Source organism: Cellulosimicrobium sp. I38E, assembly GCF_001647255.1.
In the GTDB taxonomy this organism is placed as follows: Bacteria; Actinomycetota; Actinomycetes; order Actinomycetales; family Cellulomonadaceae; genus Cellulosimicrobium; species Cellulosimicrobium cellulans_E.
In genome coordinates, this window is sequence record NZ_LUAZ01000030.1 from 1 (window position 1) to 57,671 (window position 57,671).

Sequence of the window (57,671 nt, forward strand, 5' to 3'; positions counted from 1 at the left end):
CGGCCCTCGGCCCGGTCCACGACCCCTGCCCACACGACCTGTCCGGCGGTGTCGAGCAGCGCCGCGCCGACGACGCACACCGCGAGGAGCTGGAGCGTCGCCGTCGTCGCGCTCCTCGCGCTCACGCTCGGTGCGGTCGGTGCCGCGCTCGGGACCGTCATCGCGGGGTGGCTCGCCGACGACCCGACGACGGCGACGCTCCAGCTCCTCGCGGTGTGCGTCGTCGGCGCGGCGCTGCTCGACACCGCCGGACAGGTCGTGTGGGCAGGGGTCGTGGACCGGGCCGAGGGCCGACTGCGCGGCGACCTGCTCACGGCGGCCCTGCACCAGCCGCTCGCCACGCTCACGGAGCAGGCCGTCGGCGAGGTGCTCGACCGCGTCGACGACGACACGCACGCGGTCGGCACGCTGGTGCGCCGCCAGCTCTGGGGCGCGGGCCGCACGGTCGTCGGCGTCCTGCCGATGTGGGTCGTCGCGGGCCTGACCTGGTGGCCGGCCTGGATCCTCTTCCCGGTGCTCGGAGCCGTCGCCGCGGTGATCGTCCGTCCCATGCTGGGCGAGATCGCGCGCCGCAAGGTGATCGAGGAGGCCGCGTGGACGGACCACGCCGCCGCGTTCGAGGAGTCGGTCGCGGCACGGGACGACCTGCGGACGAGCCTGGGGCAGTCGTTCGCGGTGCGGCGCCTCGCCGAGCGCTCGGCCCAGGTGCACCACAAGTTCCAGGCGGTGCTCGTCATCGAGTCACGCATGCTCCGCCGCGCGGGCCTCGTGCTGGCGTCGCTGCTCGCCGGCGTGGCCGTCGCGGGCGCCGCGCTCGCCGCGGACGGCGACCTGGGCGTCGACCGCCTGGTCACCCTGTTCCTCGTGACGGCGATGTTCGTCGGGCAGGTGGACAACCTGGTCCACCACCTGCCGGACATCCAGGAGGGCATCGGGGCGCTCACGCGCATCCGGCAGATGCTCGCCGTCGAGCCCGAGCCCACGGGCGGGAGGGCGCTGCCCGACGGGCCCGTGGGGATCGAGCTGCGCGACCTCCACTTCTCGTACGCCGAGGGCACGTTCGCGCTCGCCGGCGTGAGCCTGCGGGTGCCCGCGGGCGAGACGGTCGCGCTCGTGGGGCGGACGGGGTCGGGCAAGTCGACCCTCGCGTCGCTGCTGTCGCGCGCGGTCGAGCCGCCGCGCGGCGCGGTGCTCGTCGGCGGCGTGGACGTGCGCGACCTCGACCTTCAGGCGCTGCGCTCCGCGGTGGGGGTCGTGACGCAGCGGACCGAGATCCTCGCGGGCACGCTCGCCGAGAACGTCGCGCTCTTCGCGGACGTGCCGCGCGCCGACGTCGAGGCCGCCGTGCGCGAGCTCCGGCTCGACGACTGGGTCGCGGGACTCCCCGACGGCCTCGACACCCTGCTGGGCCCGGGCGGGACGTCGCTCTCGGCGGGGGAGGAGCAGCTCGTCGCGTTCGCGCGGCTGCTCGTCCGCGACGTGCAGGTCGTCGTGCTCGACGAGGCGACCGCGCGCATGGACCCGCTCACGGAGGCGCGCGTCGTCGCGGCCTCGGAGCGGCTGCTCGCCGGGCGCACGGGCGTGCTCGTCGCGCACCGCCTGACGACGATCGAGCGCGCCGGGCTGCTCGCCGTCCTCGACCACGGGCGGGTCGTGCAGCAGGGCGAGCGGGCGGCGCTCGCCCGCGTCGCGGGCCCGTACCGGGACCTCCTCGCGGCGAGCGTCGCCGAGGAGGCCGCGACGGGCGCCGCCGGCGCGCACGTCGGTGCGGGCGGGGCACTGCTCGACGGCTCCGGTGAAGGCGACGGCGACGGCACGCGCGACGCGTCCCCCGGGCCGGGTGCGCCGGACGGACCCGGCGACGGCGCGGACGCCGACCGCGCGGGGGAGTCCGTCGGAGGACGCCGACGGCGGGGCGCGCCGCCGGTCCTCGCGGACCCGGGCGACGGGCCCAGCCTCGCGCGCGGGGTGCTGCACGCGCTGTTCGTCCGCCCCGCGTGGGGCGTCGTGGGCGCCGTGCTGTTCCTGGCGACGAGCCTCGTGTCGGCGCAGGGTGCCGTCACGGGCTTCCTCTGGGGCCGCGCGGTGCAGGACCTGGACGAGGGCTTCCCGGCGCAGCTGCTCGTGCCGCTCGCGGTGCTCCTCGTCCTCGCGCCGCTGTGCCTCGCCTGGGCGCTGTACGTCTACCCGCGCTGGTGGATCGAGGTGCTGCTGCGCGTGCGCATGGCCGTCATGGCCGGCCAGACGCGCCAGCACCGGCTCACGGCGACGCCCCCGGGCGAGGTGGTCGCGCGCGCCATGGACGCCGACCGCTTCGTCCGGTACGCGGACCGCTGGGTCGACTTCGTCAACGGCCTCGTGATCGCCGGGGTCACGGCGCTGCTCAGCGGGTCGTGGCTCGCCGGCGCGGTGCTGCTCGCCGTGATGGTCGTGTCCGCGGCGGCGTCCGCGCTCGGGCGCCCGATCGCCGGTCGGTCGGCCACGCGGTCGTCGGCGGCGCGCGCCCGGTTCGGGCGGGCGCTCGTCTCGGCGCTCGACTCGGCACGCACGGTCAAGCTCGCCGCCCGGACGCCGCAGGTGCACGCGCACCTGCGCGACGTCGACGGGGGACGCGTGCGAGCCGCGATCTTCGAGCACCGGGTGCAGGCCGCGCTCGACGGCGTCCCGCTCGTCATGATCCAGCTCGGTGTCGTGGCGGCGTGGGCCGGGCTGCTCGTCGGCACGTGGGACCTCGCGACGGCGCTCCTGGTCGCCAACGCGGTGACCGGCTTCGGCTGGTTCGGCGTGGTCGCGGGGGCGGTCGTGACGGAGGCGCCCGGCACGCGCTCGTGGCAGCGCGCCACGAGCCGGTTCGCCGGGGGCACGGACCTCATGGACCTGCCGGCCGGCGTCGACCTCCTCACCGGCGAGGCACCCGTGCCCGACCCGGGTCCCCGCCAGCCGCTCGAGCGGCTCGAGCTGGCCGACGTCACCGCGCTGCACGACGACGGCACGATCGGCGTCCAGGGCGTCGACCTCGCGGTGCGCCGCGGCGAGCTCGTCCTCCTGCTCGGGCAGGTCGGGGCGGGCAAGTCGAGCCTGCTCTCGGCGCTGTCGGGCCTCATGGAGCACACGGGGCACATCCGGTGGAACGGGACCGACGTCGTCGACGCCCAGACGTTCCTGCGTCCGGGGCAGGTCGCCCACGTGGCGCAGGTCCCGCGCGTGCTCTCGGGGTCGTTCGCCGACAACGTGCGCCTCGGGCACGAGCGCGACGTGCACGGCCCGGTCGCGGCCGCGCGCCTGGAGCGCGACGTCGTCGAGGCCGGGGGCCACGAGGCCCTGGTGGGGCACCGCGGCGTCCGGCTCTCGGGCGGCCAGGTCCAGCGGCTCGCCCTCGCGCGGGCGCTCGCGACCGACGCCGAGCTCCTCCTGGCCGACGACGTCTCGAGCGCGCTCGACGCGGCGACCGAGATCGAGCTGTGGACCTCGCTGCGGGAGCGGGGCACCACGGTGATCGGCGCGACGTCGAAGCGTGCGGCGCTCGCGCGGGCGGACCGCGTCGTCGTGCTCGACGAGGGCCGCGTCGCCGAGGTCGGGCCGTGGCGCGACCTGGCACCGCGCTGGGGTCACCTGGCGGGCTGACCTCTCTGGCCCTCCCCGAACCCGGGGTCGCTCCTCACCGGACGTGTTCCGTGAGGAGCGACCCCGGGTTCGGCGTCTCCAGGGGCCGTACGGCGGAGGTGCGCGAGCCCTGGTTGCCGAACCTTGCTGCAACTTTCTGCAAGCAGTACAGTTCGGCTCAGCCGTACGCTGAGGAAGCCGCGGTCGACGTCGCCCGCTGTCGGTCCCCGTCGTCCGCGTTCACCGGTTCGTGCCAGCTCATGCCTGCGGCCCCGCACCAGCCACCGGACGAGGGAGTCCTCATGACCTCCACGCCGCGACGTCGCCGCGTTCCGCGCACACCGTCGCCCCACCCATCCGACCCGTCGGCCCGTCGCTCGCGCGGGTCCCGCACGACGGCGTCCGTCACCGCCGTCGCGCTCGCCACCTCCAGCCTGGCGGGCGTCACGCTCGCCGCGCTCGCGGCCCCCGCCGCGGGGGCCGACGAGCGCACGCTCGCCCTCGTGGGCGACCTCCAGTCCGAGCTCGGCTGCGCGGCCGACTGGGACCCCGCGTGCGACGCGACCGAGCTCGCACCCACCGACGCCGCGGGCGTGTGGTCCGCCGACTTCGACCTGCCCGCCGGCACGTACCAGTACAAGGTCGCGTACGACGACGCCTGGGACGAGGCGTACGGGCGCGACGGCGGCCAGGACAACGCGCCGCTCGTGCTCGGCGGCGACGCGACGGTCCGCGTCACGTTCGACGAGTCGACGCACCGCATCGCCCTCACGCCGCTCGGGCTCGCGGGGGACTACGACGAGGCGCAGGACGCCGACCTCGTGGTGCCCCCCGTGCGCCAGCCCGGGTCGGACGAGCGCTTCTACTTCGTCATGACCGACCGGTTCGCCAACGGCGACCCGTCGAACGACACCGCCGGGCTCGGCGACGACCCGCTCGTCTCCGGGTACGACCCGACGAACAAGGGCTTCTACCAGGGCGGCGACATCGCGGGCCTGCGGCAGAACCTCGACTACGTCGAGGGCCTCGGCACGACGGCGATCTGGCTCACGCCGTCGTTCAAGAACCAGCCGGTCCAGGGCACCGGCGCCGACGCCTCCGCGGGCTACCACGGCTACTGGATCACCGACTTCACGCAGATCGACCCGCACCTCGGCACCAACGCCGAGCTCGAGGCGCTCATCGACGAGGCGCACGACCGCGGGATCAAGGTCTACTTCGACATCATCACGAACCACACGGCCGACGTGGTCGACTACGAGGAGAAGCAGTACTCGTACGTCGACCAGGCCACGTCGCCGTACCGCGACGCCGAGGGCACCGTGTTCGACCCGGCGGACCACGCGGGGACGGGCGACTTCCCGGCGCTGGACGCCGCGACGTCGTTCCCGTACACGCCGGTGGTACCCGCGGGCAAGGAGGACCTCAAGGTCCCGGCCTGGCTCAACGACCCGACGCTGTACCACAACCGCGGCAACTCGACGTGGACCGGGGAGTCCGTGACCTACGGGGACTTCGACGGCCTCGACGACCTCATGACGGAGCACCCGACGGTCGTCGACGGGTTCGTCGACGTCTACCAGGACTGGATCGACCTCGGCATCGACGGCTTCCGCATCGACACCGTCAAGCACGTGAACTTCGAGTTCTGGGAGACGTGGACCACCGAGGTCCTCGACTACGCCCACGCGCAGGGCAAGGACGACTTCTTCATGTTCGGCGAGGTGTACGACGCCGACGCCGCGAAGCTCTCGCCCTACGTGCGCAAGACCGACATGAGCTCGACGCTCGACTTCACGTTCCAGTCCGCCGCGACGAGCTTCGCGAGCGGCAACAGCGCCAAGGGCCTCGCGTCGCTCTTCGCGAGCGACGACATGTACACGACGCCGACGACCAACGCGCAGGCGCTGCCGACGTTCCTCGGCAACCACGACATGGGGCGCGTCGGGTACATGCTCGCGAGCACCGACGACCCGCTCGCGCGCGACGAGCTCGCGCACGACCTCATGTACCTGACCCGCGGGCAGCCGGTCGTGTACTACGGCGACGAGCAGGGCTTCGCCGGGAAGGGCGGCGACAAGGACGCGCGCCAGACCCTGTTCGCGACCCAGGTCGACGAGTACGCCGACCAGCCGCTCGTCACGGGGGAGCAGGCGGGCAGCGTCGACCGCTTCGGCACCGACGCGCCGCTCTACGCGCACATCGCCGAGCTCGCCGCGCTGCGCGAGGCGCACCCGGCGCTCGCGGACGGCGCGCAGGTCGAGCGCTACGTCGAGAACGGCGCGGGTGTGTACGCCTTCAGCCGGGTGGACCGCACGGAGAAGGTCGAGCACCTCGTCGCGCTGAACAACGCGGCGGAGGACCGGACGGCGACGTTCACGACCCTCACGCCCGGCGCCTCGTACGAGGTGCTCTACGGCGAGCAGGCCGCCCCCGTCATCGCCGACGCGGACGGCGTCGTCACGCTGACCGTCCCGGCGACGGGCACGGTCGTGCTGCGGGCCGACCGCGAGGTCGGCGCGGACTCGTCGGGCGACATCGCCCTCACCGTGCCGCGCGCCGGGGGAGCGGTCACGGGCGTCGCGCCCGTGACGGCCACGGTCGACGCGGACGCGTGGGCCGAGACGTCGTTCGCGTGGCGCGAGGTCGGGAGCGCCGAGTGGCACCCGCTCGGCACCGCGGAGGACACGGCGCCGCGCGTCTTCCACGACGTCGCGGGCCTCGCGGACGGCACGCTCGTCGAGTACCGCGCGGTGACGACCGACGCCGACGGCGACCGCGCCGCCGCGTCCACGTTCGCGAGCGTCGGGGTCGACGTGAGCGGGGTCGTGGGCGAGGAGCCCGAGCCCGAGATCGACCTCGTGACCGTGCCCGGCAGCCACAACGCGGCCATGGGCTGCGCGGGAGACTGGGCCCCGGGCTGCGAGGCCGCGAAGCTCACGAAGCGCGCGGACGGTGTCTACGCGGGCACGTTCGACATCCCCGCCGGGACGTACGAGTACAAGGTCGCGATCAACGGGTCGTGGACGGTCAACTACGGCGTCGGCGGCGTACAGGACGGCGGCAACGCGACGTACACGACGACTGGTGGACCGGTGACGTTCTACTGGGACCCGGTGAGCAAGGACTTCTCGAGCACCGCGCAGGGCCCGATCGTCACCCTGCCGGGCTCCTTCCAGGACCAGGTCGGCTGCCCCGCCTCCTGGGCGCCCGACTGCCTCGCGTCCTGGCTCAAGGACCCCGACGGCGACGGTACCTACACGTGGTCGACCGACCGCCTCGCGGCCGGCGCGTACGAGGGCAAGGTCGCGCACGGCCTGAGCTGGGCCGAGAACTACGGGGTGGGCGGTGCGCCCGACGGGGCGAACTACCAGTTCTCCGTGGGCGACGGCGAGAACGTCACGTTCTCCTACGACCTGGCGACCCACGTCCTGACCATCGAGGTGGCGAACCCGCCGCTCCCCGGCACCGGCCAGCAGGCCGCGCACTGGGTCCGCGAGAACCTGGTCGCCTGGCCGGGCGACCTCGGCACGGGCGACGGGTGGACCCTGTGGGCTGCGCCGGACGGCGGGATCTCCGTCGCCCCGGGCAGCGCGGAGGGTGAGGTGCAGGCACCGGAGGGCACGGCGTCGTACACGCTCGAGGTGGACCCGGCGGGCCTGCCCGACGACGTCGCCGCCGAGTTCCCGGCGCTCGCCGGGCACACTGCGCTGCGCGTGCTCGACGACGGCGAGCCGCTCGACCGCGCCGCGGCCGAGGCCGCGCTCACCGGCCAGCTCCTCGTGACCCGGGCCGACGACGGCGTCCTCACGGCCGCGACCGGCGTCCAGGTGCCGGGCGTCGTCGACGACCTGTTCGCGCAGGACGCGGTCGAGCGCGAGCTCGGCGTCTCGTGGCACGCCAACGGCAAGTGGGCGTCGTTCGCGCTGTGGGCGCCGACGGCGAAGGCCGTCTCGGTGCTCGCCTGGCCCGCGGGGGCGTCGCTCGACGACGACCCGCGCCGGTTCGAGGCCGCGCGCCAGCCCGACGGCACGTGGACCCTCGACGGCAAGTCGGCCGACAAGAAGCTCGGCGGCGCGGCCGTCGGGTGGAAGGGCGCGCGCTACCTCTATGAGGTGCGCGTCTACGTCCCGAGCACCGGAAAGGTCGAGACGAACGTCGTCACCGACCCCTATTCGGTGGGACTCACGCTCGACTCCACGCACTCGGTGGCCGTCGACCTGGAGGACCCCGCGTTCCGCCCGAGCGTCTGGGAGGGCACACCGGCGCCGGTCGTGGAGCGGGCGGTGGACCAGACGATCTACGAGCTCCACGTGCGCGACTTCTCGATCTCCGACGAGACCGTCCCGGCGGAGCGGCGCGGCACCTACCTCGCGTTCGCCGAGCAGGACTCGGCCGGGATGACGCACCTGCGCGAGCTCGCGGACGCGGGCCTCACCACGGTGCACCTCCTCCCGACGTTCGACATCGCGTCGATCCCCGAGGACCGTGCCGCCCAGAAGACGACGGGCGACCTCACCGGGTTCGCGCCCGACTCGCCCGAGCAGCAGGCCGCCGTCGCGGCGGTGCAGGCGCAGGACGGCTTCAACTGGGGCTACGACCCGTGGCACTTCAGCACGCCCGAGGGGTCGTACGCGGTCGACGCGGACGGCGGCGCGCGCGTGGCCGAGTTCCGCACCATGGTCGGGTCGCTCCACGGCGCCGGGCTCCAGGTCGTGCTCGACCAGGTGTTCAACCACACCGCGGCGAGCGGGCAGGACGCGAAGTCGGTCCTCGACAAGGTCGTGCCGGGCTACTACCACCGGCAGAACCCGACCACCGGCTCCGTCGAGACGAGCACGTGCTGCCAGAACGTCGCGACCGAGCACGCGATGGCGGGCAAGCTCATGGTCGACTCGGTCGTCACGTGGGCGAAGGACTACCGCGTCGACGGGTTCCGCTTCGACCTCATGGGCCACCACTCGAAGCAGAACATGCTCGACGTCCGGGCCGCGCTCGACGAGCTCACGCTCGCCGAGGACGGCGTCGACGGGAAGTCCGTCTACCTGTACGGCGAGGGCTGGGACTTCGGCGAGGTCGCGGGCAACGCGCTGTTCGAGCAGGCCACGCAGGGCCAGCTCGGCGGCACGGGCATCGGGACGTTCTCCGACCGGCTGCGCGACGCCGTGCACGGCGGCTCGCCCGTCGACGGCGCCTCGACGTTCACGCAGGGCTTCGGCACGGGCCTCGCGACCGACCCGAACGGGCAGCCCGCCCGGGCGGGGGAGCCGGGGACCGTGAACGACGGGTCCGCGGACGAGCTCGCCGACCTCGGTCACCAGACCGACCTCGTGCGCCTCGGCCTCGCGGGCAACCTGCGCGACTACACGCTCGTCACGTCGACGGGCGAGGAGAAGCGCGGCGACGAGATCGACTACCGCGGGGCGCCTGCCGGCTACGCCGACTCGCCCGAGGAGGTCGTGACGTACGTCGACGCGCACGACAACGAGACGCTGTTCGACCTGCTCACGCTCAAGCTCCCGGCGGACACGCCCATGGACGAGCGCGTGCGGATGAACACGGTCTCGCTCGCGACCGCGGCGCTCTCCCAGACGCCGTCGTTCTGGCACGCGGGCACGGACCTGCTGCGGTCGAAGTCGCTCGACCGCAACAGCTACGACTCGGGCGACTGGTTCAACGCGATCGACTGGACCGGTCAGGACAACGGCTTCGGCAAGGGCCTGCCCATGGCGGCGGACAACGAGGACAAGTGGCCGCTCATGGCCCCGCTCCTCGCGGACCCGGCGCTCAAGCCGTCACCCGACGACATCGCGGCCGCCTCGGCGCAGTCGCAGGACCTCCTGCGGCTGCGGCACTCGACCGAGCTCTTCCGGCTCGGCGACGCGGACCTCATCCGGGAGAAGGTCACCTTCCCGGGCGCCGGGACGGACCAGGTCCCGGGGGCCGTCGCGATGTCGGTGGACGACACGGTGGGCACGGACGTCGACCCGGCCCTCGACGGCCTGCTCACGGTGTTCAACGCCTCGCCGGACGAGGTCACCGTCCCGCTGTCCGCGCTCGCGGGCCGCGAGTACGTGCTCTCGCCGGTCCAGGCCGAGGGGAGCGACGCCGTCGTGCAGGGCACCACGTGGGACGCGGCCTCCGGGACCGTCACGGTCCCGGCGCGCACCGTCGCGGTGCTCGTCGAGCCGCAGGCGGGCGGCGAGCTGCCCGTCTCCGTCGAGGTGCAGCCCCGCTGCCTCGCGGGCAAGGCCTACGTCGCCGTCCGCGCGACGAACGACGGCGCCGTCCCGGTCGACCTGACGCTCTCCACGCCGTTCGGCGAGAAGGGGTTCTCGAAGGTCGCGGCCGGGAAGAACGCCTACCAGTCGTTCGCGACGCGCCAGAAGGCGGTCGCGGCCGGCGAGGCCACGGTGACCGCGACCGCGGTGGTCGACGGCGAGGAGGTCACCTCGACCTTCACCGTCGCCCACGAGGAGCTCACCTGTTCCTGACCCGACCGCCGGGGGAGAACCCTGGTCCGCCGAGGTAGAGACCTGGTCTTCACCAGGGCTCTACCTCGGCAGACCCCGGCTCTACCTCGGCAGGACCTGGTTCTGCCTCGGCAGGCGAGGTGCTACGGTCGCTGGCCGTGACCACCTCGTCCTCGCCCGCCGTCGGCCCGACGGCGGGCCTCGCGTTCCGCACGGCGGTCGCCGCGGACCTGCCGCGGGTCGTCGCGCTCATCGCGGACGACGCCATCGCCCGGTCCCGGACGGGGGAGGTCGGGCCCCCGCACGAGGCGGCGTTCGCCGCGATCGACGCCGACCCGCACAACGAGTTGGTCGTGGTCGAGCTCGACGGCGAGGTCGTCGGGACGATGCAGCTCACCGTGATCCCGGGGATCTCCCGGAACGGCGCGTCGCGGCTCCTCGTCGAGGCGGTGCGCGTGGACCGCCGCCTCCGCGGGCAGGGCGTCGGCCGCGCCATGATGGCGTGGGCGCACGCCTGGGGCGTCGCGCGAGGCTGCACGCTCGCCCAGCTCACGTCCGACAAGCAGCGGGCCGACGCCCACCGGTTCTACCGGTCGCTCGGCTACGAGCAGTCGCACGAGGGCTTCAAGCGCCCGCTCCCACCCCGCTAATCCCGGGTCGGCGTCTCCGCGTCCGGTACCCCGGACTCCGGTCATCGCATGCTCTGCGGGGCGCACGCGGGCCGCTCCTTGGAGCGCTCTCACGCCTTCAGATCCTGATCGATTGGGAGCGTTCTCGCGTGTTGGCGCTCACATTGCGGGGCATATGTCTGCGCTGTCATGGGACCAAGGTCGCTGTTTGGTCACGGTTCTGTCGATCCTTGCGTTCAGGAGTTGACGCCAAGAACGCGACCGGCATAACGTCAGGCCCGCTCGGACGGCGCTGAGGGTGTCCGGGTCCGCGGCGCGTCGGTGCGCTGCGAGCTGTCCTCGGCAGGAGGAGGTCCGATGGCGGACGAGCGCGTGATCCTCGAGATGCGAGGTATCACCAAGGAGTTCCCGGGCGTGCGCGCCCTCGACGACGTGAACCTGCGGGTGCGCGCGGGAGAGATCCACGCGATCTGCGGCGAGAACGGCGCCGGCAAGTCGACGCTCATGAAGGTGCTCTCGGGCGTGTACCCGCACGGGACGTACGCCGGTGACATCTACTACGACGGCGCCGAGGTCCAGTTCAAGGACATCCGCTCGAGCGAGCACGCGGGGATCGTCATCATCCACCAGGAGCTCGCCCTCATCCCCGAGCTCTCGATCACCGAGAACATCTTCCTCGGGAACGAGGTCAAGGGTGCGTTCGGCATCGACTGGGGCGCGGCCCGCCGTCGGGCCGAGGAGCTCATGGCGCGCGTCGGTCTCCAGGAGTCGCCCGACGCGCAGATCAAAAGCATCGGCGTCGGCAAGCAGCAGCTCGTCGAGATCGCCCGCGCGCTCGCCAAGGACGTGCGCCTGCTCATCCTCGACGAGCCGACGTCCGCGCTCAACGAGGAGGACTCCGAGCACCTGCTCGACCTGCTGCGCGGCCTGCGGTCCAAGGGGCTGACGAGCATCATGATCTCCCACAAGCTCAACGAGATCGAGGAGATCGCCGACTCGATCACGATCATCCGCGACGGCCGCTCGATCGAGACGCTCGACGTGAAGAACGACGCCGTCGACGAGGACCGCATCATCCGCGGCATGGTCGGCCGCTCGCTCGAGTCGCGCTTCCCGGAGCACACGCCGTCCATCGGCGAGACCTTCTTCGAGGTCGAGGGCTGGACCGTCGAGCACCCCGAGGTGCCCGGCCGATACGTGTGCAAGGGCTCGACGTTCCACGTCCGCCGTGGCGAGATCGTCGGCTTCGCCGGGATCATGGGCGCCGGGCGCACCGAGCTCGCGCGGTCGCTCTTCGGGCGGTCGTACGGACGCTACAAGTCCGGCGTCGTGCGCATCGACGGCCGCGAGGTGTCGATGCCCACGGTGCTCTCGGCGATCGAGAACCGGATCGCCTACGTCCCCGAGGACCGCAAGGCGCTGGGGCTGAACCTGCTCGACACGATCCTCGGCACGATCCAGGCGGCGAACCTGCCCCGCATCGCCAAGGCCGGCGTCATCGACCAGGACGCGGCGTTCGTCGCGGCCGAGTCCTACCGCAAGGCGTTCTCGATCAAGGCGCCGAGCGTGCACGAGGGCGTCGCGAAGCTCTCGGGCGGCAACCAGCAGAAGGTCCTGCTCGCCAAGTGGATGTACACCGAGCCGGAGCTCCTCATCCTCGACGAGCCGACGCGCGGCATCGACGTCGGAGCCAAGTACGAGATCTACGGCCTCGTCCAGAAGCTCGCCGACGCCGGGCGCGGCGTGGTGGTCATCTCGTCCGAGCTGCCCGAGCTCCTCGGCCTGTGCGACCGCATCTACACCGTCTTCGAGGGGCGGATCACGGGCGAGGTCCCCGGGTCGGGGGCGACCCAGGAGGGGCTCATGCGCCTCATGACCGGGACACCCGGCGACGCACCCTCCGACGCCGCCGCCTGAGCGCGTCCTCCACCCCAGCCACCGCATCGCAACCGAGAAGGAACCACCGACGATGTCGTCCATCAAGCAGCTGCTGAGCGGGGGAGCACGCCAGTTCGGCATGCTCTTCGCGCTCCTCGCCCTGGTCATCTTCTTCCAGATCGCCACGGGCGGACGGGTCCTCACGCCGAGCAACGCGCAGAACCTGCTCAACGGCAACTCCTACATCCTCATCCTCGCCATCGGCATGGTCCTCGTGATCATCGCGGGCCACATCGACCTGTCGGTCGGGTCGGTAGCCGCGGTGACCGGCATCATCGTGGCGATCGCCATCCGGGACTGGGGCATCCCGTGGTGGCTGGGCATCCTGCTCGGGCTGTGCGTCGGCGCGGTCATCGGCGCCTGGCAGGGCTGGTGGGTCGCCTACGTCGGCATCCCGGGGTTCATCACCACGCTCGCCGGCATGATGCTGTTCCGCGGTCTCAACCAGTTCATCGGCAAGTCGAACACCGTGCCGGTGCCGCAGGAGCTCCAGACCCTCGGTGGTGGCTACCTGCCCGAGTGGGGGCCGAACACCGGCCTCAACAACTCGACGCTCCTGCTCGGTGTCCTGGCGATCGCGGCCGTCGTGTGGTCGGAGCTCCGCCGCCGCGCGAGCGCGCGCAAGCTCGGCGCCGAGCCGGTCCCGACCTCGGTCGCCGTGACGCGCGTCGTCCTCTTCAGCGCCGTGATCGCCTACCTCACGTACCTCTACGGGTCAGGCCGTGTCGGCACGTCGTTCCCGGTGCCTGCGCTCGTCCTGGTGCTCCTCGTCGTCGTCTACCAGTTCGTCGCGTCGCGGACCATCACCGGTCGCCACGTGTACGCGGTGGGCGGCAACCGGGCCGCGGCGGCGCTGTCCGGCGTGAACATCAAGCGCACGAACTTCTTCGTGATGATGAACATGTCGATCCTCGCGTCCCTCGCCGGGATGATCTTCATCGGCCGCTCGACCGCGTCCGGCCCCTTCGACGGCAACATGTGGGAGCTCGACGCGATCGCGGCCGTCTTCATCGGCGGGGCCGCCGTCTCCGGCGGTGTCGGCACGGTCGTCGGGTCCGTCATCGGTGGCCTGGTCATGGCCGTCCTCAACAACGGCCTCCAGCTCATGGGTGTCGGTTCCGACCTGACCCAGATCATCAAGGGCCTCGTGCTGCTCGCCGCCGTGGCGTTCGACGTCTACAACAAGGTGCAGGGCCGCCCGTCGATCATCGCCCTGATCTTCCCGTCGCGGCGCGACAAGGGCACGGGCGCCGTCACGGGCGCCGACGACGCGCGGCCCGAGGTCCCCGTCGAGGCCGGGGCCACCGCCGCCAAGGGCTGACCCGACCTACCCCTCACGTCCCACCCACCGCACGACCCCTGACCGCATCCGACGACGGATGCCCGACAAGAAAGTGGTACCCATGAAGAAGCTCACCACGACGCTCCTGGCGCTCACCGCCGCGAGTGCGCTCGTGCTCAGCGGCTGCTCCTCCGACCGCGGGGGCGACGCCGGTGGCGACTCCACCGGTGGCGGCGAGTCCGCCGCGGCCGGGTTCGAGGAGGGCGCAACGATCGGCGTGGCGCTCCCGCAGAAGACGTCGGAGAACTGGGTGCTCGCCGAGCAGCTGTTCAACGACGGCCTGACCGAGGCCGGCTTCAAGCCGATCGTGCAGTTCGCCAACGGCGGCGTCTCGGAGCAGCAGAGCCAGATCGACGCCATGGTCGAGCAGGGCGCGAAGGTCATCATCGTCGGCGCCGTCGACGGGTCGCAGCTCGGCAGCCAGCTCAAGAACGCCAAGGACAGCGGCGCGACCGTCATCGCCTACGACCGCCTCGTGAAGAACACGGACGCCGTCGACGAGTACATCGCGTTCGACAACTTCCAGGTCGGCGTCCTCCAGGGCGAGGCGCTGCTGCAGGGCCTCGCCGAGCGCAAGGGCGAGGGCCCGTACAACATCGAGCTCATCGCCGGCTCGCCCGACGACGCGAACTCGACGCCGTTCTTCGAGGGTGCGATGAGCGTGCTCGACCCGAAGATCGAGGACGGCACGCTCGTCGTCCCGTCCGGCCAGACGTCGTTCGAGCAGGTCGCGACCCAGGGCTGGAAGGCCGAGAACGCGCAGAAGCGCATGGACACCGTCCTCTCGGGCAGCTACTCCGACAAGGAGCTCGACGGCGTCCTGTCGCCGAACGACACCCTCGCCCGCGCGGCGCTCACGTCGGCCAAGCAGGCCGGCAAGGAGACCCCGGTCATCACCGGCCAGGACTCCGAGGTCGAGTCGGTCAAGTCGATCGTCGCGGGCGAGCAGTACTCGACGATCTACAAGGACACGCGCAAGCTCGTCGAGGAGTCGATCAACGCGGTGAAGGCGCTCCAGGCGGGCGAGGAGCCGGAGATCAACGACACCGAGTCCTACGACAACGGCGTCAAGGTCGTCCCGGCCTTCCTGCTCGAGCCGATCATCGTCACGCAGGAGAACGCGGCCGAGGTCTACGCGGGTGACCCCACCCTCGAGGAGCTCACCAAGTGACCCGTTCGCTCTGAGCGACCGGGAGGCGGCGGCGTACCGGCACGCCGCCGCACGACGGCCCCCGTCACGTCCTCGGACGTGGCGGGGGCCGTGGTCGTGAGGGGGCGTCGCCGGCGCCGGGAGCCCGGCGGGAGCCTGCGGCTCAGCGGAAGACGACGGTGCGGTGCCCGTCCAGGAGCACGCGGTGCTCCGCGTGCCAGCGCACGGCGCGCGCGAGCGTCTGGCGCTCGACGTCCTCGCCGATCGCGACGAGGTCCTCGACGCGGCGCGAGTGGTCGACGCGCTCGACGTCCTGCTCGATGATCGGGCCCTCGTCGAGGTCGCCCGTCACGTAGTGCGACGTGGCCCCGATGAGCTTGACGCCGCGGTCGTGCGCCTGGGCGTACGGGCGCGCGCCCTTGAAGCTCGGCAGGAACGAGTGGTGGATGTTGATGATGCGCCCCGGCATCTCGCGGCACAGCTCGTCCGAGAGGATCTGCATGTAGCGCGCGAGGACGACGAGCTCGACGTCGAGCTCGTCGACGAGCCCGCGCAGGCGCGCCTCGGCGTCGGCCTTGGTGTCCCGCGTGACGGGCACGTGGTGGAACGGCTTGCCGTAGAACGTCGCGATGTCCTCGAGGTCCCGGTGGTTGCCCACGACGCCGACGACCTCGATCGGCATGCCCTGCGAGCGCTCGCGGTACAGCAGGTCGACGAGGCAGTGCGGCGCCTTGGAGACCATGAGCAGCGTGCGGACCCGGCGCCCGACGACGTCGAGCTGCCACGTCATGGCGAACCGGGCCGCGACCTCCTCGACCGCCCGCTCCAGCTCGGCGCGTTCCGCGGCCGCGGTGACCTGCACGCGCATGAAGAACAGTCCCGAGAGCGGGTCGCCGAACTGCTGCGACTCCGTGATGTTGCCGCCGAGCCGCGCGAGGGCCCCGGCGACGGCGTGCACGATCCCCGGCCCGTCCGGGCACGAGAGCGTGAGGACCCAGTGCGTGGGGTCGCCGGTCGGGGGCTGCGCGGTGCGGAGCGCCGAGGTGTCGGGGACGTCGGCGCCACGGGGATCTGTCGTGGACACCCCTCAGAGGGTAGCCGCGTCCCGGCGGTGCCGAGGCCGCCGTCCGGCAGGCTGACATCACCCGGACACGCGCGGTCGCGCCGCGCGATGTCTGACACGATGTCTTCATGAACGACGCGCAGATCACGACCCGCCTCGTCGACGACGCCGAGGCCGGTGAGCTCCTGACCCTGCGGCGGGCGGCGTTCGTCACCGAGGCGCAGCTCTACCAGGACCCCAACATCCCCCCGCTGACCCAGACCCTCCACGAGCTGCGCGAGGACCTCGCGCGCGAGGACGTCGTGACGATCGGCGCGTGGCTCGGGCCGCGTCTCGTCGGCTCGGTGCGGGTCGAGATCGAGGAGAGCAAGGCGACGCTCGGCCGCCTCGCCGTGGCGCCGGACATGCAGGGCCGCGGCATCGGGACGCAGATGCTCTTCGAGGTGCTGCCGTACCTCCCGGAGCAGACCACGGAGATCTGGGTCTTCACGGGCAAGGACTCCAAGCAGAACCTCGCGATGTACACCAAGCACGGCTACGAGGAGCAGTACGACAAGGCCGCCGGCGACCTCACCTACACCTACCTGCGCCGCATCCTCGGCGAGGCCGAGGCACGCAACGAGACCGACGCCGTCGGGCAGGAGTAGCCGGGTGACCGGCCCCGGGCGACGGCCCGGGGCCCGCCGACGGGCCGTGCGCTAGGATCGACGCGTCGCGACTGGCGCCGCCCGGTGGATCTCCGCCCGGGCAGGGTGGATCACCACCGGGGAGCGACACGCTGTGCAGACGACGGGTCGTTCGCCTGGGCCCCGGGTCACCCCCTGGTGGGGCGTACCCGGCGAGCCGGGAACGTGACCACCGACGACACACTGCCAAGCACCCGCGGAGGAGACGCCATGAGCGCCCAGCCAGCCGACAACGTCCTCGACACCCCGCTCGCCGAGCTCGACCCCGAGATCGCGGCCGTCCTCGACGGGGAGCTCGCGCGCCAGCGCGACACCCTCGAGATGATCGCGTCCGAGAACTTCGTCCCGCGCGCCGTCCTGCAGGCGCAGGGCTCCGTGCTCACCAACAAGTACGCCGAGGGCTACCCGGGCCGCCGCTACTACGGCGGCTGCGAGCAGGTCGACGTCGCGGAGAACCTCGCGATCGCGCGCGCCAAGGACCTGTTCGGCGCCGAGCACGCCAACGTCCAGCCGCACTCGGGCGCCACGGCCAACGCCGCCGTGCTGCACGCGCTCATCAACAAGGGCGACAAGATCCTCGGCCTCGAGCTGGCGCACGGCGGCCACCTCACGCACGGCATGAAGATCAACTTCTCCGGCAAGCTCTACGACGTCGCCGCGTACGGCGTGGACCCGCAGTCGTACCGCATCGAGATGGACGAGGTGCGCAAGCAGGCCCTCGAGACGCGCCCCGACGTCATCATCGGCGGCTGGTCCGCCTACCCGCGCCACCTCGACTTCGCGGCGTTCCGCGAGATCGCGGACGAGGTCGGCGCGAAGCTCTGGGTGGACATGGCGCACTTCGCGGGCCTCGTGGCCGCGGGCCTGCACCCCTCCCCGGTGCCGTACGCGGACGTCGTGTCCTCCACGGTCCACAAGACGATCGGCGGCCCCCGCTCCGGCTTCATCCTGAGCAAGGAGGAGTACGCCAAGAAGATCGACTCCGCCGTGTTCCCGGGCCAGCAGGGCGGCCCGCTCATGCACGTCGTCGCCGCCAAGGCCGTGTCGTTCAAGATCGCGGGCTCCGACGACTTCCGCGACCGCCAGGAGCGCACGCTGCGCGGCGCGAGCATCATCGCCGACCGCCTCGCCCAGGCCGACGTGGCCGCGGCCGGCGTCTCCGTCCTCACGGGCGGCACCGACGTCCACCTCGTGCTCGTCGACCTGCGCCACTCGGCGCTCGACGGCCAGCAGGCCGAGGACCTCCTGCACGAGGTCGGCATCACCGTGAACCGCAACGCCGTGCCGTTCGACCCGCGCCCCCCGCGCGTCACGTCCGGCCTGCGCATCGGCACGCCCGCGCTCGCGACGCGGGGCTTCGGCGACGCCGAGTTCACCGAGGTGGCGGAGATCATCGCGACCGCGCTGCGCGAGGGCGCCGCGACCGACGCGGACGCCCTGCGCGCCCGCGTGCAGAAGCTCACGGCCGACTTCCCCTTGTACCCGGGCCTGCAGCAGTGAGCCCCCGGATGAGTGCGCAGCTCCTCGACGGCAAGGCGACCGCCGCCACCATCAAGGCCGAGCTCAAGGACCGCCTCGCGGTCCTCGCCGGGAAGGGCGTCGTGCCCGGCCTGGGCACGCTGCTGGTGGGCGACGACCCGGGCTCGCAGTGGTACGTCGCGGGCAAGCACCGCGACTGCGCCGAGGTCGGGCTGTCCTCGATCCGCGAGGACCTGCCCGGCGACGCGACGCAGGAGGAGATCGAGGCCGCGGTCCGCCGCCTCAACGAGGACCCGGCCTGCACGGGGTACATCGTGCAGCTCCCGCTCCCCAAGGGCATCGACACCAACCGCGTGCTCGAGCTCATCGACCCGGCCAAGGACGCGGACGGCCTGCACCCGACGAACCTCGGGCGCCTCGTCCTGCGCGTCAACGAGGAGGTCACCTCGCCGCTCCCGTGCACGCCGCGCGGGATCATCGAGCTCATCGAGCGGCACGGCATCTCCCTCGCGGGCAAGGAGGTCGTGGTCGTGGGCCGCGGCGTGACCGTCGGCCGCTCGATCGGCCTGCTGCTCACGCGCCGCGCGGTCAACGCGACGGTGACGCTCACGCACACCGGGACGACGGACCTCGCGGAGCTCGTGCGCCGCGCCGACGTCATCGTCGCGGCGGCGGGCGTCCAGGGCATCATCACGCGCGACATGGTCAAGCCGGGCGCCGTCGTCATCGACGTCGGTGTCTCGCGCGAGGTCGACCCCGAGACCGGCAAGAGCCGCGTCGTGGGGGACGCCGCGCCCGACGTCGCCGAGGTCGCGGGCTGGATCTCGCCGAACCCCGGCGGGGTCGGGCCCATGACGCGCGCGATGCTCCTCGCGAACGTCGTCGACGCGGCGGAGCGCGCCTCCGCCTGACGCCCTGCGGCGTTCCCGGGGCGACGCGCAGGCGCTAGTCTGCGCGGGTGACGAGGGCGCGCATCGCGACGACGGCGGCGTACGCCGTGCAGGGCTTCGGGTTCGCCGTGGTGCTCACGAGCATCCCCGGGTACAAGGAACGGCTCGGCATGGGCGACGACGTCGTCACGCTCGTCGTGCTGGGCGTGTGCGTCTTCGCCGGGCTGGGCAGCGCACTGTCCGGCGTCGTGGCGGCGCTCCGCGGCGCGCGCGCCGTGGTCGTGGCCGGCCTGCTGCTCGCGGCGCTCGCGGTCGCGGGCGTCGGGCTCGCGCCGTCGTGGCCGGTCTTCTTCGTGGCGATCGGGCTGTACGGGCTCGCGCTCGGCGCGGTCGACGCGGCGATGAACATGCTCGGGATCGACGTCGAGCGCGCGCACGGCCGCAGCCTGCTCGCGTCGTTCTACGCGGCCAACGCCGCCGGCGGCGTGCTCGGCGCGCTCGCCGTCTCGGGCAGCGCGCTCGTCGGGCTCGACCAGCCGGTCGCGCTCCCGCTCGTGGCGCTGCTCGTGGCCGCGGGCGCCGTCTGGCTCGCGCTGCGTCTGCCCGACGGCGGAGCGACGGCCCACGGTGCCGTGACCCCTGTCGGGGTGGCGGACGACGTCCGCGACGTCGCGCCGACCGGGAGCGTGGCGTGGGTCGCGGCGGGCACGATCGCGCTGCTCGGCGCGGGGATGCTCGCGTTCCCCGTCGCGGACTCCGCCGTGTCGAGCTGGAGCGCGACGTTCCTGCGCGACGTCCTCGCGGCGAGCGCAGCCGCCGCCCCGCTGGGGTACGCGGCGTACCAGGCGGCGCTCATCGTGTCGCGGCTGGTGGGAGACGGTCTCGTCGAGCGTCTCGGCCGCGTGCGGGTCGTGCGGCTGGGCGGCACGCTCGGCGCCCTCGGGTTCGTCGCGGTGGCCGCGGCCCCCGCCTGGCCCGTCGCGGTGCTCGGGCTGGCGGCGACCGGGCTCGGGCTCGGCGTCGTCGCCCCGCTCGCGTTCTCCGCGATCGGGGACCGCGCCCGCGAGGCGGTGGCGGCGGGCACGGGGTCGGCAGAGCCGCCGGCCGGGTTCGTCGCGACGGTCACGGACCGCGCGGTCGCGCGCCTCAACGTCTTCACCTATGCGGGCGCGGTGCTCGGCGGCGTGCTCACCGGCATCTTCGCGACGGCCCATCACCTCCGGGTCGGGTTCGTCGTCCTCGCGGTGCTCGCCGCGGTGTCGGCGATGCTCGCCGGCGCGTTCCGGCCCGCCCGCGTCGCCCTCGTGGGCGTGAGCGAGGCCACGCCGCCCGCGTGACGCCGGGTACCCGGCCTGTCGGTGGCGTGTGATGGGATGGCCGGCGTGCCGCGACCGTCCTGGCGGCCGCGCGCGACCGTCATCGAGGGAGGACGAGCCCACTTGCTCACCATCGCCACCGCCAACGTCAACGGCATCCGTGCCGCCTACCGCCGGGGGATGGACGCCTGGATCGCGTCCCGCACGCCCGACGTCCTGCTGCTCCAGGAGGTCCGCGCCCCCGACTCGGTCGTGAACGACCTCCTCGACGGATGGCACGTCGCGCACCAGGCGTGCGACATCAAGGGGCGGGCCGGCGTCGCCGTCGCGTCCCGGCTGCGCGTGTCCGCCGTGCGCGTCGGGCTGGGTGCCGGCGAGCCGGAGCCGCCCGTCGACACCGGCCGCTGGGTGGAGGCGGACCTCGAGCTGCCCGACGGCGGTCGCCTCACCGTGGTCTCCGCGTACATCCACTCCGGCACCGTGAGCCAGCCCGAGACGATGGTCGCGAAGTACGCCTACCTCGAGAAGGTCACCGCGCGGCTGCGCGAGCTCGCGGCCACGGGGGAGAAGGTCGTGCTCGCGGGCGACCTCAACATCGCGCACCACAACGTCGACATCAAGAACTGGAGGGGCAACCTCAAGAGCGCCGGCTTCCTGCCCGAGGAGCGCGCGTACGTCGACACCTGGCTCGACCAGGTCGGCCTCGTCGACCTCGGCCGCGTCCACGGCGGCGAGGGTCCCGGCCCGTTCACGTGGTGGTCGTGGCGCGGGCGCGCGTTCGACAACGACTCGGGCTGGCGCATCGACTACCAGCTCGCGACGCCGTCGCTCGCCGAGCGTGTCGTCAAGGTCGAGGTCGACCGCGCACCGACGCACGACGAGCGCTGGAGCGACCACGCCCCCCTCGTCGCCACGTACGACGTCTGAGACGTTCCGCCCTCGCCGAACACGACATGAGGGTCGTCATGTGCCGCACAGCGACCCTCATGTCGTGTTCGGCGGCGTGTGAGGTCGTGCTCGGGTCAGGCGACGCGGTCGGCCGGTGCGGACGGGGTCGCGAGGAGGAAGCCCGGGGCGCCGAGGCCCTCGCGCTCGAACGCCGCGCGGACGGCGTCGGCCACGGCCTCCACCTGGTCGGCGCGGACGAGCGCGATCGCGGAGCCGCCGAACCCGCCCCCGGTCATGCGCGCACCGAGGGCGCCGGCGACGCGGGCAGCGTCCACGGCGACGTCGAGCTCGACGCTCGAGACCTCGTAGTCGTCGCGCAGCGACGCGTGCGACGCGTTCATGAGCGGCCCGACCGCGTCGGGACGCCCGTCGCGCAGGAGAGCGACAAGGTCGCGCACTCGCCCGATCTCCGTCACGACGTGACGCACGCGGCGGCGTGCGACGTCGTCGGGCAGCTTCTCCAGGGCGACGGCGAGGGCCCCGGCGGGGTCGTCGGTCGCGGCGACGTCGTCCGCGAGCTCGCGCAGGGAACCCAGCCCGAGCGTGCGGGCGGCGTCCTCGCACGTCACGCGTCGCGCCGCGTACTGGCCGTCGACGAGCCGGTGCTCGGCGCGCGTGTCGACGACGAGCAGGGCCAGCCCTGCGGCGTCCAGGTCGAACGGCACCTGCTCGGCGGACTCGACGGGGTCGAGGCCGGGCCGGCAGTCGAGGAGGAGCGCGTACCCGGCGGTCGCGCGCAGGGAAGCGGACTGGTCCATGCCGCCCGTCGGTGCGCCCGCGATCTCGTTCTCGGCGCGGACGCTCGCGGTCGCGAGGGCCGCCCGCCCGGCGTCGGTCGCCCTGAGGCCCAGTCCGGCGACGTCGTCGAGCGCGACCGCGACCGCGCACTCGAGAGCGGCCGACGAGGAGAGCCCGGCCCCGAACGGGACGCTCGAGTCGACCGCCGCGTCGAAGCCCGTGATGGCGCCCGGGTCGGCGCCCTGCGCGACGAGGTGCTCGCGCAGGGCCCAGGCGACGCCGGCGACGTACGACCCCCAGCCCGCGACCGCGCCCGGCGCGACGTCCTCGAGCGTCGTCGTCCACGTCTCGCCCGGCGCCTGGGCCGACGCGAGCCGGACGACCGAGTCCGGGCGCGGGCGCAGCGCGACGTACGTGCGGTGGGGGAGAGCGATGGGGAGGCACAGCCCGGCGTTGTAGTCGGTGTGCTCGCCGATGAGGTTGACGCGGCCGGGGGCGGCCCAGACCGGTACCTGCTCCTGGCCGGCTCGGGCCTCATGGGCGTCGGCGGGACCGTCAGCAGCCTCGTCGAACGACGCGGCGAAGACGGCGCGGGCGCGGGCCGCGCCGTCGTCGTCGGACCACGAGCGGACCCACCCGCGTGCGGCGCTCGACGGGGCGAGCTCCTGGAGGCGCGACGCGATCCGCTCGGGCGTCGTGTCGCTGATCCACGCGCCCATGCCCGACTCCGAGCCGGCGAGGTACTTGAGCTTGCCCGGTGCGCGCAGCACGGAGAAGACCTGGAGGTGGAGCCGGGCGAGGGTCACGTCGTCGGTGCCGCCGTCCGCGACGGAGCGGCCCTCGTGCGCCGGGGCCTGGTGCCACGCGGCGATGTACGGGAGCGGGATGGGGTCGCCGTCGGCCGTCTCGAAGAAGCGGTCGAGGCGGCGCAGGAGCTCGAGGTAGGCGGTGGCGAGGTCGTCGCGCTCGGCGTCGGTGAGCGCGGGGAGGTCGGGCACGTCGCGCCGCGGGGCGAGGTGGACCTCGACGGGCCAGCGCGCCGCGAACGGCACGTACGCGACCCAGTGCTCGGTCTCGAGCACGACGCGGCGCCCGTCCGCGAGCTCGGAGTCGAGGACGTCGCGCAGCAGGTTGCGGCCCGTGCGGCGGTGGTGCTCGCGCGCCTCGTCGAGCAGCGCGCGGGTGCGCGGCGTGACGTACGGGTAGCCGTAGATCTGCCCGTGCGGATGGTGCAGCGTGACGCCGATCTCCTGCCCGCGGTTCTCGAAGCAGAAGACCTGCTCGACGCCGGGCTCTGCCCCGAGCGCGGCGGTGCGGTCGGCCCACGCGTCGATGATCGTGCGGACGCGCTGCGGCGAGAGCGCGCCGAACGACGTGCGGTGGTCGCTCGAGAAGCACACGACCTCGCACCGGCCCGCGGCCGGTGCGTGGAGCTGGAGCGGCGCGTCCTCGACGACGGCGTCGGCCACGCCGGGCACGCGCTGGAGCGACGGGAAGCGGTTCTCGAAGACGACGACGTCGTAGTCGGTGTCGGGGACCTCGCCGTCCGAGTAGGCGGCGCCGGGACGCGCGGGGCACAGCGGGCACGAGTCCGCGGCGGGGAGGAACGTGCGGTTCATCCGGTGCGCGGCGAGGGGGACCCAGTCGCCCGTGAGCGGGTCGCGGCGCATCTCCGGCCCGACGTACGGGTGCGGCGCCCCGTCGGGGCCGGGCACCGGGGCGAACCGGTCGGGCAGCGGACGCGGGTCGTCGAGCCGACGTGAGCGCTCACCCGAGACGTACGCGGGCGAGTCGTCGAAGTAGACGAGCTCGCGGCCGTCGGCGAGGCGGGTCGAGGTGCGGCGCAGGTGCGGGTTCATGCGTGCGGTGTTCCGATCGCGGTGCGGTGGGAGAGGCGGCGGCTGCGGTCCGCCGTCAGGCGACGACGAGCTGCTCGACGAGGTCCTGGACCCGGGCGCGCGCGTCCTCCGCGAGCCCGGCGTCGGTGACGAGGACGTCCACGTCCGCGAACGTCGCGAAGACGCGCAGCCCGGTCGTGTGCCACTTGGTGTGGTCGGCGAGGACGACGGTGCGGCCGGCCGACTCGATGAGCGCGCGGTTCGTCGCGGCCTCGTCCAGGTTCGGGGTCGTGAGCCCGATCTCCGGGTCCACGCCGTGCGCGCCGACGAACGCGAGGTCGACGCGCAGGCCCGCGAGCGCGGCCTCCGCGAGCGGGCCCACGAGCGCGTCGGACGGGGTGCGGCTGCCGCCCGTGAGGATCGTCTCCAGGCGCGGGTCGTTCGCCCGGTGCAGGATCTCGGCGACCGGGAGGGAGTTCGTGACGACCGTCAGGGGGCGCAGCGCGGGGTCCGCGGCGATGCGGGCGGCGAGCAGGTGGGTCGTCGTGCCGGCGCTCAGCGCGACCGAGGCGTTCGCGGTGATGAGGCGGGCGGCGGCCGTCGCGATGGCCTCCTTCTCCGCGGCCTCGCGCGAGCTCTTGGCCGCGAAGCCCGGCTCGTGCGCGGTGGTGTGCGGGGCGACGGCGCCCCCGTGGACCTTGCGGACCAGGCCCTGGTCGGCGAGCTCGACGAGGTCGCGCCGGATCGTCATGTCCGACACCCCGAGCTCCCGGGTCAGGTCGCCGATGCGGACCGCGCCGTGGTCCCGGATCTCCGCGAGGATGCGCTCCTGGCGCTGTGAGGCGAGCATGCGAACAGTATTGTCCACATCGCCGAGAAATCCAACACGATCGAACATGACCGAACATCGCGGCCCGGTGACCGGCCCGACAGGGTGCCGGACCGGCCGTCCGGGTCAGTAGCGGATCGCGTCGATCACCTTCACCCGGACGGCGACGAGCGCCGGGAGGAGACCCGCCAGCGCTCCGATCCCGACGGCGGCCAGCATGCCCGTCACCGCGGCGGAGAACGGGAAGCCCGGGGCGTCCTGGACGGCCGAGCCCATGAGCGCGTCGAGCGGGACGTTGTGGAGGGCGACGACCGCGACGGTCACGCCCAGCACGCCCGCGACGGTCGTCGCGACGACGCTCTCCATCATCACGGAGAAGAAGACGCGCCCCGAGCTCGCGCCGAAGCTCCTGCGGATCCCGATCTCGCGGATGCGGTACCGCACGGTGACGAGCGCGATGTTGACGAGCCCGAGCCCGCCGAGCAGGAGCGCGATCACGCTGACGCCGAGCACGACCCAGCGGATCGCGCCGTCGACGACGGCGTAGCCCGCCGAGTCCGACCGGAAGACGTCGGCCTGCGTGCCGCTGAGCGCTCCGGCGACGTCGCGCTGGATCGCTTCGACGAGCCCGTCGGCGAGGTCGTCGGGAACCCACAGCTCGAGTCGTGGAGGGCCCGTCATCTCCAGCGACTCGGGCGTGACCCAGGCCGACTGGGCGTCCACGAGGACGTAGGCCTGCGGCTCGGCCTGCGGCCAGTCGTCCGGGAACGCCCCCACGACGGTCGCGACCACCGGGTTGTCGCCCCCGATCGTCACGGTCGGGTGATCGGCCACGGTCACGCCGCCGAGCGCGTCGAGGAACGCCTGGTTGACGACGAGAGCGGGGGCGAGGCGGTCGGCGTCGGCGTCCGTGAACCACCGGCCCGACGACACCTCGAAGCGGTGCATCGTGGCCCAGTCGGCCTCGACGCCGGTCGTGTAGACCTCGCGCGTCCCGTCGGGGAAGCGGACGGGCGCGGGCGCGTCGCGCAGCATCGACGAGTAGCCGATCGCGTAGCGCTCGACGACCTCGTCGAACACGCGCTCGTACTCCTCGGGCGCGGGCATGACGCTCCCGCCCTCGCCCGTCGGCCAGGCCGACACCTGGAGCGTCGCGGCGCGCCCGTTCCACCGGTCGTTCTGCTCGGCGGAGACCTGGCGCAGCATCTCGCCGGCCGCGGAGATCGCGGTGATCGCGCAGACCGCGACCGCGACACCGACGAGCGCGAGCAGGACGCGCACCTTGTGGACACGGAGCTCGTCCCACGCCTCGAGGACGGCGCCGACGATCCCGGTCACGCGGCGTCCCCCGTCCGCGGGGACGCGCCGTGCGAGGCAACCAGCGGGCGGGCGACGTGCTCCGCCTGGTCGTCGCCGGCCTCGAGCGCGTGCGGCGCGCTGTCGTCGTGCGCGGCCGGACCGTAGGGCCCGACGTCACCGGTGCTCGGGCTCGCGCCGTCCCCGCCGGCCGTCTCGAGCGCGGCGAGCGACCCCGCGCTGCGCGCCGTGATGGCGATCGGGGCGAGCACGCCGTCGGCCAGACGGAACTGCCGGGCCGCGCGCGAGGCGACGGCGAGGTCGTGCGTGATGGCGATGAGCGCCGACCCGTTCTCGCGCGCGATGGTGTCGAGCAGGTCCATGACCTCGCTGCCGGTGTCGACGTCGAGCGCGCCCGTCGGCTCGTCCGCGAGGATCACGCGCGGCACGCGCACGAGCGCGCGGGCGATGGCGACGCGCTGCTGCTCCCCGCCCGAGAGCTTCTCCGGGCGCGTGTCGAGGCGGTCGCCGAGGCCGACCCGTTCGAGCATCTCCGCGGCGAGCGTCCGGCGCTGCCAGAACTGCCGTCCGCGCGCGTACAGCAGCGGCGCGACGACGTTCTCGAGCGCCGTGCGGCCCTGGAGCAGGTTGAACTGCTGGAACACGAACCCGAAGTCCGTGCCGCGGCGCCGCGCCCGGGCGCGGCCGGGGAGCCGGCCGATGGGGACGCCGTCGAGCAGGTACTCCCCGCCCGTCGGGGTGTCGAGGAGCCCGAGGATGTTGAGGAGGGTGGACTTGCCGGTGCCCGACCGCCCGACGATCGAGACGTGCTCTCCGGCGGCGACCGTGAGGTCGATGCCGCGCAGGATCTCGAGCTCCCGATCGTCCGGGAGGAGCACCGAGCGAGCGACCCCGTTGAGCTCCAGGAGGCTCATCAGTAGCCGGCCTCTCCGCTGTCGTCGGTGCCCACCATGCCGTCCAGGACAGGCACGACGTCCTGGCCCGGCACGAACTCGAGGACCTCGTCGCCCTCGGCGAGGCCCTCGGTGACCTGGACGACGCTGCCGTCGGTGAGGCCGAGCGTGACGGCGCGCTCCTCGGGCTCGCCGTCCGCGCCGACGACCCACACCTTGCCCTGCTCGACCCGGCCCAGGACGGCGGTCACGGGGACGACGAGGGCTCCCTCGACCGAGCCGGCGGTGATCTCGAGCTCGGCCGCGAGGCCGGCGAAGACGGTGACGTCGCCCGGCACCGCGCACGTCACGCTCGCCGAGGTCGCGCCCGCGGCGGGGTCGGTCGCACCCTCCTCGGGCGCCCCGGCGGGCGCTGCAGCCGTGCCCATGCGCAGGTTCGTGCAGGTGAACGGCGCGGGCCCCCCGGTGACGGTGACGGTCGCCTCGGTCGGGATCTGGAGCAGGCGGAACTGCTGCTCGGCGACCATGCTGCCCGTGACCGAGAGCGTCCCGGGGGAGATCGACGCGAAGTCCTCCCCGACCGCGACCTCCTGGTCCTTCAAGGCCGTGAACGTGGCGACCGTGCCGGCGGTGGTGGCCTCCACCGTCTCCCTCGTCACCTTCGGCCGGCGCTCGGTGACGGTGACCTCGCCCGTCTCCGGGTCGGTCTCGGTCAGGGGCTCGCGGGGTTCCTCGAGGGTGACCTCGAGAAGGGGCGCGCCAGCCTTGACGACGTCGCCCGGCTTGGCGTGCACCGCCGTGACGACGCCACGCTGCGTGACCTTCTGCGACGCCGCCGGGTCGGCGACGACCTGCCCGGTCAGGGTCACGGTGTTCGTGACGTCGCCCGTGGTCACGGCCACGCGGGGCTCGACGAGCTCGGCGGAGGGGACCGCCGGGTCGGCGGGCGGCTCGGGAGCGGAGCGGAAGGCGATCACGGCGAGCGCGGTGGCGATGACCCCCCAGACGACGATGCGGAGGGCGGGGAAGACGATCCGGCGGGTGATACCCACGTGCGGGCTCCTGGGACGACGGTGGCGGACGGCGAGCGGGCGCTGCTCGGCGGGCAGTGGACGCCCGGCCCGAGGCTAGGGGGAGGGGCGTGCAGGCGTCGTCATCCCTGGGGAGGAGTTCTGTCGTGATCTCTCCACCGTGGGGTCACCGTCTGGTAACGAGCGGAGAGGCCCCGGCGTGAGGGCCGGGCGCGCACGAGGTGCACGAAGGCAGGGCGGAGCAGCGACGACGCCACGGCTGGATCCCCCTCACCGGCCCGACGGCCGTCCCCCTGACGAGATGCGGGCGAGACTATACCGTGGCACGAGGAAAAGACAGGGGCGCCCTCATAGGCCACGGGAGCCCGACGTGCCGCGGGCGGCGACGGCCCGCAGACCCGGTCCGACCGGCCTCGGTCAGACCACCGTGACGCCGAGCGAGCGCCCCGCGAGACCGCGTGGCCGGCGCGCGAGGCCGAGCGCGACGTCGTGCAGCGCGACCGCCGCGGGCGAGCCGGGGTCGGCGAGGACCACCGGGGTGCCGCCGTCGCCGGCCTCGCGCAGCGACACGTCGAGCGGGACCTGGCCGAGGAGCGGGACGGTGGTGCCCGTGGCGCGCGACAGGTTCGCGGCGACGCGCTCGCCGCCGCCGGACCCGAACACCTCCAGCCGCGACCCGTCCGGCTGCTCGAGCCACGACATGTTCTCGACGACGCCGACCACGCCCTGCTGCGTCTGCGTGGCGACCGAGCCCGCGCGCTCCGCGACCTCGGCGGCCGCGACCTGCGGTGTCGTGACCACGACGATCTCGCTGCCCGGCAGGAGCTGCGCCACGGAGATCGCGATGTCGCCCGTCCCCGGCGGGAGGTCGAGGAGCAGCACGTCGAGGTCGCCCCAGAAGACGTCCGCGAGGAACTGCTGGAGGGCGCGGTGCAGCATCGGTCCGCGCCACACGACCGGCTGGCCGGGCGGGACGAACATGCCGATCGAGACGACCTTCACGCCGTGCGCGATCGGCGGCAGCAGCATGTTGTCGACGCGCGTGGGCTGGCGGTCGACGCCGAGCATGCGGGGGATCGAGAAGCCGTAGATGTCCGCGTCGACGACGCCGACCTCGAGACCCTCCGCGGCGAGCGCGACCGCGAGGTTCGCCGTGACGGACGATTTGCCCACCCCGCCCTTGCCCGACGCGATCGCGTAGACCTTCGTCAGCGACTCCGGCTTCGCGAACGGGATCTCGGGCTCGCCCACGCCGCCGCGCAGCATCGTGCGCAGCTCCGCGCGCTGCTCCGCGCTCATGACGCCCAGCTCGACGCGCACGTCCGCCACGCCGTCGACCGCGCGGACGGCGGCGTCGACGTCCCGCGACAGGGTGTCGCGCATGGGGCACGTCGCGACCGTGAGGTCGACGCCCACCGTCACGACCGCACCCGGCGCACCGGTCGCGACCGCGACCGACCGGATCATGCCGAGGTCCGTGACGGGGCGGCGGATCTCCGGGTCGAGGACCGCGGTGAGGGCCTGCCGGACGGCGTGCTCGAGCTGGTCTGCGGCGGGGTCGGGCATGGACCCATCGTAGGCGTGCACGCGGCACCGTCCGCCGGGCCCTAGGTCCCGGGACGGACGTGAGCCGCATCGCACGCCGTGGTGCGCCGAACGGGTCTACCGTGCACGGATGGACGCCCTGGCCTCCCTCGCACGGGACAGCGAGCTGTTCGGCGACGCCGTGCGGAGCGCGCCCCCGGACGCACGGGTGCCGTCGTGCCCCGACTGGACGGGCGCGGACCTGCTGTACCACCTCGCGGAGGTGCAGGACTTCTGGGCGCGCGTCGTCGGGCCGGCGCCCGGGCGAGGCCTCGACGGCGACGACGTCGAACCGCTCGCCCGCCCGTCGTCGGACGCCGAGCTGCCAGCGCTGCTGCAGCGCTCCACGAGCCGCCTCGTCGCCGCGCTCACGGGCCGGGACGCCGCGGAGCCCTGCTGGTCGTGGCACGACGACGGCCGGCACGTCGGCTGGGTCCTGCGCCGCCAGGCGCACGAGGCGCTGATCCACCGCGCGGACGCCGAGCTCACGGCGGGACGGGAGATCACGCCCGCCGACCCGCACGTCGCGGCGGACGGCGTCGACGAGGTGCTGTCGGTCATGGTCGACGGCGTGCCCGGCTGGGGCGTGTTCACCCCCGACGGCGCGACGGTGTCGGTCGTCGTGGACGGGTTCGGGGAGAGGCCGCGGAGCTGGGAGCTCGCGTTCGGGCGGTTCACCGGGACGGGCCCGGAGTCGGGCACCGCGTACGACCTCGACGTCGCACAGCTCGTCGACCTGCCGGGCTCGACCACGACGCAGGTCGCCGGCCCCGCGTGGGCGCTCGACCTGTGGCTGTGGGGCCGTGGGACGGCCGACGGCCTGACCGTCGAGGGCGACCCGGCGCTCGCCGAGCGTCTGCGCCGCGTGGCGGCGGAGGGCACGCAGTAGCGGGTCGAGCCCGGCGTCAGCGGTCGGCGGCCTCGTCCTCGGCAGGGCGGGCCGACTTCTCCTCCAGCTCCTCCAGCAGGTTGCGGATCTCCGAGCGGACGAAGTCGCGCGTGGCCACCTCGCTCAGCGCGATGCGCAGGGCGGCCATCTCGCGCGCGAGGTACTCGGTGTCGGCGAGGTTGCGCTCCGCGCGCTGCCGGTCCTGCTCGGCGGTGACGCGGTCGCGGTCGTCCTGGCGGTTCTGGGCGAGCAGGATGAGGGGTGCCGCGTACGACGCCTGGAGCGAGAGCATGAGCGTGAGCGCGGTGAACCCGAACTCCGCGGAGTCGAACCGCAGGCCCTCCGGCCCCCACGAGTTCCAGATGATCCACACCGCGCAGAACACCGTGAGGTAGACGAGGAACCGCGGCGTGCCGAGGAACCGGGCGATGCCCTCGGTCGCGCGGCCGACCGCGTCCTGGTCGACCTTGACCCGTGGGATGAGCGAGCGTCGCGCGCTCTTCGGCGTGTCGAGGCGGTCAGCCACGGGTCACCCCCGTCGCGCCGCCGCGGGCCGCGGGACGAGGCAGCGACCCGGGAGCCAGCGCGGCGCGCGCCTGCTCGGTGTCCACGTCGTCGTCCGTCTCGCGCCAGTCGTCCGGGAGCATGTGGTCGAGCACGTCGTCGACGCTGATCGCGCCGAGGAGGCGCTTCTCGGCGTCGAGCACGGGGACGCACAGGAGGTCGTAGGTCGCGAGGATGCGCGTGACGCGGCCCAGCGGGGCGTCGGGCGCGACGCCCTCGACGTCGGAGTCGAGCACCGAGCCGACGGCGGCGTGCGGGGGCTCGCGCAGCAGCCGCTGGAAGTGCGCGACGCCGAGGAACCGGCCCGTCGGCGTCTCGAGCGGGGGGCGCGCGACGAACACCATCGACGCGAGCGCGGGGGCGAGGTCCTTGCGTCGGATCTGCGCGAGCGCCGTGGCGATCGTCGTCTCGGGGCCGAGCACGACCGGCTCGGAGGTCATGAGACCGCCCGCCGTGTCCTCGGCGTAGGCGAGCAGGCGGCGCACGTCGCGCGCCTCCTCCGGCTCCATGAGCTCGAGGAGCTGGGCCGCCTGCGCCTCCGGGAGCTCGTGCAGCAGGTCCGCCGCGTCGTCGGGCTGCATCGCCTCGAGGACGTCCGCGGCGCGGTCGGTGTCGAGGCCGGAGAGGATCGCGACCTGGTCGTCCTCCGGCAGCTCCTCGAGGACGTCGGCGAGGCGCTCGTTGTCGAGCGCGCCCGCGACCTCGAGCCGGCGCGTGTCGCCCAGGTCGTGGATGACGTCGGCGAGGTCGGCGGGCTTGAGGTCGTCGTAGGCGGCGAGCAGCATCGCGGCGCCCTGCGCCTCGGTGCCGCCCGCGAGGCCGGTGACCGCACCGACGTCCACGACGATCGCGTCACCGCGCCGGCGCAGCCCGAGCGTGCCCTTGTGCTGCGCCCGGCGCCGCACGTACAGCTTGGTGACGAGCCAGTCCCCGGTGCGCTGGCGCTCGATCGCGAGGTCCTCGATCGTCGCCGAGCCCGACCCGTCGACGAGCTCGACCGTGCGCTCCAGCAGCTCGCTCACCGCGAGCGTCTCCATCGCGCGCTGCTCGAACCGCCGCATGTTCACCAGGCCCGTGGAGATGACCTGCCCGGCGTCGATGCTCGTGACGCGCGTCAGGGGGAGGAAGACCCGCCGTCGCCCCGGCACCTCGACGACGAGCCCCACGGCGCGGGGCGCGCCCTTGGGCCGGATGAGCACGACGACGTCCCGCACCCGTCCGACCTGGTCGCCGATGGGGTCGAACACGCTGGTCCCGGCCAGACGCGCGACGAAGACGGTGGTGGCTGCGCTCACGCGGCCAGCCTACGCACGCGCCCCGGTCGCCGCGCGTTCCTCCGGTGGGTGGCGCCGCGGGGCGGCCCGGAGCCACGGACGCGCGGGGGCGCGGGCCTCGCGCCGGCAGCACGAGTAGGACAGACTGGGCGAATGAGCATGTCGCGCCCGGGTGCCGTCCCCCGTGTCCCCACCCCGCCCCGCGGTGAGGAGATCGCGTCGTACGCGACCTACCTCGAGGCGCAGAAGGCGGTCGACTTCCTCTCCGACAACAAGTTCGCGGTCGAGCTCGTGACGATCGTCGGTACCGACCTCAAGATGGTCGAGCGCGTGACGGGCCGGCTCACCTACGGGCGCGTCGCGATCGCGGGCGCGGCGTCCGGCGCGTGGTTCGGCCTCTTCGTCGGTCTGCTGCTGTTCCTCTTCTCCGGTGACGGCGCGTTCGTGCTCACAGCCATCGGGATCGGCGCCGGGTTCGGGCTGCTCTTCTCAGTGCTGTCGTACGCGCTCACGCAGGGCAAGCGCGACTTCACGTCGCAGAGCCAGATCGTCGCGTCGTCGTACGGGATCCTCTGCGCGCCCGAGCGCGCGGGCGACGCGCGCCAGCTCCTGGCGCGGATGCCGGAGGGCGCGGGCGGGGTCCGCGCGCCGGCCGCCCCCGCGAACCCGACGTGGGGCACGCCCGGGGCGACCCCGCCTCCCGCGCCGACCGCGCCGGCGCCCGAGCCGCCGGCGGGCGCCGCTCCCACGCCCACGCCCCCGGTCGCGCCGCCGGCCCGGACCCCCGACCCCCGCTGGACCACGCCGACGGGGGAGCCGCGCTACGGCGCCATGCGCCCGACGTCGGACCAGCCCGCCGACGCGCAGCCCGACGCCCAGCCCGACCCCCTGCCCGGGCCCGGGGCGCAGCAGCCCGACCAGCCCGAGCGGCCCGCCTGACCGACGCGGCTCAGCCGCGCAGGCGCGCCATCCAGGCCTCGACGTCCTCGGGGCGACGGGGGAGCGAGGCCGAGAGGTTCTCGTTGCCCTCGGCCGTCACGAGCACGTCGTCCTCGATGCGGACGCCGATGCCCCGGTACTCCTCCGGGACGGCGAGGTCGTCCGCCTTGAAGTACAGGCCCGGCTCGATCGTGAAGACCATGCCGGGCTCCAGGACCCCGTCGAGGTAGAGCTCGCGGCGCGCCTGGGCGCAGTCGTGCACGTCGAGGCCGAGGTGGTGGCTCGTGCCGTGCACCATCCAGCGGCGGTGCTGCTGCCCCTCGGGCGAGAGCGACTCGGCGGCGCTCACCGGGAGCAGGCCCCACTCCTCGAGGCGCGCGGCGATGACCTCCATCGCGGCGGCGTGCACGTCGCGGAAGCGCGCGCCCGGCACGGCGACGGCGAACGCGGCGTCCGCGGCGTCGAGCACTGCTTGGTACACGCGCCGCTGGACCTCGGTGTACTCGCCGTCCACGGGCAGCGTGCGCGTGACGTCCGCGGTGTAGAGCGAGTCGACCTCGACGCCCGCGTCGAGCAGCACGAGCTCGCCCGTGCGCACGACGCCGTCGTTGCGGATCCAGTGCAGCGTCGTGGCGTGCTCGCCCGCCGCGGCGATCGTCTCGTAGCCGACCGTGTTGCCCTCGAGGCGCGCGTGCGCGTCGAACGTCGTCTCGATGACGCGCTCGCCGCGCCGGTGCTCGACGGCGCGCGGGAGGTTCCGCACGACCTCCTCGAAGCCCGCGATCGTCGCGGCGACGGCCTCGCGCATCTGCTCGACCTCGTGCGCGTCCTTGACGAGCCGCAGCTCGGAGACGGCCTCGACGAGCGCGGCGTCCGTGCGCCGGTAGGCGGCCTCCGCGCGCGCGAGCCACTCGGCCTCGGTGAGCTGCTCGTCCTGGGCGGCCTCGACGTCGTCCAGCCCAGCCTCGGCGCGGATCGCCTCGACGAGCGCCTCGACGGCCTCGTCGGCGCCCGCGACGACGAGCAGCGTCACCCCGCCCGGGCCGACGTCCTTCGCGAGCGCGTCGCGCAGCTCGTCCACGTGGCGGGCCTCGACACCGGTGGCGGTCGTGACGTCGTCGAGCGACGGTCGCGCGCCCACCCAGAACTCGCCGTAGCGCGAGTCGGCGTAGAACTCCTCCGTGTCGCGCGCGGCGAGCGGGCGCACGTAGAGCACGGCGTGGTGGTCGGAGCCGCCGTCGCCGGTCCCGGGCTCCACGGGGTGCAGCACGAGCACCGCGTCGGGCTCCTGGTCCGTGCCGTAGCCCGTGAGGTGCGCGAACGCCGAGTGCGGGCGGAACCGGTAGTCGGTGTCGTTGGAGCGCGTCTTCAGCGGGCCGGCAGGCACCACGAGGCGTGCGCCCGGGAACCGGGCGGACAGCGCGGCGCGGCGGGCGACGGTGTACGGGGCGGCCGGGAGGGGCTCGACGTCGAGCTCCGCGCGCGGCGCCCAGCCGCTCGTGATGAAGGCCTTGAACGCGTCGGAGTCGGGGCGCTGCGAGCGGTTGCTCCCGCGCGCGGCCAGGTCCTGGCCGTCGCCGGCGTGCTCGGGGGCCCGGTCGGGCGTCTCGGACGTGGGCTCGGGCGTGACGGGGGTGGCGTCGGTCATGCCCCCAGTCTCGCACCGCGCACGCGGCCGAAGTCCGCGAGCGCGCGCCCGAGCACGCGGTTGAAGGCCTCGGGGGCCTCGCTGTTGACGTCGTGACCGGCGCGCGGCACGACGACGAGCGCCGCGTCCGCGGCCGCGGCGAGGTAGCGCTGCTCGTCGAGCCGCATGTGGTCGCGCGCGCCGTTGACGAGCCACACGGGGACGTCGACGTCGCGCACGTGGGCGAGCCACGAGCGGCCCGCGAGCTGGGTGAGGGCGTCGGTGACGACGTGCCAGCCGGGCGCCGCCGGGGTCGGCGAGCCCGCGTCGGCCGGGCCGGCGAGCGCGTAGGACGACGCCGCGCCGCCCGGGAGCGAGCGCCCGCCCCGGGCGATCGTGCCCCACGCGGCCGCGCTCGTGCGTGCCGCCCAGCGGGCGCCACGTCCGACGGCGCCGCCGCCCGCGACGACGAGGCGCGCGACGTCGCGGTAGAGCGCGACGGGCTTGCCCTTGGGGTCGGACGTGCAGGCCGCCGCGACGACGCCGGCGAGGTGGGTCGGGCGGCGGGCCGCCCAGGCGAGCGACGTGTAGCCGCCGAGCGAGAGCCCGACCAGGACGACCCGGCGGTCCGGGCCGAACGAGGCGGCGGCCTCGTCGATCACCTCGAAGGACCGGTCGAGCGTGAAGCGCTCGTGCGCGCGCGCGCCGTGCGCGGGCAGGTCCACGGCGACGGCGTCGTGCCCGAGCGCGCGCACGTGCTCCACCTGGCGGTCCCAGATCGCGCCGGACGTGCGCATGCCGTGCACGAAGACGACGGCGGGCGGGCGCTCTGTGCCGTCGGCGGACGCGTCGGTGCGGTGGCCGGGCGGGGTGCGGAGGGCGGTGGGGGCGGGGGCGTGCGTCGTGAGGGTCATCGTTCCCGACTGTGGCACCCCAGCCTGGGACGGCCGTGGGGAGGGGCCGCGCCCCGTGTGCACATCGTGTGGGGGTCCCGTGCCGCCGACCCGGTCTCCCGTCACTATCCTGGGTCCCGTGCGCATCGACCTCCACACCCACTCGACCGCGTCGGACGGCACGGACGCGCCGGGGGAGGTCGTCGGGGCCGCGGCCGCGGCCGGGCTCGACGTCGTCGCGCTCACGGACCACGACACGACGGCCGGCTGGGCGCAGGCGACGGACGCCGCGCTGCGGCACGGCGTCGCCCTCGTGCGCGGCGCGGAGATCTCGGCCCGCTCGGGCGGCATCAGCGTGCACCTGCTCTCCTACCTGCACGACCCGGCGCACGCGGCGCTCCTCGCGGAGCTCGACCGCACGCGCGACGCGCGGACGAGCCGGGCGCGCCGGATGGTCGACCTCATCGCCGAGGATTACCCGATCACGTGGGATGATGTGCTCGCGCAGACCGTCGAGGGCACGACGATCGGGCGGCCGCACATCGCGGACGCGCTCGTCGCGGCAGGGCTCTCGCCCGACCGCTCGGCGGCGTTCGCGACGATCCTCGCCACCGACACCCCGTACTACGTGCCCCACTACGCGCCCGACGCCGTCGCGGCGGTGCGGGGGATCCGTGCCGCGGGGGGCGTCCCCGTCTTCGCCCACCCGGGCGCGGACGGTCGAGGGCGCGTCGTGTCCGACGCGGTGATCGAGGAGATGACCGTGGCGGGCCTCGCCGGGCTCGAGGTGTTCCACCGCGACCACGACGAGCGTCAGCGCGCACGGCTCGAGGACCTGGCCCGCACCCTGGGCCTGTTCGTCACCGGGTCGAGCGACTACCACGGGGCCGGCAAACCGAACCGGCTCGGGGAGAACACGACAGCACGGACCGTGCTGGAGCAGATCGAGGAGCTGGGACAGTTGGACGTGATCCGATGATCGGACGATGAACGAGCTCTTCGACGTCCGGCTCTTCACGGAGGTCTTCGTCACCCTGTTCGTCATCATGGACCCGCCCGGCACCGTGCCGGTGTTCCTGGGCCTGACGAGCGCGATGGGTGCCAAGCAGCGCAACCAGGCGGCGCGCACCGCCATCCTCGTCGCCTTCGGCGTGATCGTGGCGTTCGCGGCGTTCGGCCAGCAGATCCTCAGCTACATGCACATCTCGCTGCCCGCGCTCCAGACCGCGGGCGGCCTGCTGCTGCTCCTCGTCGCGATGGAGCTCCTCACGGGCAAGATGGAGGAGCCGCAGCCGTCGGGCAACAAGGGCGTCAACGTCGCGCTCGTGCCGCTCGGGACCCCCCTGCTCGCGGGCCCGGGCGCCATCGTCGCGACCATGGTCTTCGTCCAGCGCGCGGGGGAGCGCGGGGGCGGCGTCGCGGAGTGGGTCGCCATCGTGGCCGGCGTCGTCGCGGTGCACGTGTGCCTCTGGCTCTCCATGCGCTTCGCGAACGTCATCAACCGCGTGCTCGGCGACTCCGGGACCATCCTCGTCACGCGCATCGCCGGACTCCTGCTCGCGGCCATCGCGGTCCAGCTCGTGGCCGACGCCGTCACGCAGTTCGTCCAGGCGGCCTGACGCCCGCTGCGCCGCGGTCGTGCCGGGGGTGCGGCTCCTGACACGGCGCCGCGGGGCGCTGCGCAAGGCCTCGCGGAGGCCGGCGGGGGAGCGCTAGGGTCGGCAGCGGTGCGGACGACGGCCGTCCGCGCGACGAGTTCGGCAGGGGTCCTCATGAACGCTGGCACGCCCTCGACGCGCCGCACGCTCGGCGTGCTCACCGTGATCGGGGTGAGCGGGGTCGTGACCCTCTCCGGCTGCACGTCCGTTCCCGGAGGGGCGCCGACCGCGCAGGAGCTCGGGCTCGTCCCCCTCCCGGCGTCGGTCGAGGTCTCGGACGCCGCGCCCTTCGTGCTCGACGACGCGACCCGGGTCGTCGTCGACGCGGCGGCGGGCAGTTCGGTCGGGCAGGAGGGCGCGGTCCGCGTGGGCGAGCTGCTGGCCGAGGAGCTGCGGACGCCCACGGCGCTCGACCTCCCGGTCGAGCCGGTCGTCCGAGCCACCGGACACGAGCCTGCCGACGAGGCGTCGTCCGTGGTGCTCCGGCTCGAGCCGGGCGGCGAGTCCTGGGACCCGCACGGCCCGCTCGACGACCCCGCGGCCGAGGCGTACACCCTGGAGACCGGGGAGGACGGCGTCGTGCTCGCCAGCACGACGCCCGCAGGCCTGTACCGCGGCACGCGCACGCTGCTCCAGCTCCTGCCCCCCGAGGTCGAGGCGTCCGCCCCCGTCGACGGCGTCGCCTGGGAGGTGCCGGCGGTCGAGATCGCGGACGAGCCGCGCTACGCGTACCGCGGCGCGATGCTCGACGTCGCGCGGCGCTTCGCCCCGGTCGAGGACGTCCAGCGGTTCGTCGACCACCTCGCGGACTACCGCCTCAACGTGCTGCACCTGCACCTGTCCGACGACCAGGGCTGGCGGCTCACGGTCGACGGCCTGCCGGAGCTCACCGAGGTGGGTGGGCGGACGCAGGAGGGCTGGCCGCCGGGGACCGGCGGTCCGTGGTTCTACACGCCCGAGGAGTACGCGGAGATCGTCGCGTACGCGGCCGACCGCTTCGTCACCGTCGTCCCCGAGATCGACGGGCCGGGGCACACGCTCGCCGCGCAGTCCGTCCTGGGGTCGCTGCGCTGCGACGGGACGACCGGCGAGCCGTACTGGGGGCCGGAGGTGAACAACCCCATGATCTGCTCGAGCGACGAGAACATGCCGGCGGTCCAGGGGTACCTCGACACCGTCCTCGCCGCCGTGGTCGCGCAGAACCCCGGTCCGTACGTGCACCTGGGCGGGGACGAGGCCCCCAGCCCCGCGGAGGGCTGGTACGAGAACTACACCGCGGCGGCGAACGAGATCGTCGCGGGGCACGGGCGCACGGTCGTGGGCTGGCACCAGTGGGCACAGGGCACGACCCTGCCGGAGGGCAGCCTGATCCAGTACTGGGGCGTGGGCGAGCGCAACCGGGGCCTCATCGGGACCGCGCGGGAGACCGCGGACGTCCGGGAGGTGCGCGCGGCGCTCGCCGCGGGCGCCGACCTGGTCATGTCGCCCGCGGACCGCACGTACCTCGACATGAAGTACGACGACATCACCCCGTACGGGCTCGAGTGGGCCGCGCGGATCGATCTCGAGCGCGCGTACTCGTGGGACCCCGAGACGGAGCTGACGTCGACCCTCGACCCGGAGCGGAAGGTCGACGTCGCGGGACGCGTCGCCGGGGTCGAGGCCCCGCTGTGGTCGGACCGCTCCTACCCGGACAGCCTCACGCACCTGCCGACGAGCACCGACGAGTTCGTCGACGTCGACGTCTACGTGGACTACATGACCTTCCCCCGCCTGCCCGCACTCGCCGAGGTGGCGTGGACCGCCCAGGCCGACCGCGACTTCGAGGACTTCGAGGCACGGATCGTGCGGCAGGCTCCCCGGTGGGACGCCGCGGGCATCGGGTGGAACCGCGTGCACGACGTGCGCTGGGACGACTGAGGCGGACCGCCGGCGTCCGGGGGCGCGGCCCCCGGACGCCGGCTCGTCACGGGCGGTTCGTCAGGGCCAGTAGGCGTCGAAGTTCCGGGAGAACTCCCAGCCGTTGTAGCGGTCCCAGTTGATCGACCACGTCATGAGGCCGCGCAACGCGGGCCAGCGCCCGTGGGTCTGGTAGGACCCGCAGCCCGTGCCCTTCGTGAGGCAGTCCAGGGCCTGGTTGACCTGGGCGGGCGCGGTGTGACCGTTGCCCGCGTGCGTGCTCGCCGGCAGGCCGATCGCGACCTGGTCCGGGCGCAGCGCGGGGAACACCTTGGACGTGTCGCGCGCGACCGGGAAGCCGGTGAGCAGCATGTCCGTCATGGCGATGTGGAAGTCCGCGCCGCCCATGGTGTGGTACTGGTCGTCGAGCCCCATGATCGGGCCCGAGTTGTAGTCCTGGACGTGCAGGAGCGTCAGGTCGTCGCGCAGTGCGTGGATGACCGGGAGGTACGCGCCGCACCGCGGGTCCTGACCGCCCCACGGGCCCGAGCCGTAGAACTGGTAGCCGTTCTGGACGAAGAACGTCTCCGGCGCCATGGTCAGCACGAAGTCGTCGCCGTAGCGGGCCGCGAGCGTCTTGAGCGCGGAGATGAGGTTGACGATCACCGGCGTGGTCGGGCTGCGGAAGTCCGTGTCGCCCGTGTTCAGGTACAGCGAGTGGCCCTCGAAGTCGATGTCGACCCCGTCCAGCCCGTAGGTGTCGATGATCGAGCTCACGGAGGTGACGAACGCGTCGCGCGCGGCCGTCGTCGTGAGCTGCACCTGGCCGTTCTGGCCGCCGATGGACAGGAGCACCTTCTTGCCCGCCGCACGCTTCGCGGCGACGGCGGCCTTGAACTCCGCGACCGACTCGACGTTCGGGCACTCGGCCTGCGGGCACAGGCTGAACCGGATGTCCCCGGACGTGACGGACGTCGGCTCGCCGAACGCGAGGTTGATGACGTCCCACGAGTCCGGGACGTCCGCCATGCGGGTGTAGCCCGAGCCGTTGGCGAACGACGCGTGCAGGTAGCCCACGAGCGCGTGCGGCGGGAGGTCGCCCCCGGCGCCGCCGCCGCTGGCCGTCGTGACGGTGACGGCGGTGGAGCGGGCGGACTCGCCCGCGCTGTTGGTGGCGGTGACCTGGAAGGAGTAGGCGGTGGCGGCGGCGAGCCCGGTGACGGTCGTGGTCGGGGTCGTGGTGGTCGCGACCTTCGTGCCGTCGCGGTAGACGGCGTAGCCGGTGGCGCCGGTCGCGGCGCCCCACGTGAGGGGCACGCTGCTGGCGGTGGGGGTGCCGACGGTGAGGCCGGTCGGGGTGGCCGGCGGCTGCGTGGTGCCGCCGGCCGTGGTCGCGGTGACGGCGGTGGAGCGGGCGGATTCGCCGGCGCTGTTGGTGGCGGTGACCTGGAAGGAGTAGGCGGTGGCGGCGGTCAGCCCGGTGACGGTCGTGGACGGGGTCGTGGTGGTCGCGACCTTCGCGCCGTCGCGGTAGACGGCGTAGCCGGTGGCGCCCGTCACGGCGCCCCACGTGAGCGGGACGCTGCTGGCGGTGGGGGTGCCGGCGGTGAGGCCGGTGGGCGTGGCGGGCGGCTGCGTCGTGCCGCCGCCCGGGCCGACGAGGCTGACGTCGTCGACGACGTAGGCGGGCTGGCCGTACCAGCCGTGCAGGTAGACCGTCGCCGACGTGGCCGTCGCCGACGTGGTGAACGTCAGGCTGAGCCGCTGCCAGGTCGAGGCCGAGGGCGTCCAGGTGGAGACGTCCTGCGCGGTCGCGCCGCTCGCCCCGAGATACACGTACGCACCCTGGACCCACGCGCTGAGGGTGTAGGTCGAGGAGGGCTGCACGGTCACGCGCTGCGAGCAGCGCGCGTTGTCCGCGCCCGCGGGCGCGGCCCGCAGCGCACCGCTGCCGGTGCGGACCGGGCTCGCGGTCGCCTGACCCGTCGAGCCCGAGCAGGTCCAGCCGGACAGCCCCGACTCGAACCCGCCGTTGACGACGAGCTCGGTGTCCGCGGCGGTGGCGGTGGTGGTCCCGGTGAGCAGCGTCCCGACGAGCGTCGCCGAGGCGACGAGCGCGAGGAGCCTGCGCAGTCGTCGGCGTCGTGGGGTGGTGGGGTCCATGGCGGTCTCGCTTTCGTCGTCGAGGAGCGGTCCCGCGCAAGGTCCTCCCGGCGCCGCGTGCTGGTCAATCCCCGTACGAGAGACCCCGTACGGCCCGCCGTCGTCGCCGACGTCAAACAGGGGATGTTAGGTTCTTTCGGTGAACCAGCCGATCGTCCCGCCCCGCAAGGTGTCCGAGCTCGTCGTCGAACGGCTCAGCGAGCGCATCGCTCGGGGGGAGTGGCCGGTGGGCTCCCGGATCCCGCCGGAGCCCGAGCTCGTGGCCGAGCTCGGCGTGGGGCGCAACACCGTGCGCGAGGCGGTGCGGGCCCTCGAGCACGCGGGCGTCCTCGAGCCCCGGCGCGGTGACGGCACCTACGTCCGCGCGGCCGACGGCCTCGACGCCGCCCTGGCCCGCCGCGCGCGGACCACCGACGCCTTCGACGTGCTCGACGTGCGCGGCATCCTCGAGCGGGGTGCGGCGCGGGCGGCGGCGGGACGGCACGACGCGGGCGCGCTCGCGCGGCTCGACGCCGCGCTCGCGGCCCAGGTCGCGGCGCGCGACGCCGACGAGGACACGTTCCAGGCCGCCGACGTCGCGTTCCACGCCGAGGTCGTGCGCGCGGCCGGAAACCCGCTGCTCGCCGACCTCTACGACGGCCTCGACCACGCGCTCGTCCGGACCTTCCCGTCGGGGGAGCGGCGACGGCACCACCGCGACGTCCCCGGCCACGAGGAGGTCGTGGCGGCGATCCGGGCCGGCGACGCCGACGCGGCCGAGGGCGCGGTGACCGCGACGATCGACGCCGTGCGCGCGCAGCTCGTGGAGGCTGCCGTGGAAGGCCCCGGTCGTGCTGGGGCCGGGGAGGTCTCCGCGTGAGCGCGCTGCGCCGTCCGCTGGGGGTGGGGGCGGTCGTCGCGATCGTCCTCGCCTCGCTCAACCTGCGCCCCGCCGTCGTCTCGATCTCGCCGGTGCTCGGCGAGATCCGCGCCGACCTGGGGCTCAGCGCGGCGGCGGCGGGCGTGCTCACGACGCTGCCCGTCCTCTGCTTCGGCCTCCTCGCGCCGCTCGCGCCCGTGCTCGCGCGGCGCTGGGGGCTCGAGCGTGCGCTCTTCGTGAGCCTCGTCGTGCTGTGCGTCGGCTTCGCGCTCCGGCTCGTCCCCGAGACGTGGGGGCTCTTCGCCGGGACCGTGGTCGCCGGGTGCGCGATCGGCCTGGGGAACGTCCTGCTGCCCGCGCTCATCAAGCGCGACTTCGCCGACCGCATCGGGCTCATGACGGGGCTGTACTCGATGGCGCTGTCCGGCGGCGCCGCGCTCGCGGCGGGGCTCACCCTCCCGATCGCGACGGCGGCGGGTCTCGACTGGCGCGGCGCGCTCGCGACCTGGGGCGTGCTCGCCGTCCTCGGCGTGCTCGTGTGGGTGCCGCGCGCGCTGCGGCCCGACCTGGCCGGCGCGACGTCGTTCGGCGCGGGCGCCGGGGCCGGGGTCGCCCGTTCCGCGGTGTGGCGGAGCCCGCTCGCCTGGGCGGTCACGGTCGTCATGGGCATGCAGTCGCTGTCGTTCTACGCCGTCAACGCGTGGCTCCCGGAGATCATGGTCGCGCTCGGCCGGACGCCGGAGGCGGGCGGCTGGCTCCTCGCGCTGTGCAACCTCGCAGGGATCCTCGGCTCGTTCGTGACCCCGGTCCTCGCGGGGCGCATGCGCCGTCAGCGGGGCATCGGGATCGTGCTCGTCGTGCTCGTCGGGTCCGGGCTGCTCGGGCTCGCGCTCGCCCCCGGCGCCGCGGCGCTCTGGGTCGTGCTCGTGGGACTCGGCCAGGGCGGCGGGATCAGCCTCGCGCTCACCCTCATGGCCCTGCGGGCCCGCGACGCCGCCCACACGTCCGAGCTCTCCGGCATGGCGCAGAGCGCGGGCTATCTGCTCGCCGCGACCGGGCCGCTCGGTCTCGGGCTCGCGCACGACGCCACCGGCACGTGGACGCTGCCGCTCCTCCTGCTCGTCGCCGCGGCCGGAGTCCAGGGCGTCGCCGTGTGGTTCGCGGGTCGGGACGCGCACGTGCACTGACCGCCGACGCGACGAACCCCGGGTCCCTCCTCACGGCGCGGTGACCGTGACGAGAGACCCGGGGTTCGTCGTCGGGCTGCGGAACGCTCCGGGCTACTCCGCGGGCTGGGCGGCCGCCTCGGCGCCACCCTGCTGCTCGACGGGGCGGCCGCCGCGCGTGCGGCGGCGGTTCCGGGACCGACGACGGCGCTCGCCGCCCTCGGACGGCGCGTTCTCGGACGGCGCGCCCGCGGTGGCGGCGGTCTGCTCACCCTCGGGACGGCTGCCCGAGCGCTCGCCCTCGGCGCGACGCCCGCCGGAACGGCCCTGGCCGCCCGAGCGACCGCGGTCGCCCTGCTCCCCCCGGCGGTGCCCGCCGTCGGACCGGCCGCCCTGGCGACCGCGCGAACCGCCGGCCGGCGTGTGCCGCTTGCCGGTCTCGCCGAGGTCCTCGATCTCCTCCGCGTCGAGCCCGGCGAGGGTGCGCCGGTCCTTGGGGAGGCGGCCCTTGGTGCCCTCGGGGATGTGCAGGTCCGTGTACAGGTGCGGGGAGCTCGAGTACGTCTCGACCGGCTCCGGGATGCCGAGGCCGAGCGCCTTGTCGATGAGCGACCAGCGGGGGATGTCGTCCCAGTCGACGAACGTCACCGCGGTGCCCTTGTTGCCCGCGCGGCCGGTGCGGCCGGTGCGGTGGAGGTACGTCTTCTCGTCCTCGGGGCACTGGTAGTTCACGACGTGCGTGACGTCCTCGACGTCGATGCCGCGCGCCGCGACGTCCGTCGCGACGAGCACGTCGATCTTGCCGTTGCGGAACGCACGCAGCGCCTGCTCGCGCGCGCCCTGGCCCAGGTCGCCGTGGATCGAGCCGGCCGCGAACCCACGGTCGACGAGCTCGTCGGCGACCTTCGCCGCGGTGCGCTTGGTCCGCGCGAACACGATCGTGCGACCGCGGCCGTCGGCCTGGAGGATGCGCGCGAGCATCTCGACCTTGTCGAGCGCGTGCGCGCGGTAGACGACCTGCTCGATGTTCTTGACCGTCTGGCCGCCGTCGTCGGGGTCGTTCGCCCGGATGTGCGTCGGCTGCTTCATGTAGCGGCGCGCCATCGAGACGACGGCGCCCGGCATCGTCGCCGAGAAGAGCATCGTGTGCCGCTGGGCGGGCGTGCGGGCCAGGATCTTCTCGACGTCGGGCAGGAAGCCGAGGTCGAGCATCTCGTCCGCCTCGTCGAGGACCACGATCGAGGCCCGCGTGAGGTTGAGGTGACCCTGGTTCATGAGGTCGATCATGCGGCCGGGGGTGCCGACGACGACCTCGACGCCGCGCGTCAGCGCCTCGACCTGGGGCTCGTACGCGCGGCCGCCGTAGAGCTGCACGATGCGCACGGAACGGCGCTTCGAGGCGGTGCCGAGGTCGTTCGCGACCTGGACCGCGAGCTCGCGCGTCGGGACGACGACGAGGGCCTGCGGCTTGCCGGGGGAGGGGAGCTCGTCGAACCCGGGCTCGCCCGGGGCGACCACGCGGTGCAGCAGCGGCACGCCGAAGCCGAAGGTCTTCCCGGTACCCGTCTTGGCCTGGCCGATGATGTCGTGCCCCGACATGGCGACCGGCAGGGTCATCGCCTGGATGGGGAAGGGCTGGACGATCCCCGCGTCGGAGAGCGCGTCGACGATCTCCTGGCGCACGCCGAAGTCGGCGAAGGTGGTGTTGTCCGCGTGGACGCTCGCGGCGACGGTGGTCGCGTCCGCGCTCACGTCAGGGGTCGCGTCGGTGCTGGTCGCGTCTGTGGTGGTCACTGGTGCCTCTGTCTCGTTCGGGCACGCGCGACCGTCGGCGGGCCCGTCGTGGGCCCGGCACCGGGAGAGGTTCCCGGTCGCGGTCGTACGCGCCTCGTGGCCGGCAGCCGATCGTGAATGTCGTGGCCAGGCCCGCGCTGCGGACCGTGCCGTGCCGTCGTCGTTCGCGTGACGAGCGTGAGGTCTGGACGACCGGGCAACCGATGTACGTCGGCCATGATATCGGAGAACTATCCTGGCCCGATGAGCGACGCCGAGCACGCGAGCCCCCTGACCCTGCCCACGGCGAACCACGCGGACGCCGTCGAGCTGCTCGGCCTCGTCGCCTACACGGAGCTCGCGAGCTTCGGACGGCTCGCGGGCGACGCCGCGCACGCCCCGACGCTGCGGCAGCGGCAGGCGCTCTCGCGGCTCGCGGCGGCGATGCTCGACCGGCAGGAGCGCGTCCTCGTCCGCGTGGACGAGCTGGGCGGGGACCCCGCCGACTGCATGACCGCCTTCGACGGCCTGTTCGACGACTTCGACGCGCGCACCCGCCCCAGCACGTGGTGGGAGGGGATCCTCAAGGGGTACGTGGGCCAGGGTGTGGCCGACGACTTCTGCCTGCTCGCCGCGCAGGGCCTCGACGAGCGCTCGCGCGACGTCGTCGTCGAGGCGCTCACGCAGGACACGCCGTCGCAGCGCTACGCCCCGGTCATCGCCGACGCCGCCGCCGCGGACCCGGTGCTCGCGTCCCGGCTCGCGCTGTGGGGCCGGCGCCTCGTCGGCGAGGCGCTGGGCGTCGTCGGCGTCGTCCTCGCCCAGCGGCCCGCGCTCGCGCGCCTCGTCGCCGCGGGGATCGACGCGACGGCCGAGGCCGCGTCGAACGGCCCGGCGCCGGCGACCCAGTCGTGGGTGTTCTCGCGCCTCACGGCGGAGCACTCCCGGCGCATGGACCGCCTGGGTCTGGCGGCCTGACGACGCCGCCGTCGCGCCCGGGGGCGCGACGGCGGCGTCGTCGACGGTCAGGTCGTGGCGGTCAGAGAGAGCCGAAACCGACCTTGCGCTGCTCCTCGGTGCCGATCTCGACGTAGCCGAGCGACGCCGTCGGGATGATCACGCGGCGACCGCGCGAGTCGGTGAGCTCGAGGGCGGGGGCGCCACCGAGCGCGTCCGCGACGGCGGTCGCCACGGCCTCGGCGGACAGGTCCGTGTCGACGACGAGCTCGCGGGCCAGGTTCTGCACACCGATCGTGACTTCCACTCACATCTCCTCACAGCGGCTGCGCCAGGCGCAGCGACGACGGGCCTCGGTCCGCCTGTGGGCGTCCCACCGGCGACAACGCGTTCGATAGTAGTCAGATTCCCGCGGTCGAGCCGTCGAACGCCGCGTCCGGTCCGGGGCCGCCGTCGGCGGACGGCGCCGCCGCGGCGTCCGGGGCTCCGGCCCGCGGACGGCGCAGCATCCCGTGCACACCGCGCCAGACGAGGCGCGGGACGAGCCGGGTGACGTCGTCGGCCGACGCGGTCCCGTCCGGACGGACGGCCTCGGTCGCGGCCGCCCGGCCGACGGCGGTGCACGTCCGCGAGACGACGAGCGCCTCGTCGGCGTCGAGGTCGGTGATCCGGACGAGCACATCGGCGAACGCCCCCGCGATGCGGGCGTCGGGGGCGAGCACGCGCGCCCGCACCACCGGGTCGCGCATGACGTCGGACTCGAAGAGCAGCGCCGCGGACCTGCCGGCCGTGCGCGCGTAGGCGACGTACGCCCGGACGATGCCCTCGATGACGGCGAGACCGTCGACCGCGAGGGCGTCGAGGTCGCTCGCGGAGATCCCGGGGGCCGGCTCGCGGAACGGGTCGAGCGTGACGTGGACGGCGCGGACGAGGCGGTCGCCCTGGTCGTCGATGAGCGCGAGGTAGAGGTCGAGCTTCGAGGGGAAGTGCCGGTAGAGCACGGGCTTGCCGACCCCGGCGCGGTCCGCGATGTCGTCCATCGAGATGTGGTGGTAGCCGTGGGAGGCGAAGAGCTCCTCGGCGATCGTCAGGAGCTGCGTCCGCCGCTCGTCCCGGGGCATCCGGGTGCGCGCGGCGACGGGCGGCCCGGCCGTGCCGCGCCCGCGTCCCTCGCTGGCTCCGGTCATGGGGGGGAGGATACGGAAACGGCGCCTCGTGTCGACCGGGCGTCGCGAGGAGTGGGACGATGGGCGGGTGCCCGACAGACATACCCCCCCGAACCGCCCGTCGACAGCTCGCGTGAAGCGCTCCTCGCGGGGCGTGCGGCACGGTGCGGCGGTCGCCGCCTGCCTCGTGGTCGGGTTCGGCGGCGGCGCCGCGACGGCGGAGGTCTGGGACGTCCCGAGCGTGACCGCGCCCGTCTCGGCGGACCGGGAGGACCCGCCTGCTCCGGCCCGCGACGAGGCCGACGCGGCGAGCCGGTCCGGCGCGGAGCGCGCGGGCGACGCGGTGCAGGCGCCGGAGCTCCGCGAGCGCGTCGCGCCGCGCCCGGACGTGGTCGTGCCGCTCGCGCCTGCGGACCCGCCGCCGCCGGCGGCCGAGGCGGAGCCGGTGCCCGAACCCACGCCGACGACGCCCGCGGCGCCCGCGGCGCCGGTCGCGGAGCCGGGCTCCGGGCTCGTGGGCGAGGTCGTCGTCGCGCCCGACCTCGGGGGCGCGCTCGACGTCGTCCCGGGCGAGGTCCCGGCCCCCGGGATGGGCACCGTGCGGTCCGTGCGGGTCGAGGTCGAGCAGGGCCTGCCCGTGGACGGCGAGGTCCTCGCGACGGCGGTGCTCGCCACGCTCAACGACCCGCGCGGGTGGTCGGGCCCCGACGGCGTGACGTTCTCCCGGACGGCTGCCGACGACGCGTCGATCCGCGTCGTGCTCGCGAGCCCCGCGACGACCGACCGGATGTGCGCCCCGCTCGCGACCGAGGGGAAGTACTCGTGCGGCAACTCCGTGTCCGGCGTCGCGGTGCTCAACTTCGAGCGCTGGGTGCTCGGCGCCCCCGACTTCGGTGACGACCTCGCGACGTACCGCCAGTACCTGGTCAACCACGAGGTGGGTCACGTGCTCGGGCACGGGCACGAGGACTGCCCGGCCCCGGGCGCCGTCGCGCCGGTGATGGTGCAGCAGTCGATCTCGGCCCAGGGGTGCCTGACCAACGGGTGGCCCGTGCCGTAGCGGCGCTCTCGCCGCGCCGTCGGCGATGCCCACGGTGTGGGTGGCACGTGATGGGATCGGGTCCGTGCCCCGGACGACCGCCCCTCGCCTCGTCGCGCGGCCTCGCGACCACGAGGCCGACGTCACGCTCGACGACTCCCAGCGCGCGGCGCTCGCCGCGGCGGCCGGGCCGGGCGCGACGCTCGTCGTCGGGGCGCCGGGCACGGGGAAGACGCTCGTCGCGCAGGAGGTCGTGCTCGCGGCGCTCGCCGACGGCCTCGCCCCGGAGCGCGTCCTGCTCCTCGCCTCGTCCCGGCGTGCCGCCGCTGCGCTCCGCGACCGCCTGTCGGCCCGCGCCCGCCGCACCGTCGGTGCGCCGATGGTGCGCACCGCGGCCTCGACGGCCTTCGCCGTGCTGCGCGAGCGCGCGGCCGCGCTGGGAGAGCCCGTCCCGACGCTCATCTCCGGACCGGAGCAGGACCTCGTGCTCTCCGAGCTGCTGGAGGGCCACCTGGAGGGCGACCTCGCGCACCTGGGCTCGCCCCTGGTCCTGCCGCCCGGCCTCCCCGAGGAGGCGCTCGGGCTCCGGGGCCTGCGCCAGGAGCTCCGCGACCTCCTCATGCGCGCGGCGGAGCGCGGCCTGACGCCCGCCGACCTCGCCGCGCTCGGAGACCGCTACGAGCGGCCCGAGTGGTCGCTGGGTGCCCAGCTCTTCGCGGAGTACCTCGACGTGACCGCGCTGCGCGCGGGGACGCCGGACGCGGGCGCCCGGTTCGACCCGGCGATCGTGGTCGACGAGGCGGCCGAGGCCCTCCTCGCGTGGGACGACGAGGTGCCCGACGCCGCCCGGCCGCGCTGGGACCTCGTCGTCGTCGACGACTACCAGGAGGCGACGGTCGCGACCGCACGGCTCCTGCACGTGCTGCACGACGACGGCGCACGGCTCGTGCTGCTCGGCGACCCCGACGCGGCGGTGCAGACCTTCCGCGGTGCGAGCCCGGGCCTCGTCGGCCGTGCCTCGGCGCCCGCCCGCCGGGACGGGGCCCGGCGCGGCGAGCTCGGGGCGCGCGTGGCCGTGCTCGGCACGGCGTGGCGGCAGGACGCCGCGCTGCGGGACGTGACGCGCCGGGTCGCGGCGCAGGTCGGCACCGTCGCCGGCGCGGTGCACCGCGGTGCGGCCCCCCGCGGTGCGCCGCTCGACGCGGCGGGCGCGGCCGGCACGTCCGGTCAGGTGGCCGCGCATCGGGGGACCGGCTCGGGCGGCGAGCCCGGGGCTGCCCCACCCGTCCAGGTCGTCGTGCTCTCCGCCGTCGCGCAGGAGGCCGCGTTCGTGGCGCGCGAGCTGCGGGCCGAGCACCTGCTGCACGGCACGCCGTGGCACCGGATGGCGGTCGTCGCCCGCACCGGGACCCGTCTCGCGGCGCTGCGCCGGGAGCTCGTCGCGGCCTCGGTGCCGGTCACGCTGCTCGGCTCCGACGTCCCGCTGCGCGACGAGCCGGCCGTCGCGCCGCTGCTCGCGGCGGTCCGCGTGTGCGTCGCGGACGAGGACGACGTCGATGCCCTGGACCCCTTCACCGCCGCAGCCCTGCTCACGTCGCCGGTCGGCGCTCTGGACGTCGTCGCGCTCCGTCGGCTGCGGCGGGCGCTGCGAGCGGAGGAGCTCGAGGGCGGGGGCGGGCGCTCGTCGGACGCGCTGCTCGTCGAGCTGCTGCTGGACCCGGCACGCGCCGCGACGCTGCCGCCCACCGTGCGGCGCGGGCCGGCCGCCGTCGCGCGCGCGCTCGCGGCGGGCCGGGCGGCGGCGGCCGAGCCCGGCGCGACGGCGCAGACCGTGCTGTGGGCGGTGTGGGCGGCGACCGGGCTCGCGGAGCGGTGGCGGTCGGCGGCGCTCGACGGCGGACCGGCCGGGGCGCGCGCGGACCGTGACCTCGACGCGGTGCTCGCGCTGTTCCGCGCGGCCGAGACCTTCGTCGACCGCATGCCCGGCGCGCCGGCCGAGGCGTTCGTCGAGTACCTCGCGTCGCAGGACCTGCCGGCCGACTCGCTCGCGGCGAGCGCGAGCGGCGCCGACGCCGTGGCGGCGCTGACGCCCGCGGGCGCCGCGGGGCGCGAGTGGGACGTCGTCGTGGTCGCGGGCGTGCAGGACGGCGTCTGGCCGGACCTGCGCCTGCGCGACTCGTTGCTCGGGTCGCAGGCGCTCGTCGAGCTCCTCGCGGGCCGCGCGCACGACGCGCACGGCGTCGGGTCGCAGGCGCGCGCCCAGGTGCTCGCGGACGAGCTGCGGGCGTTCGTCGTCGCGACGTCGCGCGCGACCCGGCGGCTCGTGGTGACGGCGGTCCAGGACGCGGAGGAGGCGCCGTCGGTGTTCTGCGACCTCGTCGTCCCGCCCGCCGCTCCCGAGGGACCGGACGCGGGCCCGGACGGGCCCGACGACGAGTCCCCGCCGCCGGCGGCGACGGGTGGGCCGGGCGCGGCCCCGGCGCCCGGCGCGGACCCGGACGCGCGCCGTCACGTGCGCGTCGGTGCCCCGCTCGACCTGCGCGGGCTCGTCGCCGCCGCGCGCGGCGTGCTCGTCGAGGCGGCCGCTCGCGAGGCTCGCGCGGTCGAGCTCGCCGAGGACGGCGCGCCGGACGCGCGCGCGGTCGCCGCGGCCACGCTCCTGGCCGACCTGGGCGAGCTCGGTGTCGCGGAGGCGCGGCCGGAGACCTGGTACGGCGTCGCGGGCGTGTCGAGCGCCGCACCCCTGCGCGGCGCGGAGGAGATCGTCACGGTGTCGCCGTCGAAGGTCGAGACCGTCTCGACCTGTCCGTTGCGGTGGTCGCTCGAGGCCGCGGGCGGCACGGCGCCCGACGCGACGCACCAGAGCCTCGGCACGCTCGTGCACTCGATCGCGGAGACCCACCCCTCAGGGACGCTCGCCGAGCTGCGCGCGGAGCTCGACCGTCGCTGGGCGGAGCTCGCGCTGCCGGAGGGCTGGCCGACGCGCCAGCTCCGCCGTCGCGCGGAGCGCATGATCGAGAAGCTCGCGGCCTACGTGGCGCAGGCCGGCGAGCCGCTCCTCGTCGAGCCCACGTTCGACGTGACCGTGGGGCGGGCGCGCCTGCGCGGGACGATCGACCGGGTCGAGGACGCGGGGGAGGGCAAGGTCCGCGTCGTCGACCTCAAGACGGGACGGCGTACCGCGACCAAGGCGGAGGGCGCCGAGCACCCGCAGCTCGGCGCGTACCAGCTCGCGGTCGAGGCGGGCGCGCTCGACGTGCCCGAGGGGACGCGGAGCGCGGGGGCGCAGCTCGTCTACGTGGGCAGCACGCACGTCGGCCCCGCCGTCGTCCCGCAGCCCGCCCTCGATCCGGCGCCCGACGGCTCGAGCTGGGCGCGCGACCTCGTCGAGGAGGCCGCCGGGACGATGTCGGCGGCGACGTTCACGGCCCGCCAGAACGGGCTGTGCGAGATGTGCCCGGTGCGTCGGGCGTGCCCGGTGCAGCCCGAGGGCAGGAGGGTCGTGGCATGAGCAGCGAGCTGTTCGAGCTCCCCGAGCCGACGCCGCCGGTCCGGCTGGTCGCTGCCGACGGCGTCGTGGTCGCGCCCGAGACCACGACGCCCGGCACGATCGAGCCGCCGCGCCCGACGCTGTCCGCGACGCGGATCGCGGACCTGCTGGGCCGGCCCCGCCCGACCCCGGAGCAGGTCGAGGTGATCGAGGCACCGCTCGAGCCGACGCTCGTCGTCGCGGGGGCGGGCTCGGGCAAGACGGAGACCATGGCGGCGCGCGTCGTCTGGCTCATCGCGAACGAGCTCGTCGCGCCGGACGCGGTCCTCGGCCTGACCTTCACGCGCAAGGCGGCGGGCGAGCTGTCCGAGCGCGTCCAGGTGCGGCTCGCGCAGCTCGCGCGCGCCCGCGGCGGCGCGTCGTCCGCCCTCTCGCTGCTCGACCGGCCGACGGTCGCGACGTACAACGCGTACGCCGCCTCGCTCGTGGGCGACCACGGCCTGCGCGTGGGCGTCGAGCCCGGCGCGCGGCTCCTCGGCGAGGCGCAGCAGTGGCAGCTCGCGTCCGAGGTCGTGGAGGGGTGGGACGACGACCTCGGCACGGACCGCGCGCTCAGCACGGTCGTCGCGGCCGTCCTCGGCCTGTCCGGCGCCCTCGGCGAGCACCTCCTCGAGCCGGGCGAGGCCCGGGACCGTCTCGCCGACATCGTCGAGCAGCTCGACGCGCTGCCGCTCGGGCCGCGGCAGAAGGCCCGGACCAAGGAGGTCGAGAAGCTCGTCGGTGACGTCGCCGAGCGCGTCCGGCTGCTCGACGTCGTCGCGGAGTACCGGCGGCGCAAGCGCGCCACGGACTCCCTCGACTTCGGCGACCAGGTGGCGCTCGCGGCCCGCCTCGCGCGCGAGGTCCCGGTCGTGGGGGAGACCGAGCGAGCGCGGTTCCGCGTCGTCCTGCTCGACGAGTACCAGGACACGTCGCACGCGCAGGTCGAGCTCCTCGCGGGCCTGTTCGGCAGCGGGCACCCGGTGACGGCCGTCGGCGACCCGCACCAGTCGATCTACGGCTGGCGCGGCGCGAGCGCGGGCGGCCTCGCCCGGTTCCCCGAGCGGTTCCCCCGGGCGACGGGCGACCGGTCGGCGGTGCGCTTCCTGTCGACGTCGTGGCGCAACGACGCCGCGGTGCTCGCGGCGGCGAACGTCACCGCCGGCCCGCTGCGTGGAGCGGGGGGCGCGGGTTCCGGTGATCGCGTCGAGGTGCCGCCGCTCACGCTGCGGCCCGACGCCGGGCCGGGCACGGTGTCCGCGCACGTCGCGGCCACCGCGGAGGAGGAGGCCGCCGCGGTCGCGGAGCTCGTCGCGGCACGATGGCGGCCCGCGGGCGCCCCGGGCGGGCGGGTCACCGCGGCGGTCCTGTGCCGCAAGCGCAGCCAGTTCGCCGCGGTCGAGGTCGCGCTGCGACGCAGGGGGCTGCCCGTGGAGGTCGTCGGCCTCGGGGGGCTGCTCACGACGCCGGAGGTCGTCGACGTCGTCGCGCTCCTCGAGGCGGTGCACGACCCGTCGCGCGGCGACGCGCTCGTCCGGCTCCTGACGGGTCCCCGGCTCAACCTCGGGTCGGCGGACCTGCACGCCCTGGGGAGCCGCGCCGCCGACCTCGCGCGCCACGAGGGCGCGCTCGGGTCCCGTCGGCGCGCGGCGGCGGCGGACGGCGAGGGCGCGGACCTGGTGGTCGTCGAGGGCGACGTCGCCGACCACCGCTCGATCGTCGACGCCCTCGACGACCTGCCGGACCCGGGCGAGCCCGCGGCCGACGGGCGCACGCTCACGGCCCAGGGCCACGCGCGCCTCGCGGCGCTGTCGCGCACCCTGCGGGTCCTGCGCGGACTCACCTACCTGTCGCTGCCGGAGCTCGTCGTCGAGGCGGAGCGCGCGCTCGGTCTCGACGTCGAGGCCGTGACGAACGACGCGCTGCTCGCCTCGCGTCGGCTCGTCGACCCGGAGGCCGTGAGCGACCGGGCGCGCGAGCACCTCGACGCCTTCCGCGACGTCGCCGCGACGTTCACCCAGACCGCGGACGTCGTGACGCTCGGTGCGTTCCTCGCGTGGCTCGGCGTCGCCTCGACGCGCGAGAACGGGCTGGACCTGCCGGTGCGCGAGCCGGACCCGGACGCCGTGCAGGTCATCACCGCGCACGCCGCGAAGGGGCTCGAGTGGGACGTCGTCGTCGTCCCCGGGCTCGTGGACGGCGTGTTCCCGACGACGGCGCAGTCGTCCTCGGGGGTGCGCGCGGACAGCGGGTGGCTCACCGACGTGAGCCAGCTCCCGTACCCGCTGCGCGGTGACGCCGCCGACCTGCCGGAGTTCCGGTTCGACCTCGCGTCGGACACCAAGGAGCTCGTGGCGCGGCGCGACGAGTTCCGCGCGGCGAGCGGCGAGCACCAGCTCGCGGAGGAGCGCCGGCTCGCCTACGTCGCGTTCACCCGGGCGCGCCGCGAGCTGTACCTCACGGCGTCGTGGTGGCAGACGGGCTCGCGCCCGCGCGTCCTCTCGCCGTTCCTCCTCGAGCTCGTGGAGTCCGGGGTGGTGGCGGCGGACGGCTGGTCGGCCCCGCCCGGACCCGACGACACCAACCCGCTCGAGGACGTCGAGGTGACCGGCGAGTGGCCCGCGCCCGACGACGCCCCCGTCGGGTCGGCGCGCGCGGTGCTGCGCCGCACCGCGGCAGCCGTCGAGCGCGCCCGCGAAGCGCGCGCTCGACGTCCCGCCGACGAGCCGCGCGGTGACGCCGCGCCGAACCTCCGCGCGGACGCGCCGACGAGGGTCGCGTCCGTTCCCGGATCCGCGGCAGACCCCGTGGCCGACCAGTCCGAGAGGGGCCCGGCCGGGCTCACCGCGCCCGCCGGCGTGCTCGTGGACGCCGAGGGGCGCGACCTCGTCGCGCTCGCCCGGGTCCTGCTCGCGGAGCGGGCCGATCGCTCCGGCCGGGAGGTCGAGCTCCCGGCGCACGTGTCGGCGTCCAGCCTGGTGCGGCTCGCGGCCGACCGCGACGAGTACGCGCTGCACCTGCGGCGTCCCGTCCCGGTCGAGCCCACCGTGCACGCACGCCGGGGCACGCGGTTCCACCTGTGGGCCGAGCGCTACTTCACGACGTCGTCGCTCCTGGACGTCGAGGACCTCCCCGGCGCGGACGACGACGACCTCGACCCCGACGCGGACCTCGAGACCCTGCAGCGGACGTTCCTCGCGTCCGAGTGGGCGAGCCGGACCCCGGTCGCGGTCGAGGTCGACGTCGAGACCCCGGTCGGTGACACGGTGCTGCGCTCGCGCATCGACGCGGTGTTCCCCGAGCGGCCGGAGCACGCCGGAGGCGTGCGCGACGCCGTCGTGGTCGTCGACTGGAAGACGGGACGGGCACCCACGGATTCCGCCGCACGCAGCGTGCGCGAGGTGCAGCTCGCGGTCTACCGGCTCGCGTGGTCGCGGTGGACGGGGCTGCCGCTCGAGAAGGTGAACGCCGCGTTCTACTACGTCGCGTCCGACGAGACCGTGCGCCCGCGCCGGCTCCTCGGCGAGGAGGAGATCGAGGCGTTGCTCGCGGGCTGACCCCGGACCGGACCCGCGGGCGTGGGCGGCCTGCGCCGGGCCGCCGAGCCGGGTCAGTCGTCGGCGTCCTCCGTGGCGTCGTCGAGGTCGGCGAGCATGTCGAGCGCGTCGGCGACGACGTCGTCGAGCCCGTGCCGCACGCCGTGCAGGAGCCAGCGCGCGAGCGCGAGCTCGCCGACGAGGAGCGCGCGGTCCACGAGGTGCTTGTCGGTGAGCTCGGTGCGGCGCAGCTGGTACGCCTCCATGATCGAGTCGATCGCCTCCGGCGGTGCGGAGACGAGCAGCCACGCGAGGTCGTCCGCGGGGTCCGCGACGCGCGCGCTGGCCCAGTCCGTCACGGCGACGACGCGGCCGCGCGCGACGAGGACCTGCTCCGGGCCGAGGTCCCCGTGCACGACGACCGGCTGGAACCGCCACAGCGAGACGTCCTCGAGCGCCGTCTCCCAGCGGCGCAGGAGGGCCGTCGGGACCTTTCCGGTCGCCGCCGCCTCGTCGAGCTCCGCCATCCGCCGGGCGCGGTACTCCTCGACGTCGTACCCGGGCAGCCCGGCGTCGTCGACGATCGTGCGGGGCAGCTCGTGGATCGACGCGAGCACGCGGCCGAGGTCGGCGGCGAGCCCGGGCCCGGGGCGCAGCGCGTCGACGTCGAGCGTCGTCCCGTCGAGCGCCGGGTGCACGACCGCGCGACCACCCTCGGGCAGGAGCGCGGTCCCGCTGATGCGGGGCACCGCGAAGGACAGCACGCCGGTGTCGGCGTAGAGCTGGAGCGAGGTGAGGAGCTCCGCCTCGGCCTCGAGCGCCGCCCCCGCCTGGAGGCTGCGCGGGGCGCGCACCGTCCACCGGGCGCCGTCGGCGTCGGTCACGACGGCGGTGTCGTAGTCGCCCGGGTCCTCGACGGCCAGCGCGCTGCGGGCGTCGAGACCCGGCACGGCGGCGGTCGCGAGCGCGGCGAGGGTCAACGGTGAGCGAGGCACCCGACCACGGTAGTCGCTCCCCGCCCGCCGCCCGGGCCACCCACGCCGGTCGTGTGGCCTACGGTCGGAGGGTGACCACCCCTGCCGCCCGACCGTCGTCGGGCACGCTCCCCAGGACCACCCTCCGCGACCTCCCGCTGCCGCTCGACGCGGCGGTCCTGGACCGCGCGGCCCACCGCCGCGGCGAGCCCGACCTCGTGCGGACGCTGCGCGGCGAGGCCACGACCCGCGTCGTCCTCGTCCACCGCGGCCGCCTCGCGCTCGCCGGGCCGGGCCCGGCGGACGGCGTGGCGCTGCTCGACCCGGCGGCGCTGGCCGACGTCGGTGCCGCCGCCGACGAGGACCAGGCACGCTGGCTCTTCCTCGGCGAGGGGGACGGCGTCGCGTACGTGGCGCTCGTCCTGCCCGACGACGCCGACGCGGAGGAGGTCGACATCGAGGGCGTCGACGCCTCCGACCCGTTCGCCGTGCTCGCTCGCGAGCGGTCGTGGTCGGGGCTCCGCGAGCTGGTCGGAGGTCTCGAGGGGCCGCTGGCGGGGCTCGCGACCGAGGCCGTCGCCCTCGCGGCGTGGCACGCGAACCACACCCGGTGCCCGCGCTGCGGGGGGCGGACGACGGTCGAGAACGGGGGCTGGACGCGGCGCTGCGTCGCGCAGGGCGTGGAGCTGTACCCGCGCACGGACCCGGCGGTCATCATGACGGTCGTGCACGGCGAGGGTGACGACGAGCGGCTGCTGCTCGGCCACGCCGCGCACTGGCCCGAGCGGCGCTTCTCGACGCTCGCCGGGTACGTCGAGCCGGGCGAGTCCCTCGAGAGCGCGGTCCGGCGCGAGGTGGCGGAGGAGGCGGGCGTCGTCGTCGGCGAGGTCGCCTACCGGGGCAGCCAGCCGTGGCCCTTCCCGGCGTCGCTCATGCTCGGGTTCGCCGCGCGGGCGCTGACGACCGAGCTGCACGTCGACGGTGTCGAGCTCACCGACGCGCGCTGGTTCACGCGCCCC

At 74.7% G+C, this 57,671-nt stretch carries 39 protein-coding genes, 1 pseudogene and 1 riboswitch (1 of these 41 running past the window's edge); of the genes and pseudogenes, 23 read left to right on the top strand and 17 right to left on the bottom strand.

Going from position 1 to position 57,671, the window contains the following annotated elements; genetic code table 11:
- Positions 1–48 precede the first annotated feature (48 nt).
- The 6 genes from A0J59_RS11205 (at position 49) to A0J59_RS11230 (ending at position 15,156) form a co-directional block, all read left to right on the top strand.
- The gene (locus A0J59_RS11205; protein WP_064316147.1) at positions 49–3,624 is read left to right on the top strand and encodes an ABC transporter ATP-binding protein; all 3,576 of its coding nucleotides are present in this window, start codon (positions 49–51) and stop codon (positions 3,622–3,624) included.
- A 281-nt stretch (positions 3,625–3,905) separates the two neighbouring features.
- Entirely contained in the window at positions 3,906–10,097 is a 6,192-nt protein-coding gene (gene pulA, locus A0J59_RS11210; protein WP_082918941.1) for a pullulanase-type alpha-1,6-glucosidase, read from the top strand.
- Positions 10,098–10,234: 137 nt separating this feature from the next.
- Complete coding sequence (locus tag A0J59_RS11215; protein ID WP_064316148.1) at positions 10,235–10,726, top strand: GNAT family N-acetyltransferase; 492 nt, start codon at positions 10,235–10,237, stop codon at positions 10,724–10,726.
- A gap of 336 nt (positions 10,727–11,062) precedes the next feature.
- Complete coding sequence (mmsA, locus tag A0J59_RS11220) at positions 11,063–12,622, top strand: multiple monosaccharide ABC transporter ATP-binding protein (RefSeq protein ID WP_064316149.1); 1,560 nt, start codon at positions 11,063–11,065, stop codon at positions 12,620–12,622.
- Between the two features lie 52 nt (positions 12,623–12,674).
- Positions 12,675–13,964 carry a multiple monosaccharide ABC transporter permease gene (mmsB, locus tag A0J59_RS11225; RefSeq protein ID WP_064316150.1) on the top strand — a complete coding sequence of 430 codons (1,290 nt, stop codon included), beginning with the start codon at positions 12,675–12,677 and terminating at the stop codon, positions 13,962–13,964.
- A gap of 82 nt (positions 13,965–14,046) precedes the next feature.
- Positions 14,047–15,156: a sugar-binding protein gene (locus A0J59_RS11230; RefSeq protein WP_064316151.1), complete on the top strand. Its 1,110-nt coding sequence runs from the start codon at positions 14,047–14,049 to the stop codon at positions 15,154–15,156.
- A gap of 142 nt (positions 15,157–15,298) precedes the next feature.
- Here the strand turns inward: A0J59_RS11230 and purU are convergent, their stop codons facing one another.
- Complete coding sequence (gene purU / locus A0J59_RS11235; protein WP_047234071.1) at positions 15,299–16,219, bottom strand: formyltetrahydrofolate deformylase; 921 nt, start codon at positions 16,217–16,219, stop codon at positions 15,299–15,301.
- A gap of 107 nt (positions 16,220–16,326) precedes the next feature.
- Between purU and A0J59_RS11240 the strand changes: the two genes are divergently transcribed.
- The 5 genes from A0J59_RS11240 (at position 16,327) to A0J59_RS11260 (ending at position 21,496) form a co-directional block, all read left to right on the top strand.
- Positions 16,327–16,845: a GNAT family N-acetyltransferase gene (locus A0J59_RS11240; protein WP_047234072.1), complete on the top strand. Its 519-nt coding sequence runs from the start codon at positions 16,327–16,329 to the stop codon at positions 16,843–16,845.
- A 57-nt stretch (positions 16,846–16,902) separates the two neighbouring features.
- A riboswitch (ZMP/ZTP riboswitch) is annotated at positions 16,903–17,013 on the top strand.
- A gap of 81 nt (positions 17,014–17,094) precedes the next feature.
- Positions 17,095–18,384, top strand: coding sequence for a serine hydroxymethyltransferase (gene glyA / locus A0J59_RS11245; RefSeq protein WP_053369692.1), 1,290 nt, complete (start codon positions 17,095–17,097; stop codon positions 18,382–18,384).
- Positions 18,385–18,392: 8 nt separating this feature from the next.
- Complete coding sequence (locus A0J59_RS11250; protein ID WP_053369693.1) at positions 18,393–19,274, top strand: bifunctional methylenetetrahydrofolate dehydrogenase/methenyltetrahydrofolate cyclohydrolase; 882 nt, start codon at positions 18,393–18,395, stop codon at positions 19,272–19,274.
- A gap of 47 nt (positions 19,275–19,321) precedes the next feature.
- Positions 19,322–20,590 carry an MFS transporter gene (locus tag A0J59_RS11255; protein ID WP_064316152.1) on the top strand — a complete coding sequence of 423 codons (1,269 nt, stop codon included), beginning with the start codon at positions 19,322–19,324 and terminating at the stop codon, positions 20,588–20,590.
- Positions 20,591–20,692: 102 nt separating this feature from the next.
- A complete protein-coding gene (locus A0J59_RS11260) occupies positions 20,693–21,496 on the top strand; it encodes an exodeoxyribonuclease III (RefSeq protein WP_064316168.1) in 804 nt (267 codons plus the stop codon).
- 95 nt (positions 21,497–21,591) lie between these two features.
- Here the strand turns inward: A0J59_RS11260 and galK are convergent, their stop codons facing one another.
- The 7 genes and pseudogenes from galK to A0J59_RS11295 form a co-directional block, all read right to left on the bottom strand.
- Positions 21,592–22,938 carry a galactokinase gene (galK, locus tag A0J59_RS22350; protein ID WP_064316169.1) on the bottom strand — a complete coding sequence of 449 codons (1,347 nt, stop codon included), beginning with the start codon at positions 22,936–22,938 and terminating at the stop codon, positions 21,592–21,594.
- Positions 22,912–24,114 (bottom strand): annotated as a pseudogene (gene galT / locus A0J59_RS22355) (galactose-1-phosphate uridylyltransferase); the annotation flags it as partial. The pseudogene galT and the gene galK, both read right to left, overlap by 27 nt.
- A 55-nt stretch (positions 24,115–24,169) precedes the next feature.
- Positions 24,170–24,943, bottom strand: coding sequence for a DeoR/GlpR family DNA-binding transcription regulator (locus A0J59_RS11275; protein ID WP_053369695.1), 774 nt, complete (start codon positions 24,941–24,943; stop codon positions 24,170–24,172).
- 105 nt (positions 24,944–25,048) lie between these two features.
- Positions 25,049–26,260: an ABC transporter permease gene (locus A0J59_RS11280; RefSeq protein ID WP_047234077.1), complete on the bottom strand. Its 1,212-nt coding sequence runs from the start codon at positions 26,258–26,260 to the stop codon at positions 25,049–25,051.
- Positions 26,257–27,153, bottom strand: a complete 897-nt coding sequence (locus A0J59_RS11285; protein WP_082918943.1) for an ABC transporter ATP-binding protein — start codon at positions 27,151–27,153, stop codon at positions 26,257–26,259. The genes A0J59_RS11280 and A0J59_RS11285 overlap by 4 nt, the downstream gene beginning before the upstream one ends.
- A complete protein-coding gene (locus A0J59_RS11290) occupies positions 27,153–28,184 on the bottom strand; it encodes an efflux RND transporter periplasmic adaptor subunit (RefSeq protein WP_064316153.1) in 1,032 nt (343 codons plus the stop codon). Before A0J59_RS11290 ends, A0J59_RS11285 begins: the two co-directional genes overlap by 1 nt.
- A 396-nt stretch (positions 28,185–28,580) precedes the next feature.
- Positions 28,581–29,729: an Mrp/NBP35 family ATP-binding protein gene (locus A0J59_RS11295; RefSeq protein ID WP_064316154.1), complete on the bottom strand. Its 1,149-nt coding sequence runs from the start codon at positions 29,727–29,729 to the stop codon at positions 28,581–28,583.
- 109 nt (positions 29,730–29,838) lie between these two features.
- On the opposite strand from A0J59_RS11295, the gene A0J59_RS11300 reads away from it, so the two are divergent.
- Positions 29,839–30,636 (top strand): maleylpyruvate isomerase N-terminal domain-containing protein, encoded by a 798-nt coding sequence (locus A0J59_RS11300; protein WP_064316155.1) that lies wholly within the window; start codon positions 29,839–29,841, stop codon positions 30,634–30,636.
- Positions 30,637–30,652: 16 nt separating this feature from the next.
- Here the strand turns inward: A0J59_RS11300 and A0J59_RS11305 are convergent, their stop codons facing one another.
- Positions 30,653–31,162 (bottom strand): DUF1003 domain-containing protein, encoded by a 510-nt coding sequence (locus tag A0J59_RS11305; protein WP_047234081.1) that lies wholly within the window; start codon positions 31,160–31,162, stop codon positions 30,653–30,655.
- The gene (locus tag A0J59_RS11310; RefSeq protein WP_047234082.1) at positions 31,155–32,495 is read right to left on the bottom strand and encodes a magnesium transporter MgtE N-terminal domain-containing protein; all 1,341 of its coding nucleotides are present in this window, start codon (positions 32,493–32,495) and stop codon (positions 31,155–31,157) included. Before A0J59_RS11310 ends, A0J59_RS11305 begins: the two co-directional genes overlap by 8 nt.
- 132 nt (positions 32,496–32,627) lie before the next feature.
- Here A0J59_RS11310 and A0J59_RS11315 point away from each other — a divergent pair, with 132 nt between their 5' ends.
- Positions 32,628–33,413, top strand: a complete 786-nt coding sequence (locus A0J59_RS11315) for a general stress protein (protein ID WP_064316156.1) — start codon at positions 32,628–32,630, stop codon at positions 33,411–33,413.
- Positions 33,414–33,423: 10 nt separating this feature from the next.
- Here the strand turns inward: A0J59_RS11315 and A0J59_RS11320 are convergent, their stop codons facing one another.
- Both A0J59_RS11320 and A0J59_RS11325 read right to left on the bottom strand, forming a co-directional pair.
- Positions 33,424–35,061, bottom strand: coding sequence for an aminopeptidase P family protein (locus A0J59_RS11320; protein WP_064316157.1), 1,638 nt, complete (start codon positions 35,059–35,061; stop codon positions 33,424–33,426).
- Positions 35,058–35,954: an alpha/beta fold hydrolase gene (locus A0J59_RS11325; protein WP_082918944.1), complete on the bottom strand. Its 897-nt coding sequence runs from the start codon at positions 35,952–35,954 to the stop codon at positions 35,058–35,060. Before A0J59_RS11325 ends, A0J59_RS11320 begins: the two co-directional genes overlap by 4 nt.
- Positions 35,955–36,072: 118 nt before the next feature.
- On the opposite strand from A0J59_RS11325, the gene A0J59_RS11330 reads away from it, so the two are divergent.
- The 3 genes from A0J59_RS11330 (at position 36,073) to A0J59_RS11340 (ending at position 39,511) form a co-directional block, all read left to right on the top strand.
- The gene (locus A0J59_RS11330) at positions 36,073–36,912 is read left to right on the top strand and encodes a PHP domain-containing protein (protein ID WP_064316158.1); all 840 of its coding nucleotides are present in this window, start codon (positions 36,073–36,075) and stop codon (positions 36,910–36,912) included.
- A 7-nt stretch (positions 36,913–36,919) separates the two neighbouring features.
- Positions 36,920–37,552 (top strand): MarC family protein, encoded by a 633-nt coding sequence (locus A0J59_RS11335; protein WP_047234782.1) that lies wholly within the window; start codon positions 36,920–36,922, stop codon positions 37,550–37,552.
- Between the two features lie 153 nt (positions 37,553–37,705).
- Positions 37,706–39,511: a beta-N-acetylhexosaminidase gene (locus tag A0J59_RS11340; protein ID WP_064316159.1), complete on the top strand. Its 1,806-nt coding sequence runs from the start codon at positions 37,706–37,708 to the stop codon at positions 39,509–39,511.
- Positions 39,512–39,571: 60 nt separating this feature from the next.
- On the opposite strand, the gene A0J59_RS11345 is transcribed toward A0J59_RS11340, so the two are convergent.
- Positions 39,572–41,653 (bottom strand): glycosyl hydrolase family 18 protein, encoded by a 2,082-nt coding sequence (locus A0J59_RS11345; RefSeq protein WP_064316160.1) that lies wholly within the window; start codon positions 41,651–41,653, stop codon positions 39,572–39,574.
- 139 nt (positions 41,654–41,792) lie between these two features.
- Between A0J59_RS11345 and A0J59_RS11350 the strand changes: the two genes are divergently transcribed.
- Together A0J59_RS11350 and A0J59_RS11355 are read left to right on the top strand one after the other, a co-directional pair.
- A complete protein-coding gene (locus A0J59_RS11350) occupies positions 41,793–42,512 on the top strand; it encodes a FadR/GntR family transcriptional regulator (protein ID WP_047234760.1) in 720 nt (239 codons plus the stop codon).
- Positions 42,509–43,699: an MFS transporter gene (locus tag A0J59_RS11355; protein WP_047234759.1), complete on the top strand. Its 1,191-nt coding sequence runs from the start codon at positions 42,509–42,511 to the stop codon at positions 43,697–43,699. Before A0J59_RS11350 ends, A0J59_RS11355 begins: the two co-directional genes overlap by 4 nt.
- A 93-nt stretch (positions 43,700–43,792) precedes the next feature.
- On the opposite strand, the gene A0J59_RS11360 is transcribed toward A0J59_RS11355, so the two are convergent.
- Positions 43,793–45,472, bottom strand: coding sequence for a DEAD/DEAH box helicase (locus tag A0J59_RS11360; protein WP_064316161.1), 1,680 nt, complete (start codon positions 45,470–45,472; stop codon positions 43,793–43,795).
- A gap of 243 nt (positions 45,473–45,715) precedes the next feature.
- Here A0J59_RS11360 and A0J59_RS11365 point away from each other — a divergent pair, with 243 nt between their 5' ends.
- Complete coding sequence (locus tag A0J59_RS11365; protein WP_064316162.1) at positions 45,716–46,429, top strand: ferritin-like fold-containing protein; 714 nt, start codon at positions 45,716–45,718, stop codon at positions 46,427–46,429.
- Between the two features lie 61 nt (positions 46,430–46,490).
- Here A0J59_RS11365 and A0J59_RS11370 read toward each other — a convergent pair whose 3' ends face one another.
- Positions 46,491–46,715 carry a DUF3107 domain-containing protein gene (locus A0J59_RS11370; protein ID WP_047234756.1) on the bottom strand — a complete coding sequence of 75 codons (225 nt, stop codon included), beginning with the start codon at positions 46,713–46,715 and terminating at the stop codon, positions 46,491–46,493.
- Between the two features lie 94 nt (positions 46,716–46,809).
- On the bottom strand, positions 46,810–47,595 hold the full coding sequence (locus A0J59_RS11375) for a TetR/AcrR family transcriptional regulator (RefSeq protein WP_064316163.1): 786 nt from the start codon (positions 47,593–47,595) through the stop codon (positions 46,810–46,812).
- Between the two features lie 112 nt (positions 47,596–47,707).
- Here A0J59_RS11375 and A0J59_RS11380 point away from each other — a divergent pair, with 112 nt between their 5' ends.
- From A0J59_RS11380 to A0J59_RS11390, 3 genes are read left to right on the top strand one after another with little or no spacing between them, the layout of a single operon-like run.
- On the top strand, positions 47,708–48,634 hold the full coding sequence (locus tag A0J59_RS11380) for a DUF3152 domain-containing protein (RefSeq protein WP_064316164.1): 927 nt from the start codon (positions 47,708–47,710) through the stop codon (positions 48,632–48,634).
- 25 nt (positions 48,635–48,659) lie between these two features.
- Positions 48,660–52,124, top strand: coding sequence for a UrvD/REP family ATP-dependent DNA helicase (locus A0J59_RS11385; protein ID WP_082918946.1), 3,465 nt, complete (start codon positions 48,660–48,662; stop codon positions 52,122–52,124).
- On the top strand, positions 52,121–55,699 hold the full coding sequence (locus A0J59_RS11390; RefSeq protein ID WP_082918950.1) for an ATP-dependent DNA helicase: 3,579 nt from the start codon (positions 52,121–52,123) through the stop codon (positions 55,697–55,699). The genes A0J59_RS11385 and A0J59_RS11390 overlap by 4 nt, the downstream gene beginning before the upstream one ends.
- Before the next feature lie 53 nt (positions 55,700–55,752).
- Here A0J59_RS11390 and A0J59_RS11395 read toward each other — a convergent pair whose 3' ends face one another.
- Positions 55,753–56,673, bottom strand: coding sequence for a phosphotransferase (locus A0J59_RS11395; RefSeq protein ID WP_047233412.1), 921 nt, complete (start codon positions 56,671–56,673; stop codon positions 55,753–55,755).
- A gap of 71 nt (positions 56,674–56,744) precedes the next feature.
- Between A0J59_RS11395 and nudC the strand changes: the two genes are divergently transcribed.
- Positions 56,745–57,671, top strand: partial view of an NAD(+) diphosphatase gene (gene nudC, locus A0J59_RS11400; RefSeq protein WP_082918947.1) — the 5' portion only. It continues 108 nt past the right edge of the window; only the first 927 of its 1,035 coding nucleotides appear in the window; its start codon is at positions 56,745–56,747; its stop codon lies off the right edge, out of view.

Coding starts and splice junctions, on each gene's coding strand:
- mmsA (WP_064316149.1), top strand. CDS start 11,063: ATGGCGGACGAGCGCGTGATCCTCGAGATGCGAGGTATCACCAAGGAG.
- A0J59_RS11365 (WP_064316162.1), top strand. CDS start 45,716: ATGAGCGACGCCGAGCACGCGAGCCCCCTGACCCTGCCCACGGCGAAC.
- A0J59_RS11250 (WP_053369693.1), top strand. CDS start 18,393: ATGAGTGCGCAGCTCCTCGACGGCAAGGCGACCGCCGCCACCATCAAG.
- A0J59_RS11390 (WP_082918950.1), top strand. CDS start 52,121: ATGAGCAGCGAGCTGTTCGAGCTCCCCGAGCCGACGCCGCCGGTCCGG.
- A0J59_RS11285 (WP_082918943.1), bottom strand. CDS start 27,153: ATGAGCCTCCTGGAGCTCAACGGGGTCGCTCGCTCGGTGCTCCTCCCG.
- A0J59_RS11385 (WP_082918946.1), top strand. CDS start 48,660: ATGCCCACGGTGTGGGTGGCACGTGATGGGATCGGGTCCGTGCCCCGG.
- A0J59_RS11300 (WP_064316155.1), top strand. CDS start 29,839: ATGGACGCCCTGGCCTCCCTCGCACGGGACAGCGAGCTGTTCGGCGAC.
- A0J59_RS11335 (WP_047234782.1), top strand. CDS start 36,920: ATGAACGAGCTCTTCGACGTCCGGCTCTTCACGGAGGTCTTCGTCACC.
- A0J59_RS11295 (WP_064316154.1), bottom strand. CDS start 29,729: ATGCCCGACCCCGCCGCAGACCAGCTCGAGCACGCCGTCCGGCAGGCC.
- A0J59_RS11325 (WP_082918944.1), bottom strand. CDS start 35,954: ATGACCCTCACGACGCACGCCCCCGCCCCCACCGCCCTCCGCACCCCG.
- pulA (WP_082918941.1), top strand. CDS start 3,906: ATGACCTCCACGCCGCGACGTCGCCGCGTTCCGCGCACACCGTCGCCC.
- A0J59_RS11320 (WP_064316157.1), bottom strand. CDS start 35,061: ATGACCGACGCCACCCCCGTCACGCCCGAGCCCACGTCCGAGACGCCC.
- A0J59_RS11230 (WP_064316151.1), top strand. CDS start 14,047: ATGAAGAAGCTCACCACGACGCTCCTGGCGCTCACCGCCGCGAGTGCG.
- mmsB (WP_064316150.1), top strand. CDS start 12,675: ATGTCGTCCATCAAGCAGCTGCTGAGCGGGGGAGCACGCCAGTTCGGC.
- glyA (WP_053369692.1), top strand. CDS start 17,095: ATGAGCGCCCAGCCAGCCGACAACGTCCTCGACACCCCGCTCGCCGAG.
- A0J59_RS11375 (WP_064316163.1), bottom strand. CDS start 47,595: ATGACCGGAGCCAGCGAGGGACGCGGGCGCGGCACGGCCGGGCCGCCC.
- A0J59_RS11345 (WP_064316160.1), bottom strand. CDS start 41,653: ATGGACCCCACCACCCCACGACGCCGACGACTGCGCAGGCTCCTCGCG.
- A0J59_RS11315 (WP_064316156.1), top strand. CDS start 32,628: ATGAGCATGTCGCGCCCGGGTGCCGTCCCCCGTGTCCCCACCCCGCCC.
- A0J59_RS11275 (WP_053369695.1), bottom strand. CDS start 24,943: ATGCTCGCCTCACAGCGCCAGGAGCGCATCCTCGCGGAGATCCGGGAC.
- A0J59_RS11240 (WP_047234072.1), top strand. CDS start 16,327: ATGAACGACGCGCAGATCACGACCCGCCTCGTCGACGACGCCGAGGCC.
- A0J59_RS11340 (WP_064316159.1), top strand. CDS start 37,706: ATGAACGCTGGCACGCCCTCGACGCGCCGCACGCTCGGCGTGCTCACC.